Consider the following 44,967-nt stretch of genomic DNA (forward strand, 5'->3'; position numbering starts at 1 on the left):
ACGACGCCGCACTGACCCGCGCGCTGACAATGTTTACCTCGTGACCGTCTGCCGCGTGGGCGCTTCCCTGCGCGGCGGACCGGGCCGGGAAGGCCGTCGTCGACAAGGCAAACGTTGCCTGATTCCCTTGTAGCGGCACCGAGTGGAGACCCTCAGTTCCTTCGTGCTGTTCGAGTACCGCACCGTGATGCCTGAACGCTGCATGGCGATCGACGCCTTGCATCAGAGCGGCAGGCGGTCCGGGTGCTCGTGGGTGGTGGTGGTCGCGTGGACGCAGGGCGGATGTCTGGTAGGCGTCGTGCTCTAGAGGCCTTCGGCTAGCAAGGCGGCGCCCGACGCCTTCGTGCCCCCATCGCCGAGGTGTTGGCGTGCGCCGGTTCCGGACGGATGCCTTTGGTAGATCCGGCTGCGACGCCTTGTGCTAGAGCGGCGGCGTCCGGGGCCATCGAGCGTCAACACCCTCGTGTTGATCCCTCGTTGGTGTTGGTGGGACGAGCCCATTGCACGGTGACCTCTCGATATTCTCGAGCCGTCTGAGCTCCGGGGTAGACCGAGGTCCACCGACCAGAGCGAGCGCATCCGCCTGGGCGACACCTACTTCCACAACGGACCCCTGGGCCTGGCCGGCACCAGCACCGGCGGCGTGGACACGGGATTCAACCGCCAACCCCAGGGCACCCTTAACTCCATGACGACCGGGGCCAGTTCGCTGTATTCCCTCACCGACGCGCTCGGCTCCGTCATCGCACTCACCGACGACACGGGCACGAAGGTCACCAGCTACACCTGCCCCCGGCGGCGCCGACCGCACGGAAAGACGGCGCAGCCCTACCGCTTCGCCGCCGGCTACAAGGACCCCACCGGCCTCTACCACCTAGGCGCCCGCTACTACGACCCGACCCTGGGCCGCTTCACGCAGCCCGACCCCTCCGGCCAGGAGAAGAACCCCTGCCTCTACGCCGATGGCGACCCGTCAACCGCATCGACCCGCGGGGCCTTTCCTTTCTTTCGAAGGTCGGTGATTTCCTCGACTCCGCTAACGATATCTGGGGGGGCCGCCACTGGTTGCATAGGCGGTATTGGTGCCGCGTCGGAAAGTGGAGTCACGACAGCTGCCAGCACGTTCGGGCCCTGGGGAACCGGTGCCGCAAGCGTCGGCGGCTGCGCTGTAGGCGGAGTAGTCGGTTACTACAACACAGGCCTGCTCACCTACGGACAGAACCCCGCACGAAGCGCTCCGGGGCCCTAACTGGAGAGTACCTGCATCGCTTTCCCTGCGGTGGTGCTCGAAGCGCCACCGCAGGGGAGGATTTTACGTGGTCACACAACATCCATCATAAAGACCGTGTGACCACGCGCTCCCATCCCATGATGGGTGTATGTCCGTAAATCCAGGAAGGTCGGAATGAAAGACAAGGTCAACCTCAAAGCATTCGCCGTCATTGTATTTGGCGTATCAATCTTTGCCGTGATTAACGGCGGTCGGACGAAAGAGGCGATCCCCATCGTTCTTGGGAGCACGGGCCTCCTATCTGCTGCAACACTGACTTTCCTGATGGTTCGCGACCCAAGGCGTCGACCTATGAAATGACCAGGGCTTATATAGGACGAGCAGGGCCGTCGGCTAGGGCCTGGCGAGCGGTGTCGCGGCCGACGGAACGCATACGTTTGGCGTGGCGGAGCAATAGGCTCAGCGGCTGCGGCTCCGTGTGCCATAGGCGGAGACGCGGCAGGTAAGTTCGCAGAAGACACGACCACGGACGCCTGGTCATAAGAGAATCTGAACTGGCCGGGACGGGTGGATTGCTGCCCATCCCGGCCCTCAAGAGAGGCAGGAAGAGAGATGCAGCAGCTGGCGGGAAGGGGATCGTATATCCCCGACGGCTGGGAGATTCCTGTATTCCTGGGGTCGCTGTCTGTCGTGATTATCATGATCATGATTGGGCGATGGTACGGCTGGGGCGGGAAAAGGAAGTAACAACAAATGGGCCACGGAAGCGCAAAATTGCGCGGAACCTGGGTTACGTAATGCTATTCTTCGCCTTAGTGAGCATATCTGTAGGGATCGCGCTCGTCGCCGATGCTCAGCCTAGCGCCATCATGGCAGCCCCCATAATTGCTGCCATAGTAGGGCTGCTCCCTATTATTGCTGGCAGGACCAAGACTTCATGAACAGCTCACGCTCCATGACGTCGGCTGAACACGAGCCGACGTGCGTCTTGGGGAGCCGGGGCTGTGGCAGGTTCCCTCGGCCATGACGGTGACGATCCCCGAGCGCCAGGCGTCGCCGGACCGCAGCCAGGGAACCCACCGTCCCAGCGTCTGGTCGGTGGCGGGGTCGGCGATACGGGGCTGGACGTATGCGGCCTGCGGGTGCCGGTCGAACTCGGCAAGCAGCCGGGTGACGGTGTGCGGGTCCGGCAGGACTGCATCGTTGTCGAAGAACAGCACGAACTCGGCGCCATGAGCAGCCAGAGCCTCCGCTCCGACGTTGCGGCCCTCCGGAATGCCGGTATTTGTCTCAAGAGAGACACTTTGCACGCTGTCAGGTACATAGTCGGGTTCCACGCCGTTCCCGACGATCACGACCCGCAGGTCTACGCCCTGCTGCGTCAGGACCGAAACCATCGCCGTGCGGATTTCGTCATCACGAACGTTCATGGTGAGCACAACGACGTCGACCCTGCGCTTGGGCGCTTCCCTGCTCACCTGGACCTGTCCTTCATTCACTTGGCCTGCCACGCCCATCTCCACGAGAGCGCTCGCTGCTTTCGAGGGGCACAAAGAGGTCTCGACGCTTGTGGCCCAGCTCAGCGTAGCGCCCAAGGAACCGCAGAAGAGCTCAGCAGGTTGAACTCGTGGCGCAATCTCAAACATCCGCTGAACATGCCGATTGAAGGCAGTTCCCCCGGGCTATGCGCCATCGGCCAGGCCGGGCTCCTAGAAGGCATCGCGTCGGGGACTGCGTACGGCTAGGGCGTGTTGCGAAAGTGCTTGCTGTGGGTGTCGGGACAAGCGGCCCTTGATCAACGCGACCCGGGTTCGTACCATCTCCCGATGGGACATGACGATCTTCCGACTCTTGAACTCGCTTTTCCCGGACCAGAACGTGACCGTGGCGTGGCGGCGATCCTGAGCGGTCAGAAGACCGCGCTCACAGGCCTCCTGGAGATCTATGAGCACGCCGGAGAGGCAGTGCCGCAGAGCGGCCAGCGGTTCTCAGTGCTCGATTCCGAGGGTCGTCCGGCCGTCACGATCGAACTCGTCGACGTGCGGGTCGTTCCCATGAAGGAAATCGACGATGACTTCGCGCGAGCCGAGGGGCGCGGCTACTCCGACGTTGCACAGTGGCGAGCAGCCCACGAAGAGTTCTTCCAGAGCGATGGCGTGAGCGAGTTCCTGGGTCGCACCCCCGACACTACCGATGACACTCTCGTCGTCGCCGAACGCTTCCGAGTGGTCAAGCCCGTGTGATCGGTGCCCGGCATCCGACACGACGAGAGTCCGGAAGGATCAGCTGGGCAAGCTTGATAGGCGGCGGGACGGCTATTGGTCATAGCCACTCGTTGATGGCTGCGACCAGCACTGTTGCCTCATAGCGGACGGCAAGTTTGTCATATCTCGTGGCCACGGCTCGGTGGCGCTTCAGCCGGTTGATCCCGCACTCCACCGCGTGGCGCTCTTTGTAGTCGGCCTTGTCGAACTTGGGCGGTCGGCCGCCTCGGGAGTCGAGCTTCTTGCGGTTGCGGACATGGGCGGGCTCCGCTCGGGCCATTTCGAGGGTGATGGCCCAGCGTTCGTGATCTCTCCATGCTCCATTGATGAACTGGAAGTTGGCCGAGTAGCCCTCCCGCTTGAAGCCGAGACGCTTGACCAGGTTCAACGACGGTGTGTTGTCCGGCTGGATGTTCGCTTCCAGCCGGTGCAACTCCAACTTGCCGAAGGCGAGCTGTATGACGAGTCCCAGGCCTTCAGTCATGTAGCCGTGGCCGGTCGTGGAGGCGTAGGCCGTATAGCCCAGGGTTCCGCTCTGGATTGTGCCCCGGACGATGTCGTTGATGTTGATGCCGCCAACGATCGCACCGGTGTCCCGCAAGCAGATGACGAAGCCCTCGTGAGTGGGCTGTTCGAACCGTGTGAGGTAAGCCTCGAAGGCTTCAAGGGTGTCCTCTCGGGCCGATAACCAGCGCTGCAACATCTCAGCACTCTTACGGCCCAGTACTGCGAGCTCCTCGAAGTCCTCGCGACAAACATGGCGGATAGCCACGCGTTGCCCTTGCACAAGGTAAGAGGTGGAAGACATCCGTCGGATGATACGCGGCTGCACCCGAGCTCGGGGAGCTCGGAGTGTACCCACGGGTGGCCGAGTCGATCACTCATGGAAGTTGAGTACCGGCACTCAGGCGGGCCGTCCTGATGGGCTCGTAGCGTCCAGCTCATGCACATAGACCACACTGCTCCCGGGCCGTCGCGCCGCCGGGTGGGTATCACCGCGGTGGCTTCCTGTCTGCCGGAGCGGGAAGTAGCGTCCCGGCAGTTGCAGGAGCGGATCGCTGTGGCTTGCGGGCTTTCCCTGCCGCCGCGGATGTTCGAACGGGTCACCGGCATCGCCTCACGCCGTGCGGCCGGGGAGGGCGAGTACGCCTCGACGCTCGCGGTGCGGGCGGCCCGCAGCGCGCTGGAGCGGGCCGGGCTCACGCCGTACGACGTGGACCTGCTGGTGTTCGCCTCTGCCTCGCGGGATGTGGTCGAACCGGCGACCGCGCATATCGTCCAGGCTGAACTCGGCTCCCGGGCGCATGCGCTGGATGTGACCAACGCCTGCAACAGCTTCGTCAACGGCATCGACATGGCGCGGGCGATGATCTCGCGGGCCGCGCCCGCCGGGCCCTGGTCGTTACCGGGGAGACCCCGAGCCGCGCGGTCCGCCAGGCCCCGTCCGGTCCTGAGCAGTTCCGCGACGGCTTTGCCGGGTACACCTTCGGCGACGCCGGCGCCGCGGTCGTCCTGGAGGCGGTGGAGCGGGGCGGCATCCTCGACGTGGACACCGAGACCCACTCCGAGCATTGGCCGGTCGGCGGCATCTTCGGCGGCGGGTCCCGCCACCCCCGAGGCGACGAGCACACCTACTTCCACGGCGACGGCGGCCAGCTGCGCGAGGTGTTCGAGAAGATCGGCACGTCGGTGCTCGACCGCATGCGCCAGCGCACCGGACTGGCGTGGGAGGACTTCCGGCACATCCTGGTGCACCAGGTCACCGTGCCGTACCTGGAGCGGTTCGTGGAACTCACCGGCGTCCCGCGCGACCGGCTGGTTCTCACCGTCCCCGAGCTCGGGAACATGGCCAGCGCCACACTCGGCGTGCAGCTCGACCGCGTCCACGAGGACCTGCGCCCGGGCGACCGCGTCCTGTTCGTGGGCCTGGGCGGCGGCGTGAGCATCATGACGATGGTCTGGGAGAAGGCGTGAGTGCGCTGTGGGTCGTGGTGCCCGCGCACCAGGAGGCTGCGCGTATCGGGGCCACGCTGGAGGCGCTCGCGGGCCAGCACGACCGTGACTTCACCCTCGTCGTCGTGGACAACGCCTCCAGCGACGACACCACCGACGTCGCCCACGACTTCGCCCGACGGGCGCCCTTCCCGGTCCACGTCCTCGACGAGCCGGAGAAGGGTGTGGGCTGCGCGGTGGACACCGGTTTCCGGTACGCGATCGAGCACGGCGCGACGCTGCTCGCGCGCACCGATGCCGACTGCCTGCCGCGGCCCGGCTGGACGGCCGGGGCCCGTGCGGCTCTCGGGCTCGGTGCGGGCCTGGTGTGCGGACGTATCGACGCTCGCCGCGACGAGCATGGGCCGCTCGGGCGGGCCGCCTTCCGCGCGCTGGTGCGCCTCGCCGCGTTCTTCGGCCGGATCCGCCCCGTCCACCACCGCCGGCACGGCTACCTCGCCCCCTACCGGATGCACGCCGGTAACAACATGGCCATCACCGCCGCGCTGTATGAGGCCGTCGGCGGGATGCCGCGCCGCCCCTCCCCCACCGACCGGCTCTTCTTGAACCGGGTGCGCCGCCACACCACCGCCATCGTCCACGCCCGCGACATGGTCGTGGAGAACTCCACCCGCCGCCTGCGCGCCTACGGCCTGATCGGCACCGCCCGCTGGTACCTCGACAAGGGGCCCGGCCGACACGGGGAGGACCCGCGCTGATGCTCGACACCCTCGCCCACACCCTGCGGCGCCACCCCGACCGGCCCGCCGTCCTGGGCACCACCCGCACCGGCGCCGTCCGCACCAAGGTCACTTGCGGGGAGCTGGCCCACCTCGCCGACCGCTACACCGCCGCCCTCCACACGCGGGGCGTAGGGTTCGGCGCCACCGTGGGCGTCGCCGTACGGCCCGGGCCGCGGGCTCTGGCGGTGATGCTCGCCGTGCACCGGCTCGGTGCGCGGGCCGCGGTCCTCGATCCCGGCGCCGGGCCGGACGTGCTGCGCGCCCGCCTCGCCCTGGCCCCTCCCGACGTCGTCCTCGCCGATGCCACCGCCCAGGCGGTCGCCGGGTGGGCCCGGCCGCTCGCCCGCCGCGCCCGCCTGGCCCTGCCGGACCTCGCCGAACTGGGCCCCGTGCTCACCGTCGGGCCCCGGCTGCCCGGCAGTGCTCCGGCCCTGGACGCAGATGTCCGGACCGTAGCGCTGCCGCCCTGGGCGGATGGGGACGGTGACGCGGTCATCGTGTTCACCTCGGGCACCACCTCCCGGCCCCGCGCCGTGGTGCACACCCGCTCCTCGCTCGCCGCCGGCATGGCCACGGTGGCCGAGCTGGTCCAACCCGAGGCCGGGCGGCCCGTCCTGGGCGGCACCTTCTTCGTTCTCCTGCCCTCCCTGGCGAGCGGAGCCCCGGTCGCGCTGCCCGCCCGCTCCACACGCGTACTGTCCCGCCAACTGCGCCGCCTCTCCCCGCAGGCCACATATCTGACGCCACCGCAGCTGAGGCGGCTGCTGGCCGAGGGCGCCCGCTTCAACGGGCGGGTGTGGACCGGGTCGGCCCCCGCGAGCGCCCAGCTGCTCACCCGCGTCAAGCAAGCGGGAGCCGACGAGGCGTGGGGCGTCTACGCGCTGACCGAGCTGTTCCCCGCCGCCGCTGTCGAGCAGGCGGAGAAGACCGCCTTCACCGGCGCGGGCGACCTGGTCGGCGCGCCCCTCCCCGGAGTAGCGGCCAAGACCGACGCCTCCGGGGAGCTGCTGCTGTCCGGGCCCTCCGCCCGGGACCGTTACCTCGGTGAGGCCCCCGATCCGTGGGTCGCCACCGGCGACCAGGCGCGCGTGGACGGCGGCCGGATCGTGCTGGAGGGCCGGCGCAAGGACATGATCTTGCGGCACGCGGAAAACATCTACCCGGGCCTGTATGAGCCCGCATTGCACATACCGGAGGTCGAACTGGCCCTGCTCGTGGGCGTACCGGCCGGAGACGGTGACGAAAGACTGGTCGCCGTGGTCCAGCCGGGTGCAGGGGTGGACCCTGCCGCGCTCCGTTCAGCCTTGGAGGGACCGCTGGGGCGCATGGGTGCCGCCCGGCCGGACGCGGTGCTGCTCGCCGACATCCCGCTGTCCGGCCGCTCCCTCAAGCCCGACCGCGCAGCCGCCGCCCGCCTCGCCGCCCGGCACCTCGCAGAACGGAGCCGGGGATGAGCGCGCCCGGCAGCGCACCGCTGCTGCGGGCCGCGGTGCCCGCCGACGACTCAGAAGAAGTAGGCATCGGGGCCACACCCGCCGCATCCGCCGTCCGCGCCGCCCGGCGCCGGGACCGGCGCGTATACACCCGCTCCCACCCGGTGCTGTTCGCGCTCCTCGCCGCCACCCGCCGCCGCGCGGTCACCCGCATCGGCACAGCGGTACTGGTGAACGGCGCCGAGCCCTACCGGCACGGCCTCACCCGCATCCCGCTGGACCGCACCGCCGCCGGCACCACCGGCGGCGCCGCCCGGGAACTGTCCACGGGCGGCACCCTGTTCGACCAGGAGGGCACCGGACACCGCGCCACCCGGCGCGCCGTCGCCGACGATCTCGGCGCGGCCGGGGTGGAGCGGCTGCGCCCGGTGTGGCGGGACGTCCTGGACCGCCGTCTCGCCCCGCTCGGCGCGGGCGGCGACGTCGACCTCGTACCGCTGGCCCGTGAACTGGCCGGAGCCACCGTCCGCGCGCTGCTGGACACGGCCGGCGACCCCAAAGACATCGCCGCGGCGGCCGCAGCGGCAGCGGCCGCCGCCGTACGCGACCACCTGCCCGGCCCCCGGCGGCCGGACACGGCACGCGCAGCCGCCGCGACCGCTCGGCTGGAGGCGCTGCTCGCCCCGGTGTCGGGTGAGACGACCGAGTCGGCCCTTCGGGCCATGCTGGCGGTCGCCGCGGTCAACACCACCGTCGCCGCCCTCCCGCGCGCCGCCGCGTGGTGCGCCAACGCAGGGCTTTGGGAGCAGGCGGCCGACGACCGGCTGCGCCCGGCCCTGGTGGGCGAGCTGCTCCGGGTGACCGCTCCCTCCCCGCTGCTGCCGCGCGTGGCCGCGGCCGACGCGGAGCTGGACGGATGTCCGGTACGGGCCGGGGACCGCCTGATCCTGGTCGCACGGCACGCCGCGCGGGCCCACGACCAGCTGCCCGACGCCCGCCACCCGGCACCGCCCGCCGTGGCCCAACTCGTCTTTGGCACCGGACCCCACGCCTGTCCCGGCGCGCGGCTGGCCCGCGCCCAGCTCGACGACACCCTCGCCGCGCTCGCCCCCCATCGCCCCATCGTCGTACGCGCCCGCGTCGACCGGCGCGCGGCCCTGCCTAGCTGGCGCTCCCTCACCGTCCAGGCAACCACCGCCCCTCGCTCACCGGAGAACCGATGACCACGATCGCCGTCACCGGGGCGAGCGGCTTCTGCGGCTCGCACATCGCCGCAACCGCCGCCGCCCACGGCGCCGACGTCCTGTGCGTCGGCCGCCGCCCCGGCCCCGTCGGCCGCCACATCCCCTGGGACGCCACGCGCGAGGTGCCGGACCTGTCCGGCGCCGACCTCGTCGTGCACTGCGCGGCGGCCGTCGGCGACCCGGTGCCCGGCTCACCGGCCGAGACCACCATGCACGCTGTCAACGTCGACGGTACGGCACGGCTGCTGAAGGCGGCCGCAGGTCGGCCGGTGGTGTGGGTGAGCAGCGCCAGCGTCTACGCGCCCGGCCCGGGGCGTTCCCGCGTCACCGAGGACCATCCGGTGCGCGGGCACCTGAACGCCTACGGCCGCACCAAGGCCGCCGGTGAGGCACTGGCACTCGCCGCGGGCGCAGTGGTGCTGCGGCCGCGGGCGGTCTACGGCCCAGGAGACCCCCACCTCGTGCCCCGGCTGCTGTCCCGCGTCCGCCATGGCCTGCTCATGCTGCCGGGACCGAGCGTCCCCCTCAGCCTGACCGCCGTCGAAAACCTCGCCGACGCCTGCCTCCAGGCCAGCGGCTGGCCACCAGGGGCGTACAACATCGCCGACCCGACGCCGTACGACCGAAACGAAGCGATCCGGACGGTTCTCCACATCCACGGCGTACGGGCGCGTATCGGTTACGTCCCGCTACCGGTCGCCCACACCGCAGCCCGTACCGCCCAGACACTGGCACGGCTGCGCCCCCACACAGAGCCACCCCTTACCGTGTACGCCGTTGATCAGCTCGCCCACTCCGTGATCCTTAACGTGTCCAAAGCCGAATCCCACGGCTGGGCAGCCAGGCGCGGTCTCAAGGACTACGCCCAGGCGTCACTCTGACGCGAGCTCTCAGCGGCCGTCCTCCGTCGGGGCCGCACGGCGGTGGCGTCCCACCCGTGAGAGTGAAGTGCAGAGAAGGTCGTTCCGTGCACGTACAAGCGGGACGGCTGGGAGGGTAAAGCCATCGCGGTGGGCGCAGTGCAGCAGCTCAACGGTACCGCGTAGCCGGGTTCGGGGCTTATCCCGGCGAGCGCAGGCATGGGAGCGAAGCCGGATGCGGTGCGCGGGGTAGACCGTGGCCACGCCTTCATCCTGCTCGAGGGACCGGGCCCGGCAGGGCGTTTGCGCCATCGAATCGGTCACGGACATGCCCTGTCTGTGAGCTGCGGTGTCGGTGAGGTCACAGACGAGTGAGGATCCGCGCCAACTCGTCGACGAGCGCGATGAGGCGCGTGCGTTCGGCTCCGTGGCGGCCGCGGCGGAACCCGTGTCGGCGGCCGCTGTAGGCGGCCTGGACCGCAGTGAGTTGCGCCCACCGTCGTGCGCGTTCCGGGTCAAGCCCGGCGGCACTGGTGAAGGCGTCGAGCGTGCGGTCGATCCCCTTGGCCAAGTCTCCCTGCTCGGCGAGGGCGACTGACCGGGACTTGGTCAGCGTGGCGCAGTCGTACGCCCGGTCGCCTACCCAGCCCTTCGGGTCGACGGCCAGCCAGGGCACGCGGGTGGCCGCCAGGATGTTGCGCGCGTTCAGGTCGCCGTGGATGAGGGTGTCCGGCTGGTGGTGCGCGAGCTCGCGCACCGTCGCCGTCGCGGCCTGCACCGTCTGGGACGGCAGGGCGTCCGGGAAGTCCTGGACGTCCTGGCGCAGTTGCTCCTCCCACGCGGTGGCCCGGTCTTGAAGCCGGGGCAGCCAGGCGGGCGCAGGGACGGCGAGGCGGCGGCTGACGCTCCCCGCGATCGCCGCTACCTCGTCACCCTGCGCGGCTTGGGCCAGCGTCGTGGGGTGCGCCCGCTCCAGGAGCATGGCGAACCGGTCGTCGTCGCGCTCGTGCAGCCGGACCGCTCCGCGCCCACCCCAGGCCGAGAGAGCGTCCGGTTCGAACCGGTTCCCGGGATGAGGAAAGGACACTTTCAGTACGGCAGGCTCGGTCGTCTTGCGCAGCACTGGGACGACGATCCCGACGCCCCCGTACAGCAGGTCACCGTCCGGCGTGCAGTCCCAGCGCTTGGCCAACTCCCTCACCGTGGCCGGGATGGTAGCCAGCCATGCCGAGCCGGCCGGTCCTTCGCGGTCCACCGTGACCTGCACGAACTCCTCCGGGAGAACGATCACCGGCACACCGCCCGGCCCGGGTAGGTGGCGCCGTGCTGGTGCACGGCTCCTACCGGTCGGCGGGTCACCGACGTGCTGGGTGATGGGCGGGGATGGGCATGGCTCTCCTGGTGCCCTCGTGCGCGGCGCGGCTCCACAGGGGGTGCAGCGGGAGACGGCGCGTTCGAACGTAGTGGCCCAACTGTGGGCGCGGGCACGGATCGCGAGAAGACCACCGGGCGTGTGTCGGCCGCGTCGAAGGTGCCGATCTAGCCGCTGTCGCAACCGCCCGGGGGCATGACACTCCGGGTGCTCACCCGGCTGCGGACCCGCCCGCCCCTCCCCAGGCGCTGTCGTTCACCGAGCCGCGCGCCCTGCTGCGCGCGCTGAACGTCCTTGACGTCACCTACGAGCTGCTCCTCGGCACAGTTCTGGTTGTCGCGCCACCCATGGACCGTTCCAGCCTCCTTGCTCTGGACGTCGTCGACGAAGCGGGCTACAACGCCGGGCTGGTCGTCCTCAACGACATCCTCCGCGACCTCAAGGTGCCCGGCAGTAACCCACCCTCGACCCTGAAGCGTCTACAGGAACACCTCACCGAGAGGCTGCCCGCGCTGGACCGCGACGCCGTCGCCCAGGCCCTCGAGCTCCTGGACCAGATCCGCGTCATCCGCAACTCCGCCATCCACCCCAAGCCAAGCCCGAAACTCGCCGCAGCCCACCACGAGCTCGGACTGCCCCTCCCGGTCCGCGACTTCACCGCCGCCTGGGACAGCGTCCGCGCCCACGCGGAACAAGCTGTGCACACCCTGCGGGAGCGCATCCAGGCTGCCAGGCCCTGACGGAGGCCGTATTGGAGGCTGGGACCGAGTGATCTCCCACACAGCGCGGCGCCCGAGAACACGATCACTTCGACGGTCTGAAGGCACCCTTCGACGCAGACGGATCGCTGTGGATTCTGCCCGTGGCCTCAGCCGGTGGACCAGGCACGCAGCTGGGTGGCAACTTCCTGGACGCGGGCGCCCTTGTGCTTGGCGCGCATGACGAGAGCCAGGGATTCCTCCGGCGCGTAGTTCAGCACGACGCCGTTGGTATCGAGGAACGTCCCGGCAACCAGCCAGGCGAGGAACTCGTTCTTCGTCTCCAGCGGCTCGTGCAGCGCGATGGTCTCCAGCATGGCCGCGGCCTTGAGCCAGTCGCTGGCGTACACGTCGCGACCCATGTAGTGGGCTTGGACCCGTGCGCAGACAGCGTCGACCACGCCCAGGTCGAGACAGGCCGGGCCCCCTGGGTGGGCGGCCTGACGCACCTCGGCGGTCGCTGCCCCGCCGTCCGCGAGCCACGGGCACCACCGGACCACCCGCTCGATCACCCCCGCCGCCCGCGCGGCCGCTACCGGACGACCGCGAAACTGCCCAGGTAGCGGGCTCGCTCCGAGCCCAACGCCGCTACGAAAAGCCCGTGGCGACGACGCAGTGGGTCCGGCATCATCCCCGTGTGATGGTGATGCAGCCCGTTCTGGAGATATCCGCTGCCGACGGCTTCGCGCTCTGCCCGGTGGTCGAGCACAAGTCATGTGGCTACCTCGTGCTGAACGGGGAGCTGACTCCGGCGGAGATCGGCACGGCCGTCATGCGGATCGCCGACTGCAACGACTTCGAGCCGGAGGAAGAGCACGGGCCGTGCCCGACCGACCCACTCGGCATCTTCCTGCACGGGCTGCTCACCCTGCCTGATCTGTTCGCCTCCGGCGGGTTCCGGGTGACCGACAACGCCACCGACACCGTCTTCGTCGAGCCTGGCTGCTGTAACGGCCTGGAGGGCTGGCGAGACTGGCTGGAGGTGCTCGACGGTACCGGCTGCGCCTACTTCGGGCACGATCCATCCTCGGTGGCCGAACGTGTCAACGGCATTGTCCGGCTTGCGCTCGATGCCCACGGGACGGACGGCAGCCCGGTGACCGAGCTGTCGGTAGACCACATACGCAGGCTCCTCACCGGCGCCCAGCAGGATTTGCAGGACTTCCTCAGCCTTGCCGGGACCTGGGCTGAACAACACCTGCCGGCCCACGCTGGCGCCGTCACCGCCGCCCTGGCACGGGCAGTGGACCTGGCGCCCGCATCATGACCAGCTTCCTGACTCACCGAACGCGCGTGCACGACGACAACCTCCCCCTCTTCCGGCGGCACAGCGCACTGCGGACCTGCCTCACCGTTTTTGCGCCTTACGGTCTGCGGGCGACGTACCACCACCTCACGCTCAGCGCCGCGATCCCCCGGCAGCTGGAGGCGGACCCGGAGGCGCTGGTGCGGGCAGTAGAGGAACTGCACGAGGCGCGGGTGCTGTGGCTCGCGCGAGCGGAGGAGTATGCCGCGCAGCGCCGGGCAGAGAAGCGGGCCGGGCGGCGGGCCGTACCAGAGCCGCGACCGTGGTGGCTGCGGAGCTGGTGGGAAAACCCGAACCGTGCCTGGTTCGAATACCCGTTGCGCCACCCGCCGCTGCGGCTGCCCGAGTACGTCCGACGGCAGAACGCGATTCTGGACGGCGCCGAGCCGCCTGGCTGCCCGGCTTGCGGGGATGAGGGCCTGCCACTTCTGAGCTCGACTGGGCACGGTTGGGCCGAGCGGTGCCGCGCGTGCGCGTGGGTGCTGGCGCCATGTCCGTGCGGGCAGCGGCACCGGTTCGTGCCAGCGACCCCGTTCCACTGGAACGAGATCTGGCAGCGGGCGCACATGAGCGACGACGGCACACCGAACTCACAATGGCCTGCGTACTAGCTAATGCATCAGCTCGGCGTGGGGATGCTCCGGTGCCTTCGGGCAGACGTAGAGCTGCTGGTCGTAGCCGCTGCCTATCTGAATCGCGGTGTGGTTGAAGCCGATGGATGGTTTGTCGGCGGGTTCTTCGTGTGGGAGCCAGCTGCTGTTGTTGGCGGCTTCGAACGTGGCGATGGTCAAGAGGGCATCCATGTCGCTGTCGCAGGTGGGGCAGAGCCGTGGGGTGGGGTCGGTGGCGCCCCAGCGAGGCCACCCGCCGACTTTCCAACCGGGTGCACCGGCCAGCTCGTCGTCGTAGAACTCCTGCGGATATGACGCGTAGGCGCTGTTCACTCCCGTGTCGGCTGCCTGCCACACGCTCCAGTTTCCGAGCTGCTCCTGGAGTTCCTCGCTCAGCTCCAGGTGGTCGGGGTATTCGGTGACCTGCTCCGGGTTGAGCAGGCACGGCTCGGGCAGATAGCCGTCGAACTGCATAGCGGGTGGTTCCGGGGGCGTGGTGAGGATGTCGGTGACTGTGGCGGCCGCCCGCCAGAACAGCGCGGTCCTGGGCATGATCGGGTGGTCGAAGGGGCACCACAGCACCTGGAGCAGGTCGGCTCCTTCGGGCGTCTGCAGGTCGGGGATGTCCCGCGCGTACAGTTGCGCGACTGGGAGCATCGCTATGGAGCCCTCATACGGGGCGACAGCCAGCTGGAGCGGAAGCTCCTGCGGGGGGCGGATTCGCTCAAGGGTCTCTCGTTCCTGCGATGTCAAGACTCTGCCGCGCGAGGCGGCACGCATCAGTCGTTCCAGCCTCACGTCCGCTGGGGACAGGGCCAGGTTTATCCCGTCCACGACATGAGGACCGTCGCAGTGCGGCCACGGCTCGTCGGTGGGCCACAGCAAAGGTCCGCCGATGGAACTGTCCTGCGGCGATGGCGACCCGGGGCGGGGGTGCAACCGGGTTGCCGTGCGGGCCAGCGGAGCCAGTTGAGGGAATACAGCGGTCACGTCGAACGGCCGCGGCGGAGTGGTCGGGGTACTCGTCATACCCGCGATCTTGCCAAGTGACTCTGACACCTGGGGCACAAGGTCGTGCACAGGCGGCCCAAATACAGGTGATGACCGAACTCAAGGTCTGGAGCCGCGGTCATTCGTGGATACAGATGAAGAGGGCGGAAAGGAGGAGGGCAGCCTTGGTAGGCGATGGCGAACTTGTCACACGGCCGGCCCACGCCACTTCAGGGGAAGGGCTAGTTCAGAGAAGTGACCAGGCCGAACGAGATCGCTCCGGACCAGACAGGGCGGGGCATACAGCCTCCCAGACCCCCCAGGGGCGGCCACCTACTGTAGGGTCTCAAAATTCCCGGCACAGTCTCGGCCGCAATGGCACTGCTTTGGCACTTGTGCCATCCATCCGACATGCGCGGGGCGAGTGCCTCGCCTGCTGGGTGACTCCGCGCGAGGCTGGCACCGTCGCGGTTGCCGCGCTGGCGCCGTGGTCATCAGGGCGGCTGTCAAGGACGCGATGGGCGGGCGTCCTGGCCCTGTTCGCCCGTTGCGTCCGGTCCTGTTTTTCAGGTCGGCGGGAGGTGCATGGTGGGGTCCTGCCGCGCTGCTGTGCGGAGCGCCGCGATGACGGCTGCGGTCGTCGGGTTGGTCGTTTCGGTGTGGCGGGTCGCGGCGAACAGGAGGCGCTGGATCGGGTTGCCCTCGATGGGGGCCGCGCGGATTCCTGGCGTGGCCGGGTCGATGGCCGTCCGGGGGACCAGCGCGGTGGCAAGGCCGGACCGGGCGAGGGTGAGCTGGGCGGCGATGTCAGCGGTGACGTAGCGGGGCGTGGGTGTGAAGCCGGCCTGCTGGCAGGCTTGCAGGATGGCCTGTCCGCAGTCCGTGGTCGGCGGTGGCACGACGAGGTGGTCCGTGGCCAGTTCACGTAGGCCGACGGGCCGTCCGTCGGATCTGCTGAGGGCTCCGTCGGTGGCGGTGACGACGAGCAGCGGGTCGTCGAGCAGCGGTGAGACCGCGATGCTCTTGGGCGTGGTCTGCGGCATGTGGGGGTAGTGCTGCCCGAGCACCATGTCGACGGTGCCGAGTGTGAGTTCGCGCAGTTGTGCCTGGTCGGTGACGAGGCAGGTCACAGCGAGCTGCGGATGGTCCGTGCCCAGCGCGGTAAGTGCGGGGGCCACGATCCTGGCGATGGTCGACGGCAGCGCGGCGAGCGTGGCGGTGGTGCCGACCGTGCCCTTGACCGCCGCGACGGCGCATTCGGCTTCCTCCATGGCGGCGAGGATCCGGTCGGCGTGTTCGAGGAGGACGCGGCCCGCCTCCGTGAGCGCGACGGTCCGCCCGTCAGGACGCAGGAGATCAACCCCGACGTCGTGTCTCAGCGCGGCCAGCTGCTGGGACACGGCACCGGCGGACAGCGCCAGGGAATGGGCGGCGGCGGTGATGGAGCCACGGGCAGCGACGGTCCTGAGCATGTGCAGACGGCGGATATCGAGCATGACTCGATAGCTTACCTAAAGGGTTCCATCAGTAATCATCCCCTTGACCTGCCGAGTTGGGGTGAGCGACCTTCTGTGCATGGAGATCTTCGACTGCATCGCCGCCGTGGCCAGGCCGGTCCACGACTTCGGTGACGAGTTCATGTCCGACGACGCGACCGCCGCCATCGGCCTGCGCGCTGGGTTCTCCCCGGGGCGTGGCTTCTACTGCCGCGGCCGGTTCGGGGTGCTCGGCGAGGCGCCGGCCTCGGTGGTCCAGGCGGTGCAGGGGTTCCTCGGCCCTGATCTCGTCGCCACCGGCTGGCGGGACGGCCGGCCCGTGATGCCGGCGGAGGAGGCCGCCGCCTGTTACGCAGAGGCTGTCCGGACGTGGGGACGCGCCCACATCCCCGCCGACGCCGATGTGGAGCACTTCAACCGCCTGGCGCAGCGGCTGATCGACGCCGCCGACGCCGACGCGCTGCCCCTGTTCGCCGGCTGGCGCGCGCAGCCCGTTCCCGGCGACGATCCGGTCGGAGCGGCGATGCAGCGCATCCACGTCCTGCGCGAACACCGCGGCGCCTGCCACCTCGGGGCGGTACGGCTGTCCGGGCTGAGCGCCCGGGAAGCGATGGTCGTCAACCTCGGCGTCGAGCAGGCGACCCGCTACGGCTGGCGCGAGCCGGGTCCGGCCGCCGCGGCTCTGGTCCCCCGATGGCAGCGCGCCGAGCGGCTCACAAACGAGCTGCAGGCGCCGCTCTACGCCACGCTGACCACCCGGCAGCGCGCCGAGTTCGCCCAACTGGTCGACGCGTTGACCGGCGCCCGGCCCTCATGACGGTACGTCGCAGACACCAGCAGCTACACGAAAGGACGGTTGATCGCGGCCATGCTTCTCACTCATGAGGGCCGTTCGCCCTCCATCCACCCCACCGCCTATGTCGCGCCGACCGCCACGCTGTGCGGGGACGTGCGCGTGGGAGCCGGGTGCCGGGTGCTGTTCGGCGCCGTGCTCACCGCCGAGAACGGGCCGGTGGAACTGGGCGAAGGCTGCATCGTCATGGAGAACGCGGTCCTGCGTGGCACCCGACGGGATCCGCTAGTCCTGGGGCGGCAGGTCCTGGTGGGCCCCAACTCCTACCTGACCGGCTGCCGGGTCGAGGACGAGGTCTTCCTGGCCACCGGCAGCCGCGTCTTCAACGGAGCACGGATCGGGACCCGCTCCGAGGTACGGATCAACGGCATCGTGCACGTGCGCACGGTCCTGCCCGCCGACTCGACGGTGCCGATCGGCTGGGTCGCCGTCGGCGACCCAGCGCGCATCCTCCCGCCGGAGGACCACAACGGGATCTGGGAAGTGCAGAAGGAGCTCGACTTCCCCGGCCACGTCTTCGGCCTGGACCGGCCCGGCGAAGGCCAGAGCCTGATGCCGGCCATCTCCGAACGCTTCGGCCGCAGCCTCGGCCGCCACAGCAACGACCAACAGATCTGAGCCCCGCTTGGAACGCGAGGGTCCAGGGCTGAAGAAACACCCGGTAAGCGGACACCACAAGGAAGTGCCACGTTCGTGAGACTGGGCGACTGTGCCATCGGCCCAAGACAGCGGAAGAGCTGCTGGCCGGCGGGCACCACCTATGCCACGACCGGCGAGACCCTACATAGGTAACCAGCCTAAAACGGTGCGGATCCACAGGCAGCTGGAGGCAGATCGACGGCTTCTGGCTGCCCACTGAGATCGCGTCGGCCGCACCCTGGTCCGGGTGCTCTGCCACGGCGGCTGACCTGTCGCAGCGAAGTTTGAGCATTGCCACCGAAGGTTGAGCGCGGTGGGAGGCAGCCTAGGTGATGTTCATGGAAGCCTCGCCCACTCCGAACATGCAGGTAGAAGGCCGTGGCGTGGCGTTCGCCTGGATGCCAGGGCCTTCTACCTGCGCAGAACTGCGGTTAAAGATCGTGAGGCCACTCGGCGGCAACAGCCATGGAGCGTCACGGAGTCCACGTGAGTTTCTGAAGTTCGATCGCCGGTTATCGAAAGTCATATTCGGTGCGGTACGGCTCCGTCCTGCCAGCGGTAGAGGTCGCGCAGCAGGGAAATCTCGGATCCGTGATGGATCAGCTCCCTGTTGACGTGCAGAACCCTGTTCTCCATGGGAAACCGCTCGGGACCCACCGTGGGCGGATTGTCCAGGTCAGCGTCCGAGAGCTTGCGGACCCCAGTGTTCCATCTCCCATACATCTCATCGAGCTGTTTCAGCGCCTCGTCAGCGCTCCCCGCGTAGGCGAATGTCTGGGAGTCGACGGCCTCGCCGCCGAAGTACCATCCGACCCGATAGCCCAGGCACGAGACGATGATGTGCGCCAGCCGCCAGGCAATCGTGGTCACCGGCGCTGGCACCGGGGCAGGGGACGCGGAGTCCATCGTCCATTCCCCCGAGCCTTCCAACATCGACGCGGCCGACGTGCCGCGTGGGCGGATGCTCCAGCAGCCGCGCACCGGCTCCCAGAAGTACTCCTCGTCGGTAAGGCCGTCCAGCCGCGGCCGCAGGTTCTTGCGCCAGTACCAGTCCAACTGCTCCGCGAGCCGCTCGCTTCTTGTCATTGCCGCACACTACAGACCCGTCGAGCAGAGTGGTCGTCGCCGTCTCCGCTCCCGTGCGGCGTGCTCCAGGCGGTGGGCCTCCACCCGCCGGGCCTGCTCCCCGGGGTTCGCCAGGACGGCCCTAACTCCGTCTACTGCTGGACCGCGGGAGACTGGTACTCCAACAACGGTCACATCTCCGACGCCTGGCTGCGCACCGACGACGACAGCGGCCACCGCAACGTCTACGTCAACATGGTCAACCTCAGCGACCCCGACTTCTGGCGCGCACAGAACATGCTCCCCCAGTGCTGAGTACCTGAGCAGAGGGCCACGCAACAAAGCAGCTGGCACGGCGGCCTTCACCACACAAAGGCCGCCGAGGCGGCAAAGGCACGCCGCTAGGGAGCGGATGGGGTTGTACTCCAGGGGAGCCCCGTCCCTGGACGGTCCAGGCCATGACCTGGAAAGGAACGGCTCGTTGAGCTGGCATGAACCACATCAAACGGATCCTTGCCGGGCTGGCCAGCCGGTGGCAACCCTGAGCCTGGCGACGATCTCCCCCGCTCACGCAGCTGACGGGTATGACCGGTGCCCCGACGGCTACTACTGCATGTTCTCGGGCCTCGACGGCACGGGAGACATGATCAAGCTGAGGTCGAGCACGCCGGATCTCACGGCCCTCGGCATGAACAACCGGGCCCAGTCCGATTGGAACCGGACCCCCCGACCATCCACCTCTGGTCCGACGCGGGTTACACCGGGTGCACGGTGGTCACGTCCTCCGGCCCGACCGGCAAGGGCAACTTCTTCCCGGCCTATCAGGACTTCATCAGCTCGGTGCAGTTCGAAGGGCCGGGCGGCCCGAGCTGCGGCGGCTAAGACAGCTACGGCGCCCGGCGACGGGTATCCCCTCTTCCCCAACCCTGTCGTCGCCGAGTCGTTCCTGGACCGGCTCATCAACACCATCCACCAGGTGATCATGAACGGATCCAGCTACCGCCCGAACAAGCGGCCCAGGAACACGGCCGGCAAGGTGAATTAGCGTCCCGTCCCGCCGTCGCGGCTTCCCATGCTGGCGTCACAGTGCCGCGAGGGGGCTTGTCAGAGGCATCCGCTAGCTTCCTGACCATGGGAAACTCAGGCGGAACATTGACGACCCGGTCCACGGGGGAACTGCACCAGCTCATGCGGGCAGCCGGGTTCACGGGCCTTGAAGACACGGAGGCGTTGGCGGAGGGCTGGCAGGTGACGGACTTCGCCGACGCCGGACGGCGCAGCCTGGCGAACCTCGTCCAGAGCACAGGGACACCGGCCGTCATGGTGTCCTTCCTCGACAGCGACGTCGGTTTCGTCGAGGCCCTCACCCCGGACGGCAGTAGCTGGGAGGGCCTGCTCAACCGCGAGACGGCGAAGAGCTACGAGATCCCTCTGGAACACTTCCCCATCGAACCCGCCGTCGCCAGCGCACTCGCCTGGTCGGCCGCCGCCGGACTGACACCCGACGAGGAGACCATCCGGCAGACGCTCACCGGGTCGGCTCCATTCGCGGAACAGCTCTCCTCGGCCCTATTGGCCGCCCTGGGGCTACCCGGCGCAACCTAGCCATCCCAAGCAGGAAGCCGGGGAATTACGGCTCTGTCGGGGATCTTGTGATGTCGCACGGTCATGAGCCCAGGAGTACACGTTGGCGCAGAAGGTCGGGGTTGGCTCATCCGTAGGCCATGCGTTTGACGCGGATGACGTGGCCCTCGACCTGGCCGGAGCTCCATGGTGTGGAGAGTCACGCGGTGACGGCGTCAAAGTCGCGCCGCAGGCCGCTGACCAGGGAATGCATGGCTGGGAGGTCGTCGGCCAAGACGCGGTCCATCCAGTCGGGGAGTTGGTCTCCGCGGGGGTGGTGGAGGATTTCGGCGAAGTCGTGGACGTGCCGTGCGGCGGGGTCGAGGTGAGGACAGAGCACTGGATGCTTCCGGTGAACCCGCGCTCGCGCAGTTCCCGGTGGAGCTGGAAAACGTCGTGACAGCCCTCCCGCCAGCGGGCGTGGAGGTAGGGCTTGTGCTCGTCGAGCACGGAAAGCCGTCCGGTGGCTTTGGCCAGGAGTTCATCGAGGCTGCCAGCGCCAGCATAACGGCGGACAGTGGAGTGATCCAGTCGCAGTGTCCGGCCTATCGCCGCCAGGGACTTGCCTCAGCGAGCAGTGCCTGGACCGCGGCGAATCTCTCTGTCGTGCGGGCCACCAGGCGCCGGGGCTGGCCCATGACGTCGAGCGTGCCGTCCGGCGGGACGAACGGCACGGCCACCGGCCACGAACGCATCCTATGGACCCGCCCACGGGGCTGACGACCGATAGGAGCTTCAACAAGACCTTCACCGACCCCCGCCTCTGCGCGGCCAGCGTCGACCGCCTCACCTTCAACGGCACCATCATCGAAAGCGGCACCGACTCCGCCTCGACACGGGCGCGGGCCGAGGAGGCGGCCGAAGCTGGCTGACCGCTACCAGCTCTACTCGATGACCCTTCACCTTCCGGTGCAGGGTCATCACCGTTGATGAGGATCCGCATGCGCGTCTTCATCCAGCCTGGCCCGGTGGCCTAACGCCACATGTCCGCACCGTCGCGCCCACTCGGATCCATCGTCAAGAGGTCTTCGTGAAGACCCGAGAGGGGACGGCCGGTGGAACATCCGTCCTCGCCGGACTCCATGACCGCCCAGCCGACATCGACCCCTGACACGTTCACATCCCCGCCACAGTCAAGCTCGTCCACCACAGCGAATACCGCTTCGTAGGCGATGGCCCGAGCCAGCACTACGAGATCGTCCCGGTCTGCCCCCGCATCCAGCAAGCGCCGGGCTGCCGGCACCTGTTCCAAAGCTCCCGGAGCGGCCCAGCCATCGATCGCACCCCGCCACAAGGAGCGGAGCAGCACGAACCGAGCCAGCTGCGGCTGGTTCTCATCAATCTCAGACCGTGCCCAAGCCAGCCGGAACAGGCCGTTCGGCGCGTCCGGCACCTCGGGCGTGGTGGTGGGCCCGGGCGCGGGGCCGGAAGCGGTGACGGCGGGCGCGGACGGCGTCAGCGCGGGGGGGGGCGCGAACCCGTCCCGTTGGGCAGGCACCGGCGGGGGCTTGGGCCGTGCACTGGCCGAGGGCGTCACCGGCGCAGCGGCAGGAGGACACCGGCGCGGTGGTGGCCGCGGTCGCGGAGTGCGCGGTATCGGCGCCGGACGGCGGCTGATGCTGCACCAGGTACGGCCGGGCGTCCCTGGCGACGGGGGTGGGGGGCGGCGAGCTGCCCCCGCTCGACGACGATTACGGCCGTCGCCACGGACACCGCGACGGCCAGGACCGCGTCCACGGCGAGGACGGCGGTCACCGCCAGGGAGGAGCGGGCCGGACCGCCGCCCTGGGCACCCGCGACGGGCTGCACCACCGTCCCCGGCAGCACCGGCGCGGGAGGTGCGCTCGCGTACGGCAGGGGCGGCACGCAGTACGGGCCACGACCGGTACCGGGGCGGGACGGTCGGTGCGCTCCAGCACGACGCCCCGCAGGGGCGGGCCCGCCGCGCCCGGTGCTCCCGCCACAGGCACTCCAAGGCAGCAAGATCCGCCGGAGGGCGGCCAGCAACCAGGCGAGCTCTGCTTCACGCCGACCAACGCGTCCTGGGCCAACCCGGTCGAGGCGCACTCCGGGCCGCTGCGGCAGTTCGCCCTCACCAACTCCCACCGCCCCAGCCACAGCGTCCTGACCCGCGCGCCGCACCTCTACCTGCACTGGCGCAGCCAGAACGCCCGCCACCCCGACGTCCTGGCCGCCCAGCGGCGCGAACGCGCCCGTATCCGCAGCGAGAAAGGCATCCGCTGGGGCAGCCGCCCTCTCCACCCCGCGGCCTGAACGCCGCGCTGTGACCGTCGGCGATCTGATACCAGTGGCCTCGCCGCAGGAACAAGCCCGTCAGGGCTTTTCGGGCTTGCGGGCCAGCAGGCAGGCGTGCGGTCTGTTCACCCGTCCGCCGGGCTCCTGCTCCAGCCTCGCGGTGACGACGAGTCCGGCCTGCTCCAGCAGGCCGACCATGCGGTTCAGGGGCAGGAGGTACGACTCATAGGACACCGGACGGCCATAGCCCTGGGTCGGCTGCAGCCGTTCATCGCCGACGTAGTCTCCCCAGAGCAGGTAACCGCCGGGCGCGAGCGTGCGGTGGAACTCGGCGAACACCGCCGGCAGCCACTGCGGGGGCGTGTGGTGGGTGGAGTACCAGGCCAGGATGCCGCCGAGCTCGTCGTCCCTCATCTCCAGCGCGGTCATCGAGCCCTCGGTGAACCGCAGGTTCGGATAGGCCTGTCGGGCCAACCCGATCATCTTCGGTGACAGATCGACGCCGAGGGCGGACACCCCCAGCCCGGCTAGGTGCGCCGTCACACGGCCGGGGCCGCATCCCAGGTCCGCGACCGGCCCCAGACCGGCCGTCCGCACAAGCTCGGCAAACCCCGCCAGCATCGCACGTGACAGCGGGTCCATCGCGGCTGGAGGCGGGACGCGTTCGACGTAATCGGCAGCGACCGTGTCGTACGACTCGCGGACGGCGGTCAGAAAGGAGGGCTCAGCCATGCGGGCGACCCTAGACCACAGAACCGACAGACCCTGTCACGACCTTGAGTTGACCTGCGTACCATCCACCGCCGCAGACTGTGCGGAGACGCGAGGAGGGTTCCGGCGTTGAGCCCGGTCCAGGCTCTTGTTGGTCTCCCTGACAAGGCTCTTCGCCCACTCGTCGATCTCGCGCTTGTTGATGCCGCTGCGGGCCACGTCGCCCTCCTGTCTCAGGTACCTCAGCCAAGGATACGGACCGGGTCTGACAACGGGCCTTGCGTTGAGCGGAGCGCCGAGGGGGTTGCCCGCCGCACGGGCGGGCCCCTCATCGGCGGCCGGAGGCCGCCGGGGTCAGGTCTGGTGGTCGTCCGGGTCGGTGAGCCAGTTCACGACGTCGGCGTCGGTCATCCAGATCGCCTGCGTCTCGTGGGCGTCGCCCTGCTGGACGACGTGGACGCGGCCCTGCGGACACCGGCGCTGCTTGGGGGCTCCTAACTGAACGTGCTTGCCCCGTCTACACGTCGTCGAACCTCGAGATCCGGGCTTCCCGTTGGCCTGGCGGCCGGGATCCCTAGTTGCTGTGTTCGGCGGGCCCCGAAACAGAGAGCCGGTGAGCCCGCGATGCAGGGCCGATGGAACCGGAAGGACCAGCCTCCTCCCGAAGATGACCGAAAGCGCCGGCGCCGACCAGTCGCTCCAGGTCACCTCGGCCCCGGCGGTGCGGGTACCGGTGAGCATGGTGGTCTTGCTGGAGCGTGACATCGCCTACGACTACGGGGTGGTGGGGCAGGTCCGAATCGGAGTGGACGTCGTGCTCGGCGACGGCAACACCCAGCGGGCCGAACTGGTTCTGAACCCGGCCCAGTTATACGCGATGCCCGCGAGGTTGGATCGGGCCATCCGGGCTCGCGAGGCCGCCCGCTCGGTCGGCGGCCGGTGATGGGCCGCCACCGGTTACAGGTGCGCGGGGCGTCGTAGCCGGCCTTCACCAACTCCCTCGCACCAGCCACTGCATCGACGGCCTCCCCTCCACCTTCTCGGGATACCAGGGTGGCGACGCCGGCTGCATCCAGTACCGGAGCCATCAGTACTGAGCACGGAATCGGCCCGCCTATCCCCGATCGCCCTCCTGGCCACTGGCTTCGTTGGCGCGGTCGATCTCCGCCATGTGCTCCTCCGCCCAGGTCCGCAGCCCCGCAAGCGCGACTTCCAGGGACAGCCCGAGTCCGGTGAGCCGGTAGAAGACCCGCGGTGGCACGGTCGGTTCGACCCGGCGCGACACCAGCCCGTCGCGGGTCAGGCTTCGCAGCGTCACGGACAGCATCTTCTGTGACACTCCGGGCATCCGGCGTCTCAGCTCCGCGAAGCGCACCTCGTCCGGTGCGGCATCGGCGAGCGTCTTGACAGCCATGGACATCCACTTCGTACCGATGCGGTCCAGCAACTGCCGCGTCGGGCATTGAGGATCGAACAGATCGCCGCGTACCCCACGACCGGCGGCCCGGGCTCCTCTGGTGGTCACCTGTGGCTCACCACCTTCCTTGAAAGTGCCGTCTTGGAAGCGGCCAGGCGGTTACCTACCGTTCTGTGGTCACCAATGGTAACCAGATGGAGGAATCATCATGCCCGCGACCACCGCACACCACCTGCGCCGCATCGTGACGAACGGCGTCCAACTCAACGTCGCAGTCGCGGGGGACGGACCTGCGGTCCTCCTGCTGCACGGCTTCCCGCACACCTGGCAACTCTGGAGCGGCATCATGAGCCGACTGGCCGGGGAGTACCGGGTCATAGCCCCGGACCTGCGCGGCTTCGGTGCCAGTGCACGTGCCGTCGACGGCTACGACGCGGGCACCCTGGCCGCCGATGCCGAAGGGCTGCTCGACGCACTCGGCGAGCCCTCGGCAGCGGTGGTCGGCATCGACGCGGGCACGGCCCCCGCCGTCCTGCTCGCGCTGCGCCGGCCCCACCGTGTCCGGCGCCTGGTCGTGATGGAAGCACTGCTCGGCCGCCTGCCCGGAGCAGAGCACGTCGCCGCGGGCGGTGCCCCGTGGTGGTTCGGCTTTCACTCCGTCGCCGGCCTCGCTGAAACCGTCCTGGCCGGCAACGAGGCCGCTTACATCGACTGGTTCCTCGACTCGGGGACACTCGGGCGAGGGGTACCCGACGACGTCCGTGCGGCATTCGTCCACGCGTACACCGGGAGCGAGGCCCTTCGCTGCGCGTTCTCCTGCTACCGGGCTCTGCTCACCAGCGCCCAGCAGATCCAGGAGGCCGTCGCGACGGCACGGCTGACCATGCCCACCATGGCCGTCGGCTCTGACCCCATCGGCACGGGGCTCGAACGCCAACTCCGTCCCCACACCGATGACCTGGTCGGACACCATCTCCAGGACTGCGGCCACATCATCCCCCTCGACCGCCCCGACGCATTGTTCGCGCTCCTTTCGCCCTTCCTCTCCGTCGATCTACCCAAGTGATCGGGACGGGGCTCAAGGATCACGGTGGCGACGCGGCCGACGAAGCGGAGCACGCGACGGCCAGTGTGAACATCAAGCAAGCCAACGTGTCCATGTCGCGTCCTGCCTTCGGCGGCCTGACGTGCCAGCATCTTGGCGAGTTACTCAAAGAACCCGCGCCGCGCTGGGAAGTGCGTTTGCGATTCCGTGCGGCACACATGGCGCCGCGGCGCTCGGCAACGGCAACGGCATCGGCATCGGCATCGGCATCGGCATCGGCAGGATGAGCGGACCGAAATACGAACCGTTCTGCGCCGCCGTCCCTTGGCGGCCCTGGCCATGACATCGCAGACCTACCTCTCCGAACTGTTCTCGGTGGACAGACAGGTCTCCGTGGTGAACGGTGGCAGTTCCGGCATTGACCGCGCTGTCGCCGGGGCCTGCTGTTGCGGGACATGAGGTTGGTGACGCCCGAGCAGGTCTTCACTTCGTCGTAGCCATGAATGTCGGAAGATCGCGGTGCCCTCGGGCGTTACGTCCGGGTATGAAGATCAGCGAAGCTTCCAGAGTCAGCGGTGTGAGTGCCCGGTCGTTGCGGCACTACGAAGACGAGGGCTTGATCGTCCCCGGCCGATTCAGCAACGGCTTCCGCGACTACTGCCAATCCACGATCGACCGCGTGCTCGTCATCCGCTCGCTGCTGGAGTCCGGGCTGCCCGTGCGGTTGATCAGGGAGTTCTTGCCCAGCCTCACTGAGGAGTCTGATATTGGCACGGATGTGGTGTGCGCGGAGTTCCTGCACGAGGTGCAGAGCCATCGAGATCGGCTCGCCGCACGTATAGCGATTCTCAGCGATCAGCAGGCGGCACTCGACGCCTACCTTCGCGAGGCCCGCCGTGCTGATCTCTGACGCCAGTTGACCTTGACACAAGTGTCAGGCTCCTACGTTCGGTGCATGGAGATCAACGAGCAGCAGAACAGCGCCGAACAGACGATGCGAGCACTGGTCCAGCGGTCGCACCGGGGCCCGAAGGGTCTGGACATCGCGACCGATCAGCGCCGCCCCACCCCGGGACCCGGCGAGTATCTGATCCGCGTGGGCGCCGCCGGCGTCAACTTCGCTGACGTCATGCAGACCCATGGAACGTACGGAGGCGGGCCGCAGGCACCCTATGTGGCGGGCTTCGAGGCCGCCGGCGAGATCATGGGTGTCGGCCCCGACGTCCAGAGCCCGCTGCCACTCGGCGCCCACGTCGTCGGAGCCGGTCCGGGCGCCTTCGCGCAGTACATGACGATGCCAGCCGCAGGGGTGCTTCCCGTGCCTTCCGGCTGGAGCGACGCCCAAGCCCTCGGTCTCGTGCTGAACTGGGCCACCGCGCTGGCGGCACTGAAGCCGTTGGGTGAGATCAAGAGGGGTGAGGTGGTGCTCGTGCATGCCGCGGCCGGCGGAGTGGGGCAAGCCGCTGTCCGCCTCGCCCGCCACTACGGTGCACGCGTCATCACCACGGCGTCACCAGCCAAACACGACACCGTCAAGGCCCTCGGCGCCGACGAGGTCCTGGACAGCCGACACCCCGATCTGGCCGCGGAGATCACCCGCCTCACCGGCGGAGTCGACCTGGTCCTGGAATCGGTGGGACAGGCCACGTTCGAGGCCAGCCTGTCGGTCACCAAACCCTTCACCGGACGCATCGTCGTGTTCGGCGCCGCTTCCGGCGACGCCACATTGACCACACACGACCTCGTCTTCACCCACCAGGTCCAGGTCAAGGGTCTGCACATCGGTGCGCTGGCCGTCGCGGCCCCGTCCATCTACCAGTCGTTGCTCGTCGAAATCGAGAGACTCATCGCCCACGGGGTGTACGCGCCCGGCGCTCCCCACATTCATTCCCTGGCCGAGGGGCGAGCGGTGCTGCAGCAACTCGAAGCGGGCCAGACCGAGGGCAAGCTCGCCCTCGATCCCTGGCGTTAGGCACGCCTGTGCTTCACCGCAATGCTCCACTGTCCCCCGAGGGGCGGCTGCGTCGTGGCCGGTGCCGGCGGAGGCCGCAAGCTGAAGCAGTAGGGCGGGCCGGCAGGAACCCGGGACGGGGGGGCCGGTGGGCGGCCGCCTCCAGGAACGTACGGAGCCGTTGGGCGAAGGCGGAGCCGGACATCGGCAAATCCATTTCCGGTTCGCGCAGATACGGACCCTTGAAGCACGATGTCGGCAGGGGCAGATGAGGTGTGACCGGCGCGGTATACGGGTGACGGAATACCGGCAAGCTGGTGGGCCCCGACGCCCTGGGGACCCCCGAGTGGTGCGCTGCCCCTGCCTTCCGTCCACACGCCGTCCACCGCCTCATTCAGCCCTGGAGGGTGGCGAGCCAGTCGGTCAGCAGGCGGTTGACCTCGTCGGGGCGCTCCTGCTGGATCCAGTGGCCGCAGCCTTCCAGCAGGTGGGAGGCGGTCAGGCCGGGGAGGGTGGTGGGGTAGGCGTCGATGGCGTCGGACATCCAGGTGGTCGAGGCGTCCCGGGTGCCGCCGATAAACAGGGACGGCTGCTTGATCGGGGCTCCGCGGTGGGGGGCGAGGTCTTCCCAGTCGCGGTCCATGTTGCGGTAGCGGTTGAGGGCGCCGGTCAGGCCGGTGCGCTCGAACTCCCCGGCGTAGACGTCAAGGTCGTCCTCGGTCAACCAGGCCGGCAGGACCCCCGTGGGGAAGCGGTCGCGCAACCGCCCGCCGCCGCCGCGGGTGATGAAGTGCGGGTCGGGTTCGTCCTGGGCGGGCATGGTGTCGGCGGACAGGGCGGCGTAGAAGCCCGCGAGCCAGCCGCGGGCGTCGGGCTCGATCTCCGCCTCGGCGCGGCCGGGTTTTTGGAAGTAGGAGACGTAGAACTCCTGCTCGGGACCGCCGATCTGGCCAAAGATCTCGGTGGGGCGGGGGCCGCCGGGCGGCGCGTAGGGGACGCTCAGCAGACCGACGGCGCGGAAGACTCCGGGGTGGAGCAGCGCGCCGGCGGCGGCGATGCTGGAGCCCCAGTCGTGGCCGACGATCACCGCGTCCTTTTCGCCGAGGGCGCGCACGACGGCGACGTTGTCCTCCACCAGGTCGAGCATCCGGTAGGCGGCGGCCGCTTCCGGCTTGGAGGAGCGGCCGTAACCGCGCACGTCGATCGCCACCGCCCGGTAGCCGGCCGCGGCGAGGGCCGGGAGCTGGCGGCGCCAGGAGTACCAGGACTCGGGGAAACCGTGCACGAGCAGGACCAGCGGGCCGGTGCCCTGTTCGACCAGGTGCAGGCGCCCGGCCGGAGCCTTAACGGTGCGGTGGCGCAATGCGGCAGACGACTCGGACTGCATGGACTTCTCCTCGGTTCGCGACGACGCGGCTGCCCATCGATCATGCGGCGCAGCACCCGCCCAACGCGATCACCCTTGCCATTCTGGCAACCTTGCAGGACAGAGCGGTGAAGCGGCAGGGCACGAAGGAGCGTGGAAGGTGGCAGTCAAGGATGTGGACGGCACGCTGGCCGCGATGGGGCCCCGGTTGCGGGCCGCACGCGAGCGCCACGGCGCGACGCTCGCCGGTGTCAGCTGCGCGACCGGTATCTCGCCCAGCACGCTGTCACGGATCGAGACCGGCCGACGCACGCCCACGCTGGAGGTTCTGCTGCAGTTGTCGAAGGAGTACGGCGTCTCCCTGGACGAGCTGGCCGGCTCAGCACCCTCCCCCACGGCCGAGCGGCGCGCTACGGCGCCGCTCGGCTTCGGCGACGACAAGGCGGTGTTGCCGTTGACCCGGTACGTCGGCGGCCTGCACGCCCACAAGCACGTCCTGCCCGCCCTCGAGGACCCGCCCGCGCGGCCCCGTCAGGTCTCCCACGACGGCTACGAGTGGTTGTGCGTCCTGTACGGACGCCTGTGGCTCGCGCTCGGCGACCACGACCTCGTCCTGACCCCTGGGGACGTTGCCGAGTTCGACACCCGCACTCCGCACGGGGTGGCGAACTCCAGCCCCGGCGGTCCGGTCGAGTACCTGATCATGTTCGGACCGCAGGGCGAGCGCCTACGGCCGCGCACCTCTCCACCCGCTGCTCGCGGGGCTGGTGACAGACGGGCTGCGGGTGAGCGGCTGGGGCAAGCCGCGTTGCCTTGTCGCTGACAACCGCGCTGCTTCGTTCGGTCTCCATCCCCACGTCATCCCGCTTCGCCGGTGGTGGCAACGACTGACCTTTGGCTCACCGAACCGGATGAGGACGCTGATGTGTGGTCGCAGCGCCTCCTCACCCAGCCCCGCCTACGACCCGGGCCCAGCGCACGAGACGGCGTGGGGGCGCCGATGCTGCCTGCGGTGAGGCCAGTACGTGTCCCGGCCTGTGTCCAGGACCATCACCACGAGGATGTGGGACCCACCCCGCTGCCACGGTGCTCCCTGGTCGCAGCCCTGACGGCTTTCGTCCGCAGCCTCCCCGCGGAGCTGCGGGCGGCGCCCCGTCCTGCCCGGGCAGCCGAGCCCCCGGCGGGCGCACAGCGTTGGCCTGCGTGGCCGGGAGGGGATGCGTGTGCCAGTTCCGCGCCAGCCTCCCCCTCTCTCGCGGGACTGCGCGCATCGCCGCAGGGAACAGCGATCGTGAGTTCAACTCGGAGATTCTTTGTTCGCCGCTAATCCGGTTGATTCCCCTTGAGGTTTTTCACGTACAGGAATGCGGCCCCGTAGATGCAAACAAGCAAGACAAGGAGACCCCAGCCTCCCCCGCTCCCGGTGGCGATCAGAAATATCGATAGAAGCACACCGATAACAAAGAAGGCGGTGGAAAATTGCATCCACCTATGGACTCCTGCGCGCTGCTCAACGGACCATCCGGTTCGGGGCATGGGTGACTCTCCTTGCTGGCTGGCCGAGGACCGGGCTCACGGCTCCCGGCCCTCGGCTGAGGGTGTGTCAGTCGCCACTGACCAGATTTGATGCGATGTGGCCGGCGCTCCACCCCATCGCGTAGCACTCCACAGAGGCCGCCAAGGAACCACCACGCGTGGCGGGTGCTGTCACAGTTGCGACACTGGCGCAGGCGGTGAAGGTCAGGCCGCCTGCCACTACACCGCTGACGTAACCCCACAAGCCCTGTGTATCACCTTGAGCCACATGTGCTGCGCCGGTGATCACGTCACCGACCGGTCCCCGCGCGTCCGTCAGGCCGCCGAGGCTGACCAGCCCCTGGGGATCGGGGCGGATGGCGGGGTCACCCTCGGTGTAGAGGTAAAGGTGCTTCTCCTGGCCGGAGGGGCCGGGCCGGATAAGGCGGCCCAGAGTGGGGTCGTAGCAGCGGGCGCCGAGGTGGTAAACGCCCGTGGGGTCTTTGTAGCCGGCGGCAGAGCGGTAGGGCTGCGGGGTCTTTTCCGTGGCCGTGCGGTCGGCACCCCGGGGGGCGTAGGTGTAACTGCGAACCTTCGTGCCGGTGCTATCGGTGAGCGCGGTGCCAGCGCCAAGCACGTCAGTGAGGTAGTACAGCGAACTGGCTCCATTCGTCATGGAGTTGAGGGTTCCCAGGGGTTCGCGGCTGAATCCCATGCCCACGCCGCCGGGGCCACAGGGAACGCAGGAAGCCGCTGCTGTGTCTTTCCCCGCGGTGCGGGGACGCGGCCCCGCACCGCGGGTGTCCGGTTCACTGCCACCCCTGCGAGCACAGCCGGCATCGAGCACTGTGACCAACATGCGTTAACAGCATGGAATGGTGTCGCCCTTAGATGTGGCTGAACATCCCGTTGCGTAGAGGAGGGCTCGTAGAGCGCGAAGCAGGGTGTCGGCGGCTCAGCGGTCATCCGCCGCGAGACGTCCAGGCAGCGGTGTCGGGGCCCGCCTGGGGGCCACGCGTCACTCCATGCGATCCCGGGCCGTGCGGAGCAGGCCGGTGGCGGAGGCGACGGTGACCTGGGACCCGCTGATGCGGCTGCCGTAGCCAGTGATACGCAGGCAGTGGCCGTGGTACGGGCCCCCGACGACGATGCGCCCCTGGTCGTCGAGCTTGTAAGCCTCGGCGTCGATCTCCGGCGCGGGCTGTGCTGTGGGCGGGGAACACAGTACTCCGGACGTGTCCGACCTGAAGGAAACCGTCCAGAAGTCCTTGGCGGTGTCCGGCGGGCGGTAACGGCACTCGTACCCGGTCGACTCCTGCGAATCGGCCGCCACGAGCGCGATGCCGACCGACTTCTCCACCACTGCCTTGGGCAGGATGTCGCAGGGGCGTTTCCAGGAGACTGGCGTCTCGGCGCCGTCTCCTCCCCCGCACCCGGCCAGCACCAGCAGCGCGCCCGTCGCCCATATGCTCATCCGGCGGCCGGTCATGACGCCGCGGGTCTCGAACGGCGGTGCGCACAGGCGGTGTTGCGGAGTTGGATCGCCATAACGTCCCTGCTTCTCGTTCCGTGCCCTCTGCTCGCGCTGATTCTCTTCGGCACCCCTGACAACGGTCAAGATCCGGCCCTGGGCCGCGTCCAGCGCCGTGCCGGGCACGCAGGAACCGGAATCACGCCGACCGGGGAAGGCGGGTCAAGTGCGTCGGTCCGGAGCTTCACGGCGCCGGCCGGCCGTGGCGCCGGTGGTGGTCACACGGTGGTACGGGGACCCGCGGCGCGACGGAGCCGGTTGGCGATCGCCAGTCCCAGCCCCTCCTCCGTCGGCAAGGACGCGACGATGACGTCGCAGCCCTTCTGGTCGAGTTCGCGCAGGGACGCGTACAGGCCGCGCGCGTGGGCGGCCATCGAGACGGGGACCTCCACCACGGCGTGCGCCTTCACGGGCGCCCCGGCGAAGGCGGCGGGAAGGAAGACGCCCACCCGGTGTCCCAGGCCGACAGCGTTTTCCGCCTCGGCGATGACCTTCTCAGGCTCGACGAGGACGACCCGCGCCCTCGGTGCGTAGTGGGACGGATGTTGTCCCGGCACGCGGACGCCGCTGGTCGCCGGGACGGTGAGGGGGTGGCCCAGCACCGCTTCGAGGTCCTCGCGGGCCACCCCTCCGGGCCGGAGGATGGCGGGGGTGTCACCGGTGACGTCGACGATGGTGGACTCGACGCCGACCTCACAGCGGCCGCCGTCCAGCACGAAGTCCACGGCGTCACCGAGTTCGGCACGGACGTCGTCCGCGGTGGTGGGACTGACGGAGCCGAAGCGGTTGGCGGACGGGGCCGTGATGCCGCCGCCGAACGCCTCCAGCAGCGCGAGGGCCAGCGGATGGTCCGGCACACGCACAGCTACCGTCTCCAGACCACCGGTCGCCTCCAGCGGCACACGGGCACCGCGCCGCAGGACCAGCGTGAGCGGTCCGGGCCAGAAGTGCTCGGCCAGCAGGCGGGCCGCCTCAGGCACATCCTTCACCCACGCGTCCAGCTGTTCCGCGCCGGCGATGTGGACGATCAGAGGGTGGGAGGCAGGGCGGCCTTTGACCTGGAAGATCCGCGAGACGGCGGCGGGGTCCTCGGCATTGGCGCCCAGACCGTAGACGGTCTCGGTCGGAAGGGCCACCAGGCCGCCGGCGCGCAGCACGGCGGCCGCCTGGTCGATGTCGATTGCGCTCACCCTCCCCATCCTAGGCGGGTCGGGGACCGGCCTCGTTCATGATCGAACCAGGGGAGGCAGCCGCACCGGGTGTCGCGGTGCGTGCGCGGCGTCGTCGAGCCCGCACCCGCCAAGGGCAGCCCCGCGGGGCGGTGCGGACCAGCTCCTGCCCGCAAGGCCCCGCCGGAGCTCCGCTCCGGGCCCCCCGCCTCGCGGGCGGCCCGGAGCGGTCCCGCCGGAACCGGGGGGATCAGCGCTTGGTCGACAGGAGCATGACCAGGACATTGCGGATGTCCCGGATGTTGCGGAACGTACGGCCGCCCACGGTCCGCGGCTGCGGCTGTTCGCCCCGGAGCAGCTGGCGGGTGAAGCCCGTCAGCGCGCTCCAGTCGTTCTCCAGCGCGATGTTGTCGGTGGACTGGCGGCCGCGGTCGCCGCCGTCCGGCATCGCGCTGAGGATGCTTTCGTACACCGGCCGGAAACGGGCCGCCTCGGACGTCGCGGTCACCATGGTGAGTGCGGCCGTGGCCACCCTCCGGTTGTCCGCCGTGCCCGACCTGTTCGCGAAGTCGTAGAGGTCGTTCAACTGGGAGACGAGCGTGGAACGTTCGAAGGTGAGATGAGCGCGGTCGACGGACGAGTTGGCTTCGAGGTGCCCCTGCTGCGTTCCGTACCGGCCGTTGAACGGCAGGATGCGCGAGGAGCGGCCCATCTGGCGGCCGAGGTCGAAGTCGTCGAACTGCACCACGTCCCCGCCCTCGACCGAGAAGCCACGCAGGTAGAGGTTGTCGGCCGTGTAGTGGAGGCTGACATAGCGGTTCCCCGGGAGCTGCACGCGCAGCGTCACGATGTCGGGGCTCGCGCTGGTCTCCAGCAGCGTCGGGTCGGCTGGGAGGTGGTGGCCGACCGCTGTGCGCAGTCCGGCGATGACGCGGCCGTAGGTGGTGCGGACCGAGGCGTCGTCGGTCTGGGTGAGGTCCCAGATGTACGGTGCCTGGATCGCCTGGGGCCCCACCGCGGCGGCGGCCGTCGCCACAGAGGCGTGTCCGTCGGCGGCCTGCGCGGCGGGCGCCACGCCGGTGAGCAGGGCGGCGGTGAGCAGGAGAGCGGGTATTTCCTTGCGCATGGTGTTCCTTACGAGAGGGAGGGCGTCGAAGGGGCCGCCCTGGGGCGGCCGGCCGGTCAGGCCGTGCGGATCCGGAAGGTGACCTGCGCGTTCTTGCCGCCGCCGCCCGACTGGTCGCACGCGAACCCGGTGGGCACGTTGCAGGTGTAGCTGTTGCCGCCGGAGAACGGGTTGTTCCAGCTGATCGAGACGATGCCGCCTTCCGACATCATGTAGGAGGCCCGTCCCTCGGTGCCGGTCATGAAGCCGGAGGACTCGCTCTTCCAGGAGCCGCTGGCGCCGGGGTTGATGAGCGAGGCCGGCAGGGAGTTGTCGCTCCAGACGCCGTGCGACAGGCTCGCCCCGGTCCGCACGAGCGCACGGCCGGAGTCGTTCAGCAGGTTGACAGCGGTGCTGCGCACGGGGGTGGCGGCGGCGACGGCGGATGCCTTCAGCGTCGCGGGGCCGCCCGTGAGGGTGATGCGGACGGTGGCGTTGTTGCCGCTGCCACCGCTGATCGAGCACTGGTAGCCGGACGGTGCGTCGCACCAGTAGCCGTTGCGGCCGGAGTACGGGTTGTTCCAGTGCATTCGCACCTCGTCCGCGGTGCCCGCGATCCGGTAGTTGGTGTATCCCTCGGTGCCGGTGAGCATTCCGCAGGAGTGGCTGCCCCAGGAGGGGCTGGTGTGCTTGGCCACGTAGTCGGGCGGGAGGTTGTCGTCGTCCCAGCAGCCGTGGGAGAGGCTGGAGTAGGTGCGGATCAGCTGCTGGTTGGTGCTGTTGCTGAAGGCCACGCCCACGCTGCGGGCGGAGGACGCGCTGACGTCGGCGGACGCGCCGGCGCCAGCGGACACCGAGGAGGTGGCGGGGGCGGCGGTCGCGGCCTGCGCGGCCGGGGCCAGGCTCGCACCGGCACCGGCGAGAGCGGTCACGGCCAAGGCCAGGGTCCGCAGGCGGGCGGGACGGCGGGTGGGACGGGGGGAGCGTACGAACATGGTCGACATGCCTTCCGAGGAGAGGATTGGGGGGCGCCGCAGTCGGGCGGGGCGCCGGCCGGGCCGACGTGCCGCGCTGACGGGCGGCCGCCGGGCCGGCCGGGTGACCGGCCCGGCCCGGGGATCAGTTCACGTAGTACAGGTCGAACTCGTCGCGCCCGTTGTCCACGCACTCGTAGCGGCTGAACAGCCCCATGCCGACACTGAGCGAACCCGCCGCGCGGCAGGAGTCGTACGTCTTGTAGTGCCCGCCGAAGTAGCGGTAGTCGGCCGCCTGCGCGGACTGGGCGGCGGCGCCGCCGAGCAGGAGGGCTGCCAGGAGCAGGGATCCGGTAGCGGTCGTTCTCATGCGCATGAGCCAGGTCCACCGTTCGGTGTGAGCCGCGTGCGGCTGTGGCTGTCAGGGACGTGACGAGCCTTTCGCTGCCCGTCGACGTTTCACCGACGTACCGCTGACGCTTCGCTCACGCCCGCCGCTTCCCCTCCCCCGCCCTGGCCGCCAGCGCCGCACGGCGCTCGGCGTATTCCCCGGCGCCGGTGATCCGCGAGAGCAGTTCCAGGGCCTGCCCGGCCGTATCGTCGAGCCCGTGCGCCTCCGCCTGCCCCGCCGACTCCTCCAGCTCCGCCAGCGCCTCGGCGATGCGCCCGAGGTCCCACAGAGCCTGCCCGCTCTGCAGGTGCAGCCACGCCCGCCCGACGACCTCCTCCTCACCAGTGAGCGTCAACGCGTGCCGAACGTGGGCCAGCGCCTGCTCGGGGCGCCCGCCATCGAGGGCGAACCTGGCGAGATGCTGCAGGGCCAGCCGCTGGGTCGGCAGATGGCCGCAGCGGACCGCGAGCGCCAGCGCGCGCAGACACTGGGTACGCGCGGGCCGGGACTCTCCCGCCCGGGCGTAGGCCATGCCGAGGTTGATCCGGGCCGTCGCCTCGGAGACCGGATGGGTGGCCATCGCGGGCGCTGGCTCCAGGCAGCTCAGGGCCTCGGGCAGCCGGCCCTGCTCGATCAAGAGCCAGCCGAGCAGCGCGCGGACACGCGACTCGCCGTCCGCCCCGGCCGCGTGGGGGTCGCGCCGCACGGAGTCGAGCGCGTCGGTGAGCAGGGGGCACCACTCGTCGCGCGGGCGCAGGACCATCAGCGGCCACTGCAGGATCCCCAGCCGCCAGGCCTGGGCGTGCAGGTGCTCGGCACGCGCCGCGGTGACCGTCCGGGCGAGCAGTTCACGCTGATCGGCGTACCAGTCCAGGGCCTGGGACCGGGAGGTGAACTCCGCGTGGGAGGACGGCAGCCAGGTTCCCGGCGGCAGGACGCAGCACGCCTGGGAACCCGGTTCGGCTGTCTCGGTGGCGGCCAGGCAGGTGTGCAGCAGCAGGTCCACCAGCCGCCGCAGCGCACTGTCCGTGCCCGGCCCGGCCGGGGCCCCGTCCGCCCCCTCCCCTGCGGTGCGGGCGTACAGGCGGACCAGGTCGTGCAGGGACCAGTCGCCGTCGCGCCCCTCCACCACGAGGTGGGCGCCGGCCAGGGCGTCGAGCGCGCACAGCGCGGCCTCCTGGGTGGTACCGGCCAGGGCGGCCGCCGCGTGGAGGTCGATGCGCCCGCCCGGGTGCGACGTGAGGGCGTACAGCATCCGGCGGTCCTCGGGCGCGACGTGCCGCAGGGAGGCGCCGAGCGCGGCGCGCGGCCCTTGGTCGTCGACGGACAGGAGGGCCAGTCTCCGGTTGCCGTCCAGGAGTTGTGCGGCCATCCGTTCCAGGGAGGCGTCCGGCTGGTAGGCGAGGCGGGCCGCCACCACGCGCAGGGCCAGTGGCAGTCCGCCGCACAGTCCGGCCAGACGGCGGGCGGCGCCGGGCTCGGCGGCGACGCGCCGCGCTCCGAGTACGGAGACCAGCAGCGCCGTGGAGTCGCCGTCGTCCAGGACGTCGACCGGTACGGGCCGGGCGCTCTCGGAGACGACGAGGCCCCCCAGCCGGTCCCGCGAGGTGACCAGCGTGACGCAGCCGGCTCCGGCGGGCAGCAGCGGGCGTACCTGCGCGGAGGAGCCCGCGTCGTCGAGTACCACCAGGAGGCGGCGGTCCGCGGTCAGCTGGCGGTAGAGCACGGCGGCGCCCTCCGCCGAGTCCGGGACGTGCTCGGGGGCGACGCCCAGGCGTCGCAAGAACTTCTGGAGCACGAGGTCGCCGTCCGCCGGGCCGCGTGCCCCGAAGCCGCCCAGTTCGGCGAAGAGCAGGCCGTCGGGGAAGCGGTCGGCGTTCTGGTGGGCCCAGTGCACGGTGAGTGCGGTCTTGCCGACGCCCGCGGGGCCGGTGACCAGGCACACCGGTGATTCCTCCGCGATCAAGGCGTCCAGCCGGGCGAGTTGGGCGGCACGGCCGGTGAAGCCGCCCGGGGGCCGCGGCAGGGCGCCCCGGCCGGTGTGGGCACCGGGGAGGGACATCATCGCTGCGGCGGATGGCGGCTCGGCCGGAGCCGGAGGCTGGGAACGCGCCGCTGGGGACGGGGCGTCGGGGCCCGCCGCGGGCGCCGGGGTCTTGGGTGGCGGGGACGAGGGCTCGGGACGCGGCGCCGGGGACGGGGGCTCGGGTAGCGATGACGAGGGATCGGGACACGGCGCCGGGGACGGGGGCTCGGGTAGCGATGACGAGGGATCGGGACACGGCGCCGGTGACGGGGGCTCGGGTAGCGATGACGAGGGATCGGGACACGGCGCCGGTGACGGGGGCTCGGGTAGCGATGACGAGGACTCGGGACACGGCGCCGGGGCCGGGGGCTCGGGTAGCGATGACGAGGGATCGGGACACGGCGCCGGGGCCGGGGTTTCAGGGCACGATGTCGGGACTACGGGACGCGTGGGCGGGGACGGGGTTTCGAAGCGCGCCTCCGCAACTGCGGGCCTCACGCGCGCCGCCTGCGCCGAGGTCTCAGCGCGCGCCGCCCGGGCCGGTCGCTCGCGGGGCGGGGGCGGCGGCTCGTCGCGCAGCACCTCTTCGAATGCCCGGGCGAGCCGGGGGCCGGGGCACACGCCCAGCTCCTCGGCGAGCAGTCTGCGCGTGTGGTGGTATCGCTCCACGGCCTGGGCCCGGTGGCCCGACCGGTGCAGGGCCAGGACCAGCGCGGCGGCCAGCGATTCGCGCAGCGGGTAGGCGGCCGTCTCGGCGCTCAGCTCGGCCGCCGCCCGCTCGTGCCGGCCCAGCCGGGCATACCCCTCCGCCAATTGCTCCACCGCGCCGACGCGCTCCTCCTCCAGCGCGCGGGCCGCGTCCAGCAGCAGGGGGCCGGCGGTGGTCCCCGTGAGGGCGGGGCCCTGCCACAGCGCCAGCGCCTGGTGTAGCAGACGCACCGCCTCGGCGGCGTCCGGCAGGGCACTGGCCCGGCGCACCAGCTCCTTGAAGCGTGCACTGTCCACCTTGACGGGCGGGGTACGCAGTTCATAGGCACCGGTGTGGGTGATCAGGTCCACGCCGTGTGCGGCACCGCCGGCCTCCGCGATGAGGGCGCGCAACTGGGAGACGTGGCCTTGGACGACCGAGCGCGCCCGAGCCGGTGGCTCGCCCTCCCACAGCGCCTTGCCCAGGGCGGTGAGGAGAACGGGCCGGTTGGGCAGCAACAGCAGGGCGGCCAGCAGACTGCACCGCTTGGGCGGGCCGAGCGCCAGCCCGCCCGACTCCGTGTCGATCCCCACCGTCCCCAACAGCCTGAACTCCACCGCGCCTCCTCCGTGCTTGCCTGCAACCCGAAGAGGACAGGGAGTGACCGGAGGTTGTCACAGAGCGAGAACCCGCCGCATCCCTGGCTGAAAACGGCCAGGTCAGCCTGTCGCCTCAGTCCCCGGCCCGGGCGCGGCCCTCGGGCGGGATCAGGCCTGCGGCGGCCGCCCTGGCGCCGGAAGGCTATGGGGCACCGGTCCGCAACCGCCACACCACCCCGTTGGTCACCTGCCGATGATCCGGCCACGGACGCCCTCGCCCGTCAGCACCCAGCAACAGCGGCGCTATCCGCTCCCACGTCGAATCCGTCGTCCAGGAATGAAGCGGTAGGGCCGAAAGATCCGAACCAGCACCGGGAATCAGGCCGCGACGAGTTCCTGCACGCGGTCCGGCGTCTTGACCTTGGGCTTCCTGTTCGGCAGCGAGAGCCGGAAGACCTTGTGCCACGCGGAGAACACCTGCTTGGGCAGCGGCCCGGTGACGTAGTCCAGCTCGTACTTCTCGAACAGCGCGCGCACCTTCACCGCGACCTCGGCGTACCGGTTGCTCGGCAGGTCCGGGAACAGGTGGTGCTCGATCTGGTGTGACAGGTTGCCGGTCATGAAGTGCATGGCCTTGCTGCCGCTGATGTTCGCCGAACCCATCATCTGGCGCAGGTACCACTGGCCGCGCGTCTCGCGCTCAATCGACCGGCGCTCGAAGACCTGCACGCCCTCGGGGAAGTGCCCGCACATGATCACCGAGTGGGACCAGATGTTGCGGACCAGGTTCGCGGTGAACGTGGCGGCGAGCGTATTGAGGAACGAGGGGCCCGACAGCAGTGGGTGGATCACGTAGTCCTTGAGCACCTGCTTGCGGATCTTACGGCCGACGGCTTTGGCCCGCGCACGGAACTCCGGGTCCTTGCGGCGGTGCTTGTCCAGGTTGTCGCCGAGCTCAAGGTCGTAGGCGGCGATGCCGTACTCGAAGAAGCAGGCGTTGAGGAAGTTCCACAACGGCTGGCCGAGGTGGAGCGGGTGCCACTCCTGGTCCTCGTCGACGCGCATGATGCCGTAACCGAGGTCGTTGTCCTTGCCGATCACGTTGGTGTACGTGTGGTGCAGCTCGTTGTGCGAGTGCTTCCACTGCTCGGCCGGCGAGACGTGATCCCAGTCCCAGGTGGTGGAGTGGATCTTCGGGTCCCGCATCCAGTCCCACTGGCCGTGCAGGACATTGTGGCCGATCTCCATGTTGTCCATGATCTTCGCCACGGACAGACCGGCGGTGCCGAGCAGCCACGCGGGCGGGAACTTGGAGAACAGCAGCACGCCCCTGCTGGCCAGCTCGAGCTTGCGCTGCGCGGAGATGACCTTGCGGATGTAGGCGGCGTCTTTCTCACCGCGGCTTGCGATCACCTCGTCGCGGATCGCGTCCAGCTCGCGGCCCAGCTCCTCGATCTGCTCCGCGGTCAGGTGGGCAGTGGGGTCGATGGCGGTCAAAGTGCTCCTACCGTTCGATGTCGCAGGGGCCCGCCGCAGCGGACACGCATGTCTGGATGAGGACGCCCGGCTCTGCCTCGGTGATCTCGCCGGTGCGCAGGTCGCGGACGGCCCCCGCCTTGAGCGGTGTGACGCAGCCGTAGCAGATGCCCATGCGGCACCCGGAAGGCATGAGCACGCCGGCCTCCTCGCCGACGTCCAGCAACGGCGTGGCGCCGTCCGCGTCGACGGTCTTGCCGGTGGTGCGGAAGGTGACCTCGCCGCCGCTGTCCCCCGAGACGACGATGCTGGGGCGGAAGCGTTCGGTGTGCAGGCGCTTTTGGACGCCGTGCTCGATCCAGTGCGCCTCGGCGGTGTCGAGCATGCCCGCGGGCCCGCAAGCCCAGGTCTCCCGCTCGGCCCAGTCGGGCACGAGCTCGTCGAGGCGGGCGATGTCGAGCATGCCGTCCGTGTCGGTGTGCAGCTCGGTGAGGCGCAGCTTCTTGTCCGCGACCAGGTCGTGCAGCTCGTTGCGGAAGATCACGTCTTGTGGCTGCGGTGCGGAGTGGACCATGACGACGTCGTCGAACTCGGTGTCGCGCAGCATGCCCATCACCGGTGTGATGCCGCTGCCGGCCGTCAGACAGAGCACCTTGGCGGGTGTGGCCTCCGGCAGCACGAAGTCACCGGTCGCCTGGTCGAGGTGGATCAGCGTGCCCGGTTTCGCCCTGCGGACCAGGTGGTTGCTGACCTTGCCGCCCGGGATCGCCTTCACGGTGATCGTGACGCGGCCGTCCCGGCGGTCCGTGGGCGAGGTGAGCGAGTAGGCACGCCACAGGCGTACCCCGTCGACGTCGACCCCGATCCGCACATACTGACCAGCCGTGTGGCCGCGCCACCCCCGCCCCGGTCTGATCACGAGGGTCGCGGCCTCACCCGTTTCGGGGTGCACGGCCTCGATGCGCCCGCGCAGTTCAGCGCCCGCACGCAGCGGGCTGAACAGGTCGAGGTAGTCCGACGGCAGCAGCGGCGTCGTGACCATCTCCAGAAGTTTCCACGCCCTGCCGCGGAGGGCTGCACTCGTCATGACTCCACCTTGATGCGCCTCAGGGCGTAAAGTCCTGTCCGAAGGACGTGAATCTGTTCGGCTGAATTGTTCGCAGGAAACAAATCATGAACCATGCTATCCGGAGAGCCAGCGAACTGACCCTGGATGAGACGACGGTCACCGCGCTGCGGGCCGCGCTGAAGACCACCGCCGACGAGGTCGTCCAGGCGATCATCGATGAGGTTCCTTCCTATGCCAACGCCCTTTCGGGCCGCATGGGCGGCATCATCCGCCGCGCCGTACGTACGGCCCTGGGGCATTACCTGGACCTCGCGAGCGGCAATGCCACAGGTGGCGACGCCGGTGACGCAGCCTACGAGCTGGGCCGCGGCGAGGTCCGCGAGGGCCGTTCGATGGACGCCCTGCTCAGCGCCTACCGCGTCGGCGCCCGCGTGGCCTGGCGGTGCCTGGCCACGGGTGCCGTACCCGCGGGGCTGCCCGCCGCCGAGGTCGCCAAGTTCGCCGAGCTGACCTTCGCCTACATCGACGAGCTCTCCGCCGCGAGCGCCGCGGGTCACGCCGACGAGCTGGCCGCCCAGGGCCGGGCCCACGAGCGCCACCTGGAACACCTGGCCCGCGACCTCCTCGCCGACGCGAGCCCGGACGTGCTGAGGGCCTCCGCGCAACGGGCCGGGTGGCATCCTCCGGTGTCGCTGACCGCGGTGCTGCTGCCCGCCGCTCAGGCTCGGCCTGCCTACCGCACGCTCAACCCCAACACGCTCGTTCTCGACGATCTGCCGGACGCCTGGGGCGTGCTACTGGTCCCCGATGCCGACCGGGCACATCTCCTGAGACAGCTGAACCACCGCGCCGCCGTCGTCGGCCCGCCCCGGCCATGGACGCGTGCGTCCGCCTCGTACGCACGAGCCGTACGCGCACGCTCCCTCTCCTCCGACATCCGCGACACGGAGGACCACCTGCCCGAGCTGGTACTGAGCGCCGACGCGGAGGCGTATGCAGACCTGCGTGCCCGAGCCCTCGCACCCCTGCGGACCTTGCCTGCCGCGACAGCGCGGCGGCTGGAGGAGACATTGCGGGCGTGGCTGCTGCACCAGGGCAGGCGGGAGGAGGTGGCAACGGCATTGTTCGTCCATCCCCAGACCGTCCGGTACCGGATGTCACAGCTGCGAGAGCTGTTTCCGGAACTCGCATCGCCGCACCGCGTCCTTGAGCTGACGCTTGCCCTCGGTCTCCAGGTCAGCTGACGCATGCCCCGACGTCCACGACCCTGTCCGGAGCGGCGAACGTGCCCTCATTTCGCTGCGGAGCGCACCTGCCACAGCACGTTCCAGGGCGCAGTGCCGTCACGGCGGATGTGCGTGCTGTCCCAGCCGTCCTGAACGAGGGGGGTGGCGATGGCGAGCGAGCCTTGCCCGAGGAATCGTCCCAGCGGACGCCGCATCCTTCGCCGCGTCGTGTCTGTCCAGTCGGCCGGGCTAGGTGCCCTTCTGGTGATGGGCGGGTCTGGTGTACGACTCGCCAGTTGCGACGACCCGTCCCAGGTCGTGATGGGTTGCCGAACGCCTATTCCTTGAACCGGGTGGGCGGCCGCAGCCAGGTTGGACGGGTTTGGCCGCACGCGCTGGCGTCAGGGTCTGAGCGTGCAGGTTTCTGGACCCGGTCCACAAGGGGATCGTGGTCACCCGCCAGTGTGCCGCCGGCCGCGCGGTCCGGGCCGGTTCGCCGGCGGTAGCAGTGGCTTAACCGCTCTGTTCTGGTGAGCTGAAACGACCAGCCTGGCCCTGCTGGCCAGGGTCAGAAGCAGGGCCAGGGCCAGGGCACTATCACCGCTGATAGCGGCCTGGCTCAACCCGCAGGGCCGGACCTGGGAGACTAGGGATCATGAACGACCGTCGACCACTCTCGCTGCCCGCCTTCTCCGAGCCCGCTTCCGACGCTCCCGTACCCGCCCAGGCGGGTGGGCGCCGACTGATGCCGGTCGAGCAGGGCGCCGACTTCCGCCAGCCGCCCGGCGAGCCCGAGCCCGCACCCTCCCCGGCCCGACGCCCGCTCGCCCCCGCCGACCCCACCTTCTCGGACCCGGACCGTCCTATCTGAGCGCTACCACCACGGGTCGCGCCCCGTCCAGGACCAGCTCACCGCCCAGCCCCACCGCCCCGGTGTGCCATCTGGACAGTGGTCGTAGTCGGCCGGGCTCCCGCCTCGGATACCGTGTCCCTCTACGGGGTGCCATAACGGATGTGACGCCCCCCACCGGAGGTAGTCAGCGTATGAGTTCAAAGCGCAGCAAGAATCCAGCCCTGCCCGTACTTGACGACGCATTCCGGCTCGAGTCGGTCAAGAACGCCGAAGAGTCAACCCGTGACTTGGCCGCGCGGCTGGCCACCACCGAGCTGCGCCGCGTCTCCCACCCCGGCCGGATCACCTGGGAGCCCATCGAACAGGCCGAGCCCGTACCGGTCCCGCCGACTGTGGTCGACGGTGACGGGGACCTGTGGCTGCGGGACCGGGGCACTGGCACCTGGACCATGCCCGAGTTCAACCCGAAGGAATTCCCGGCCCGCTGTGGCGAGGTTCTGACGTGGAACGAGCTTGCCCGCGAGTTCGGCCCGCTTACCGCACTGGCCGACGACCGCCGCATCGGCGGCGGCGGCGGCCGACGCTGACTGCGCAGCCTTCCGGGATGACCGCGCCCCTGAAGCGCCCGTCACGGTAGCTGGGAGCTCCAGCTACCCGCCGAGCTCACATTGGGGCCACGCCCCCACGCACCGATCAGTGACGCAGCGTGGCCGGTCCACAGAACCTGAGCCTGAACCCGTTCTCGTGAACAGAGCCAGACGCCCTCTCACCGAGCACGATGGGAGCGGCGGGCGGGACCGCTAAACGATGCGCGCCTTCGTGGGGCGGAGGCACGTTGTGGGATCCCCTTGCCTCCTCCCCCAGGGGGTAGTGCACCGGACGTGCGGAGACAAAGACCTCAGATCCTTGTTCCCGCACGTCCGAGGCGCTCGCGGCATGCTTGGTGGCCGGTCGGCCAGCCCACCCCGGCCAGACGTCCCGCCGGAGGAGAACGCTGGTCTAGCGCAGCGCCCAGCCCTGGTATCGGTTGCCGGGGTTGCAGCCCTCTTCGTGGAAGAGGTAGGGGCGCCCATTTCCTTCGTCCAGGCAGGACCGCACGCCGAAGTTGAAGAACTGGTA

44 protein-coding genes and 10 pseudogenes (1 of these 54 cut by a window edge) are annotated in these 44,967 nt (G+C 69.8%); 30 read left to right on the top strand and 24 right to left on the bottom strand.

Annotated elements, in window-relative coordinates; all coding sequences use genetic code 11:
• The 3 genes and pseudogenes from ABZ404_RS32290 to ABZ404_RS32300 all read left to right on the top strand — a co-directional run.
• Positions 1–44, top strand: partial view of a hypothetical protein gene (locus ABZ404_RS32290; protein WP_358833904.1) — the end only. It extends 340 nt beyond the left edge of the window; 44 of the gene's 384 nt are visible here — the last part of the coding sequence; the start codon falls outside the window, past its left edge; the stop codon is at positions 42–44.
• 500 nt (positions 45–544) lie between these two features.
• A pseudogene (locus ABZ404_RS32295) lies at positions 545–996 on the top strand (RHS repeat-associated core domain-containing protein); the annotation flags it as partial.
• 409 nt (positions 997–1,405) lie between these two features.
• Positions 1,406–1,591 (top strand): hypothetical protein, encoded by a 186-nt coding sequence (locus ABZ404_RS32300; protein ID WP_358833903.1) that lies wholly within the window; start codon positions 1,406–1,408, stop codon positions 1,589–1,591.
• Between the two features lie 653 nt (positions 1,592–2,244).
• Here ABZ404_RS32300 and ABZ404_RS32305 read toward each other — a convergent pair.
• Positions 2,245–2,748, bottom strand: a pseudogene (locus tag ABZ404_RS32305) (glycosyltransferase); the annotation flags it as partial.
• A gap of 309 nt (positions 2,749–3,057) precedes the next feature.
• On the opposite strand from ABZ404_RS32305, the gene ABZ404_RS32310 reads away from it, so the two are divergent.
• Complete coding sequence (locus ABZ404_RS32310; protein ID WP_358833902.1) at positions 3,058–3,474, top strand: ASCH domain-containing protein; 417 nt, start codon at positions 3,058–3,060, stop codon at positions 3,472–3,474.
• Between the two features lie 79 nt (positions 3,475–3,553).
• Here ABZ404_RS32310 and ABZ404_RS32315 read toward each other — a convergent pair.
• Both ABZ404_RS32315 and ABZ404_RS32320 read right to left on the bottom strand, forming a co-directional pair.
• Positions 3,554–3,727 (bottom strand): annotated as a pseudogene (locus tag ABZ404_RS32315) (IS5/IS1182 family transposase); the annotation flags it as partial.
• 57 nt (positions 3,728–3,784) lie between these two features.
• A pseudogene (locus ABZ404_RS32320) lies at positions 3,785–4,303 on the bottom strand (GNAT family protein); the annotation flags it as partial.
• Positions 4,304–4,890: 587 nt separating this feature from the next.
• Here ABZ404_RS32320 and ABZ404_RS32325 point away from each other — a divergent pair.
• The 6 genes and pseudogenes from ABZ404_RS32325 to ABZ404_RS32350 all read left to right on the top strand — a co-directional run.
• Positions 4,891–4,995: pseudogene (locus ABZ404_RS32325) on the top strand (ketoacyl-ACP synthase III); the annotation flags it as partial.
• Positions 4,996–5,040: 45 nt separating this feature from the next.
• Positions 5,041–5,469 (top strand): 3-oxoacyl-[acyl-carrier-protein] synthase III C-terminal domain-containing protein, encoded by a 429-nt coding sequence (locus ABZ404_RS32330; protein WP_358833901.1) that lies wholly within the window; start codon positions 5,041–5,043, stop codon positions 5,467–5,469.
• Positions 5,466–6,206, top strand: a complete 741-nt coding sequence (locus ABZ404_RS32335; protein WP_358833900.1) for a glycosyltransferase family 2 protein — start codon at positions 5,466–5,468, stop codon at positions 6,204–6,206. Before ABZ404_RS32330 ends, ABZ404_RS32335 begins: the two co-directional genes overlap by 4 nt.
• Positions 6,206–7,684: a class I adenylate-forming enzyme family protein gene (locus ABZ404_RS32340; RefSeq protein WP_358991170.1), complete on the top strand. Its 1,479-nt coding sequence runs from the start codon at positions 6,206–6,208 to the stop codon at positions 7,682–7,684. The genes ABZ404_RS32335 and ABZ404_RS32340 overlap by 1 nt, the downstream gene beginning before the upstream one ends.
• Positions 7,681–8,886, top strand: coding sequence for a cytochrome P450 (locus ABZ404_RS32345; protein WP_358991173.1), 1,206 nt, complete (start codon positions 7,681–7,683; stop codon positions 8,884–8,886). Before ABZ404_RS32340 ends, ABZ404_RS32345 begins: the two co-directional genes overlap by 4 nt.
• Entirely contained in the window at positions 8,883–9,788 is a 906-nt protein-coding gene (locus tag ABZ404_RS32350; protein WP_358837268.1) for an NAD(P)-dependent oxidoreductase, read from the top strand. The genes ABZ404_RS32345 and ABZ404_RS32350 overlap by 4 nt, the downstream gene beginning before the upstream one ends.
• Positions 9,789–10,128: 340 nt before the next feature.
• Here ABZ404_RS32350 and ABZ404_RS32355 read toward each other — a convergent pair whose 3' ends face one another.
• Entirely contained in the window at positions 10,129–11,058 is a 930-nt protein-coding gene (locus tag ABZ404_RS32355) for an aminoglycoside phosphotransferase family protein (RefSeq protein WP_358991175.1), read from the bottom strand.
• A 428-nt stretch (positions 11,059–11,486) separates the two neighbouring features.
• On the opposite strand from ABZ404_RS32355, the gene ABZ404_RS32360 reads away from it, so the two are divergent.
• Positions 11,487–11,879, top strand: a complete 393-nt coding sequence (locus ABZ404_RS32360; protein WP_358991178.1) for a hypothetical protein — start codon at positions 11,487–11,489, stop codon at positions 11,877–11,879.
• A 128-nt stretch (positions 11,880–12,007) separates the two neighbouring features.
• Here the strand turns inward: ABZ404_RS32360 and ABZ404_RS32365 are convergent, their stop codons facing one another.
• Positions 12,008–12,409 (bottom strand): fic family toxin-antitoxin system, toxin component, encoded by a 402-nt coding sequence (locus tag ABZ404_RS32365; protein WP_358836650.1) that lies wholly within the window; start codon positions 12,407–12,409, stop codon positions 12,008–12,010.
• 89 nt (positions 12,410–12,498) lie between these two features.
• Between ABZ404_RS32365 and ABZ404_RS32370 the strand changes: the two genes are divergently transcribed.
• Together ABZ404_RS32370 and ABZ404_RS32375 are read left to right on the top strand one after the other, a co-directional pair.
• Positions 12,499–13,164: a hypothetical protein gene (locus ABZ404_RS32370; RefSeq protein ID WP_358836649.1), complete on the top strand. Its 666-nt coding sequence runs from the start codon at positions 12,499–12,501 to the stop codon at positions 13,162–13,164.
• Positions 13,161–13,814 carry a hypothetical protein gene (locus ABZ404_RS32375; RefSeq protein ID WP_358836648.1) on the top strand — a complete coding sequence of 218 codons (654 nt, stop codon included), beginning with the start codon at positions 13,161–13,163 and terminating at the stop codon, positions 13,812–13,814. The genes ABZ404_RS32370 and ABZ404_RS32375 overlap by 4 nt, the downstream gene beginning before the upstream one ends.
• On the opposite strand, the gene ABZ404_RS32380 is transcribed toward ABZ404_RS32375, so the two are convergent.
• A complete protein-coding gene (locus tag ABZ404_RS32380; RefSeq protein ID WP_358836647.1) occupies positions 13,815–14,471 on the bottom strand; it encodes a hypothetical protein in 657 nt (218 codons plus the stop codon).
• Positions 14,472–15,370: 899 nt separating this feature from the next.
• Complete coding sequence (locus tag ABZ404_RS32385; RefSeq protein ID WP_358836646.1) at positions 15,371–16,300, bottom strand: LysR substrate-binding domain-containing protein; 930 nt, start codon at positions 16,298–16,300, stop codon at positions 15,371–15,373.
• A gap of 79 nt (positions 16,301–16,379) precedes the next feature.
• Here ABZ404_RS32385 and ABZ404_RS32390 point away from each other — a divergent pair, with 79 nt between their 5' ends.
• Positions 16,380–17,117 (top strand): hypothetical protein, encoded by a 738-nt coding sequence (locus ABZ404_RS32390; RefSeq protein ID WP_358836645.1) that lies wholly within the window; start codon positions 16,380–16,382, stop codon positions 17,115–17,117.
• Between the two features lie 51 nt (positions 17,118–17,168).
• Positions 17,169–17,771, top strand: a complete 603-nt coding sequence (locus ABZ404_RS32395; RefSeq protein ID WP_358836644.1) for a gamma carbonic anhydrase family protein — start codon at positions 17,169–17,171, stop codon at positions 17,769–17,771.
• A gap of 543 nt (positions 17,772–18,314) precedes the next feature.
• Here the strand turns inward: ABZ404_RS32395 and ABZ404_RS32400 are convergent.
• Complete coding sequence (locus ABZ404_RS32400) at positions 18,315–18,878, bottom strand: DinB family protein (RefSeq protein ID WP_358836643.1); 564 nt, start codon at positions 18,876–18,878, stop codon at positions 18,315–18,317.
• Positions 18,879–18,938: 60 nt separating this feature from the next.
• Here ABZ404_RS32400 and ABZ404_RS32405 point away from each other — a divergent pair, with 60 nt between their 5' ends.
• The 3 genes and pseudogenes from ABZ404_RS32405 (at position 18,939) to ABZ404_RS32415 (ending at position 20,462) form a co-directional block, all read left to right on the top strand.
• Positions 18,939–19,172 carry a hypothetical protein gene (locus ABZ404_RS32405; protein WP_358836642.1) on the top strand — a complete coding sequence of 78 codons (234 nt, stop codon included), beginning with the start codon at positions 18,939–18,941 and terminating at the stop codon, positions 19,170–19,172.
• A 298-nt stretch (positions 19,173–19,470) separates the two neighbouring features.
• A pseudogene (locus ABZ404_RS32410) lies at positions 19,471–19,527 on the top strand (hypothetical protein); the annotation flags it as partial.
• A 461-nt stretch (positions 19,528–19,988) separates the two neighbouring features.
• Positions 19,989–20,462, top strand: a complete 474-nt coding sequence (locus ABZ404_RS32415) for a hypothetical protein (RefSeq protein WP_358991180.1) — start codon at positions 19,989–19,991, stop codon at positions 20,460–20,462.
• A gap of 178 nt (positions 20,463–20,640) precedes the next feature.
• Here the strand turns inward: ABZ404_RS32415 and ABZ404_RS32420 are convergent, their stop codons facing one another.
• A complete protein-coding gene (locus ABZ404_RS32420) occupies positions 20,641–20,820 on the bottom strand; it encodes a hypothetical protein (RefSeq protein WP_358837849.1) in 180 nt (59 codons plus the stop codon).
• 400 nt (positions 20,821–21,220) lie between these two features.
• Between ABZ404_RS32420 and ABZ404_RS32425 the strand changes: the two are divergent.
• Positions 21,221–21,352 (top strand): annotated as a pseudogene (locus ABZ404_RS32425) (AAA family ATPase); the annotation flags it as partial.
• Positions 21,353–21,453: 101 nt separating this feature from the next.
• Here the strand turns inward: ABZ404_RS32425 and ABZ404_RS32430 are convergent.
• Complete coding sequence (locus ABZ404_RS32430; protein ID WP_358837850.1) at positions 21,454–21,873, bottom strand: hypothetical protein; 420 nt, start codon at positions 21,871–21,873, stop codon at positions 21,454–21,456.
• A 140-nt stretch (positions 21,874–22,013) separates the two neighbouring features.
• Positions 22,014–22,346 carry a hypothetical protein gene (locus ABZ404_RS32435; RefSeq protein WP_358991183.1) on the bottom strand — a complete coding sequence of 111 codons (333 nt, stop codon included), beginning with the start codon at positions 22,344–22,346 and terminating at the stop codon, positions 22,014–22,016.
• A gap of 115 nt (positions 22,347–22,461) precedes the next feature.
• On the opposite strand from ABZ404_RS32435, the pseudogene ABZ404_RS32440 reads away from it, so the two are divergent.
• Positions 22,462–22,754, top strand: a pseudogene (locus ABZ404_RS32440) (IS630 family transposase); the annotation flags it as partial.
• Positions 22,755–22,814: 60 nt separating this feature from the next.
• Here ABZ404_RS32440 and ABZ404_RS32445 read toward each other — a convergent pair.
• Positions 22,815–23,468, bottom strand: coding sequence for a methyltransferase domain-containing protein (locus ABZ404_RS32445; RefSeq protein WP_358836194.1), 654 nt, complete (start codon positions 23,466–23,468; stop codon positions 22,815–22,817).
• A 646-nt stretch (positions 23,469–24,114) separates the two neighbouring features.
• On the opposite strand from ABZ404_RS32445, the gene ABZ404_RS32450 reads away from it, so the two are divergent.
• The gene (locus tag ABZ404_RS32450) at positions 24,115–24,390 is read left to right on the top strand and encodes a hypothetical protein (protein WP_358836195.1); all 276 of its coding nucleotides are present in this window, start codon (positions 24,115–24,117) and stop codon (positions 24,388–24,390) included.
• 171 nt (positions 24,391–24,561) lie between these two features.
• Here the strand turns inward: ABZ404_RS32450 and ABZ404_RS32455 are convergent, their stop codons facing one another.
• On the bottom strand, positions 24,562–24,972 hold the full coding sequence (locus ABZ404_RS32455) for a helix-turn-helix domain-containing protein (RefSeq protein ID WP_358836196.1): 411 nt from the start codon (positions 24,970–24,972) through the stop codon (positions 24,562–24,564).
• A gap of 100 nt (positions 24,973–25,072) precedes the next feature.
• On the opposite strand from ABZ404_RS32455, the gene ABZ404_RS32460 reads away from it, so the two are divergent.
• From ABZ404_RS32460 to ABZ404_RS32480, 5 genes and pseudogenes are all read left to right on the top strand, one after another.
• Positions 25,073–25,930 carry an alpha/beta hydrolase gene (locus ABZ404_RS32460; protein ID WP_358836197.1) on the top strand — a complete coding sequence of 286 codons (858 nt, stop codon included), beginning with the start codon at positions 25,073–25,075 and terminating at the stop codon, positions 25,928–25,930.
• Entirely contained in the window at positions 25,927–26,196 is a 270-nt protein-coding gene (locus tag ABZ404_RS32465) for a hypothetical protein (protein WP_358836198.1), read from the top strand. The genes ABZ404_RS32460 and ABZ404_RS32465 overlap by 4 nt, the downstream gene beginning before the upstream one ends.
• A 52-nt stretch (positions 26,197–26,248) precedes the next feature.
• Positions 26,249–26,350, top strand: a pseudogene (locus tag ABZ404_RS32470) (dehydrogenase); the annotation flags it as partial.
• Positions 26,351–26,453: 103 nt separating this feature from the next.
• Positions 26,454–26,819 (top strand): MerR family transcriptional regulator, encoded by a 366-nt coding sequence (locus ABZ404_RS32475; protein WP_358836199.1) that lies wholly within the window; start codon positions 26,454–26,456, stop codon positions 26,817–26,819.
• A 45-nt stretch (positions 26,820–26,864) separates the two neighbouring features.
• A complete protein-coding gene (locus tag ABZ404_RS32480) occupies positions 26,865–27,881 on the top strand; it encodes an NADPH:quinone oxidoreductase family protein (protein WP_358836200.1) in 1,017 nt (338 codons plus the stop codon).
• Between the two features lie 373 nt (positions 27,882–28,254).
• Here ABZ404_RS32480 and ABZ404_RS32485 read toward each other — a convergent pair whose 3' ends face one another.
• The gene (locus ABZ404_RS32485) at positions 28,255–29,247 is read right to left on the bottom strand and encodes an alpha/beta hydrolase (RefSeq protein ID WP_358836201.1); all 993 of its coding nucleotides are present in this window, start codon (positions 29,245–29,247) and stop codon (positions 28,255–28,257) included.
• Positions 29,248–29,386: 139 nt separating this feature from the next.
• Between ABZ404_RS32485 and ABZ404_RS32490 the strand changes: the two genes are divergently transcribed.
• On the top strand, positions 29,387–30,049 hold the full coding sequence (locus tag ABZ404_RS32490; RefSeq protein WP_358991186.1) for a helix-turn-helix domain-containing protein: 663 nt from the start codon (positions 29,387–29,389) through the stop codon (positions 30,047–30,049).
• A 780-nt stretch (positions 30,050–30,829) separates the two neighbouring features.
• On the opposite strand, the gene ABZ404_RS32495 is transcribed toward ABZ404_RS32490, so the two are convergent.
• From ABZ404_RS32495 to ABZ404_RS32540, 10 genes and pseudogenes are all read right to left on the bottom strand, one after another.
• The gene (locus tag ABZ404_RS32495) at positions 30,830–31,417 is read right to left on the bottom strand and encodes an RHS repeat-associated core domain-containing protein (protein WP_358836203.1); all 588 of its coding nucleotides are present in this window, start codon (positions 31,415–31,417) and stop codon (positions 30,830–30,832) included.
• A gap of 342 nt (positions 31,418–31,759) precedes the next feature.
• A complete protein-coding gene (locus ABZ404_RS32500) occupies positions 31,760–32,398 on the bottom strand; it encodes a hypothetical protein (RefSeq protein ID WP_358836204.1) in 639 nt (212 codons plus the stop codon).
• Positions 32,399–32,490: 92 nt separating this feature from the next.
• A complete protein-coding gene (locus ABZ404_RS32505) occupies positions 32,491–33,471 on the bottom strand; it encodes an L-threonylcarbamoyladenylate synthase (protein WP_358836205.1) in 981 nt (326 codons plus the stop codon).
• A 220-nt stretch (positions 33,472–33,691) separates the two neighbouring features.
• Positions 33,692–34,567 (bottom strand): ribosome-inactivating family protein, encoded by an 876-nt coding sequence (locus ABZ404_RS32510; RefSeq protein ID WP_358991189.1) that lies wholly within the window; start codon positions 34,565–34,567, stop codon positions 33,692–33,694.
• 56 nt (positions 34,568–34,623) lie between these two features.
• Positions 34,624–35,541 carry a Crystal protein ET79 gene (locus ABZ404_RS32515; RefSeq protein ID WP_358991190.1) on the bottom strand — a complete coding sequence of 306 codons (918 nt, stop codon included), beginning with the start codon at positions 35,539–35,541 and terminating at the stop codon, positions 34,624–34,626.
• A 124-nt stretch (positions 35,542–35,665) separates the two neighbouring features.
• On the bottom strand, positions 35,666–35,890 hold the full coding sequence (locus tag ABZ404_RS32520) for a hypothetical protein (protein ID WP_358991193.1): 225 nt from the start codon (positions 35,888–35,890) through the stop codon (positions 35,666–35,668).
• A gap of 115 nt (positions 35,891–36,005) precedes the next feature.
• Positions 36,006–39,242, bottom strand: a complete 3,237-nt coding sequence (locus ABZ404_RS32525; RefSeq protein ID WP_358991195.1) for a BTAD domain-containing putative transcriptional regulator — start codon at positions 39,240–39,242, stop codon at positions 36,006–36,008.
• 187 nt (positions 39,243–39,429) lie between these two features.
• Positions 39,430–39,603, bottom strand: a pseudogene (locus tag ABZ404_RS32530) (transposase); the annotation flags it as partial.
• Entirely contained in the window at positions 39,603–40,721 is a 1,119-nt protein-coding gene (locus ABZ404_RS32535; RefSeq protein WP_358831147.1) for an acyl-CoA desaturase, read from the bottom strand. The pseudogene ABZ404_RS32530 and the gene ABZ404_RS32535, both read right to left, overlap by 1 nt.
• 7 nt (positions 40,722–40,728) lie before the next feature.
• Positions 40,729–41,787, bottom strand: a complete 1,059-nt coding sequence (locus ABZ404_RS32540) for a ferredoxin reductase (protein ID WP_358831148.1) — start codon at positions 41,785–41,787, stop codon at positions 40,729–40,731.
• 86 nt (positions 41,788–41,873) lie between these two features.
• Here ABZ404_RS32540 and ABZ404_RS32545 point away from each other — a divergent pair, with 86 nt between their 5' ends.
• The 3 genes from ABZ404_RS32545 to ABZ404_RS32555 all read left to right on the top strand — a co-directional run bounded on the left by ABZ404_RS32545 (position 41,874) and on the right by ABZ404_RS32555 (position 44,435).
• Positions 41,874–43,013, top strand: coding sequence for a helix-turn-helix domain-containing protein (locus ABZ404_RS32545; protein WP_358831149.1), 1,140 nt, complete (start codon positions 41,874–41,876; stop codon positions 43,011–43,013).
• Positions 43,014–43,650: 637 nt separating this feature from the next.
• Entirely contained in the window at positions 43,651–43,866 is a 216-nt protein-coding gene (locus tag ABZ404_RS32550; protein WP_358831150.1) for a hypothetical protein, read from the top strand.
• A gap of 173 nt (positions 43,867–44,039) precedes the next feature.
• Positions 44,040–44,435 carry a hypothetical protein gene (locus ABZ404_RS32555; RefSeq protein WP_358831151.1) on the top strand — a complete coding sequence of 132 codons (396 nt, stop codon included), beginning with the start codon at positions 44,040–44,042 and terminating at the stop codon, positions 44,433–44,435.
• Positions 44,436–44,967: the final 532 nt, after the last annotated feature.

The sequence above is a fragment of the Streptomyces sp. NPDC005878 genome, from assembly GCF_040629815.1.
In the GTDB taxonomy this organism is placed as follows: Bacteria; Actinomycetota; Actinomycetes; order Streptomycetales; family Streptomycetaceae; genus Streptomyces.

Coding starts and splice junctions, on each gene's coding strand:
- ABZ404_RS32395 (WP_358836644.1), top strand. CDS start 17,169: ATGCTTCTCACTCATGAGGGCCGTTCGCCCTCCATCCACCCCACCGCC.
- ABZ404_RS32445 (WP_358836194.1), bottom strand. CDS start 23,468: ATGGCTGAGCCCTCCTTTCTGACCGCCGTCCGCGAGTCGTACGACACG.
- ABZ404_RS32480 (WP_358836200.1), top strand. CDS start 26,865: ATGGAGATCAACGAGCAGCAGAACAGCGCCGAACAGACGATGCGAGCA.
- ABZ404_RS32345 (WP_358991173.1), top strand. CDS start 7,681: ATGAGCGCGCCCGGCAGCGCACCGCTGCTGCGGGCCGCGGTGCCCGCC.
- ABZ404_RS32350 (WP_358837268.1), top strand. CDS start 8,883: ATGACCACGATCGCCGTCACCGGGGCGAGCGGCTTCTGCGGCTCGCAC.
- ABZ404_RS32495 (WP_358836203.1), bottom strand. CDS start 31,417: ATGACGAATGGAGCCAGTTCGCTGTACTACCTCACTGACGTGCTTGGC.
- ABZ404_RS32310 (WP_358833902.1), top strand. CDS start 3,058: ATGGGACATGACGATCTTCCGACTCTTGAACTCGCTTTTCCCGGACCA.
- ABZ404_RS32550 (WP_358831150.1), top strand. CDS start 43,651: ATGAACGACCGTCGACCACTCTCGCTGCCCGCCTTCTCCGAGCCCGCT.
- ABZ404_RS32515 (WP_358991190.1), bottom strand. CDS start 35,541: ATGTTCGTACGCTCCCCCCGTCCCACCCGCCGTCCCGCCCGCCTGCGG.
- ABZ404_RS32340 (WP_358991170.1), top strand. CDS start 6,206: ATGCTCGACACCCTCGCCCACACCCTGCGGCGCCACCCCGACCGGCCC.
- ABZ404_RS32390 (WP_358836645.1), top strand. CDS start 16,380: ATGGAGATCTTCGACTGCATCGCCGCCGTGGCCAGGCCGGTCCACGAC.
- ABZ404_RS32375 (WP_358836648.1), top strand. CDS start 13,161: ATGACCAGCTTCCTGACTCACCGAACGCGCGTGCACGACGACAACCTC.
- ABZ404_RS32555 (WP_358831151.1), top strand. CDS start 44,040: ATGAGTTCAAAGCGCAGCAAGAATCCAGCCCTGCCCGTACTTGACGAC.
- ABZ404_RS32460 (WP_358836197.1), top strand. CDS start 25,073: ATGCCCGCGACCACCGCACACCACCTGCGCCGCATCGTGACGAACGGC.
- ABZ404_RS32450 (WP_358836195.1), top strand. CDS start 24,115: ATGACCGAAAGCGCCGGCGCCGACCAGTCGCTCCAGGTCACCTCGGCC.
- ABZ404_RS32300 (WP_358833903.1), top strand. CDS start 1,406: ATGAAAGACAAGGTCAACCTCAAAGCATTCGCCGTCATTGTATTTGGC.
- ABZ404_RS32505 (WP_358836205.1), bottom strand. CDS start 33,471: ATGGGGAGGGTGAGCGCAATCGACATCGACCAGGCGGCCGCCGTGCTG.
- ABZ404_RS32380 (WP_358836647.1), bottom strand. CDS start 14,471: ATGCTCCCAGTCGCGCAACTGTACGCGCGGGACATCCCCGACCTGCAG.
- ABZ404_RS32415 (WP_358991180.1), top strand. CDS start 19,989: ATGGGAAACTCAGGCGGAACATTGACGACCCGGTCCACGGGGGAACTG.
- ABZ404_RS32520 (WP_358991193.1), bottom strand. CDS start 35,890: ATGAGAACGACCGCTACCGGATCCCTGCTCCTGGCAGCCCTCCTGCTC.
- ABZ404_RS32400 (WP_358836643.1), bottom strand. CDS start 18,878: ATGACAAGAAGCGAGCGGCTCGCGGAGCAGTTGGACTGGTACTGGCGC.
- ABZ404_RS32485 (WP_358836201.1), bottom strand. CDS start 29,247: ATGCAGTCCGAGTCGTCTGCCGCATTGCGCCACCGCACCGTTAAGGCT.
- ABZ404_RS32510 (WP_358991189.1), bottom strand. CDS start 34,567: ATGCGCAAGGAAATACCCGCTCTCCTGCTCACCGCCGCCCTGCTCACC.
- ABZ404_RS32540 (WP_358831148.1), bottom strand. CDS start 41,787: ATGACGAGTGCAGCCCTCCGCGGCAGGGCGTGGAAACTTCTGGAGATG.
- ABZ404_RS32385 (WP_358836646.1), bottom strand. CDS start 16,300: ATGCTCGATATCCGCCGTCTGCACATGCTCAGGACCGTCGCTGCCCGT.
- ABZ404_RS32360 (WP_358991178.1), top strand. CDS start 11,487: ATGGACCGTTCCAGCCTCCTTGCTCTGGACGTCGTCGACGAAGCGGGC.
- ABZ404_RS32475 (WP_358836199.1), top strand. CDS start 26,454: ATGAAGATCAGCGAAGCTTCCAGAGTCAGCGGTGTGAGTGCCCGGTCG.
- ABZ404_RS32545 (WP_358831149.1), top strand. CDS start 41,874: ATGAACCATGCTATCCGGAGAGCCAGCGAACTGACCCTGGATGAGACG.